Origin of the sequence: Shewanella psychrophila (genome assembly GCF_002005305.1) — a bacterium.
GTDB lineage: Bacteria > Pseudomonadota > Gammaproteobacteria > Enterobacterales > Shewanellaceae > Shewanella > Shewanella psychrophila.
Window position 1 is genome coordinate 6,055,508 of the sequence record NZ_CP014782.1, and the last position, 57,671, is coordinate 6,113,178.

General features: G+C 44.8%; 49 protein-coding genes, 3 rRNA genes and 1 other RNA gene (1 of these 53 cut by a window edge). 25 read left to right on the top strand and 28 right to left on the bottom strand.

The window, feature by feature from the left end:
* Positions 1-188: 188 nt before the first annotated feature.
* The gene (gene ampE, locus sps_RS26475) at positions 189-1,040 is read right to left on the bottom strand and encodes a beta-lactamase regulator AmpE (protein ID WP_077755236.1); all 852 of its coding nucleotides are present in this window, start codon (positions 1,038-1,040) and stop codon (positions 189-191) included.
* 97 nt (positions 1,041-1,137) lie between these two features.
* On the bottom strand, positions 1,138-1,713 hold the full coding sequence (gene ampD / locus sps_RS26480; protein ID WP_169916025.1) for a 1,6-anhydro-N-acetylmuramyl-L-alanine amidase AmpD: 576 nt from the start codon (positions 1,711-1,713) through the stop codon (positions 1,138-1,140).
* A gap of 329 nt (positions 1,714-2,042) precedes the next feature.
* Between ampD and nadC the strand changes: the two genes are divergently transcribed.
* From nadC to sps_RS26540, 12 genes are all read left to right on the top strand, one after another.
* Positions 2,043-2,960, top strand: coding sequence for a carboxylating nicotinate-nucleotide diphosphorylase (nadC, locus tag sps_RS26485; protein WP_077755237.1), 918 nt, complete (start codon positions 2,043-2,045; stop codon positions 2,958-2,960).
* Positions 2,961-3,960: 1,000 nt separating this feature from the next.
* On the top strand, positions 3,961-4,386 hold the full coding sequence (locus tag sps_RS26490; RefSeq protein WP_077755238.1) for a prepilin-type N-terminal cleavage/methylation domain-containing protein: 426 nt from the start codon (positions 3,961-3,963) through the stop codon (positions 4,384-4,386).
* Positions 4,387-4,474: 88 nt separating this feature from the next.
* Positions 4,475-6,184, top strand: coding sequence for a type IV-A pilus assembly ATPase PilB (pilB, locus tag sps_RS26495; RefSeq protein WP_077755239.1), 1,710 nt, complete (start codon positions 4,475-4,477; stop codon positions 6,182-6,184).
* Between the two features lie 30 nt (positions 6,185-6,214).
* Positions 6,215-7,489, top strand: a complete 1,275-nt coding sequence (locus sps_RS26500; RefSeq protein WP_077755240.1) for a type II secretion system F family protein — start codon at positions 6,215-6,217, stop codon at positions 7,487-7,489.
* 35 nt (positions 7,490-7,524) lie between these two features.
* Entirely contained in the window at positions 7,525-8,436 is a 912-nt protein-coding gene (locus sps_RS26505; protein ID WP_077755241.1) for a prepilin peptidase, read from the top strand.
* A gap of 39 nt (positions 8,437-8,475) precedes the next feature.
* Positions 8,476-9,081, top strand: coding sequence for a dephospho-CoA kinase (gene coaE, locus sps_RS26510; RefSeq protein WP_077755242.1), 606 nt, complete (start codon positions 8,476-8,478; stop codon positions 9,079-9,081).
* An 8-nt stretch (positions 9,082-9,089) separates the two neighbouring features.
* Entirely contained in the window at positions 9,090-9,824 is a 735-nt protein-coding gene (gene zapD, locus sps_RS26515) for a cell division protein ZapD (protein ID WP_077755243.1), read from the top strand.
* A gap of 113 nt (positions 9,825-9,937) precedes the next feature.
* Positions 9,938-10,150, top strand: a complete 213-nt coding sequence (gene yacG, locus sps_RS26520) for a DNA gyrase inhibitor YacG (protein WP_077755244.1) — start codon at positions 9,938-9,940, stop codon at positions 10,148-10,150.
* A gap of 5 nt (positions 10,151-10,155) precedes the next feature.
* A complete protein-coding gene (gene mutT / locus sps_RS26525; RefSeq protein WP_077755245.1) occupies positions 10,156-10,566 on the top strand; it encodes an 8-oxo-dGTP diphosphatase MutT in 411 nt (136 codons plus the stop codon).
* A 529-nt stretch (positions 10,567-11,095) separates the two neighbouring features.
* Positions 11,096-12,100, top strand: coding sequence for an ABC transporter substrate-binding protein (locus tag sps_RS26530; RefSeq protein ID WP_077755246.1), 1,005 nt, complete (start codon positions 11,096-11,098; stop codon positions 12,098-12,100).
* A gap of 83 nt (positions 12,101-12,183) precedes the next feature.
* Complete coding sequence (locus tag sps_RS26535; protein WP_077755247.1) at positions 12,184-13,083, top strand: ABC transporter permease; 900 nt, start codon at positions 12,184-12,186, stop codon at positions 13,081-13,083.
* On the top strand, positions 13,076-14,341 hold the full coding sequence (locus tag sps_RS26540) for a quaternary amine ABC transporter ATP-binding protein (RefSeq protein WP_077755248.1): 1,266 nt from the start codon (positions 13,076-13,078) through the stop codon (positions 14,339-14,341). Before sps_RS26535 ends, sps_RS26540 begins: the two co-directional genes overlap by 8 nt.
* A gap of 71 nt (positions 14,342-14,412) precedes the next feature.
* Here sps_RS26540 and rnpB read toward each other — a convergent pair.
* Positions 14,413-14,758: RNase P RNA component class A (gene rnpB / locus sps_RS26545), an RNA gene on the bottom strand.
* Between the two features lie 111 nt (positions 14,759-14,869).
* The gene (gene rsmI / locus sps_RS26550) at positions 14,870-15,715 is read right to left on the bottom strand and encodes a 16S rRNA (cytidine(1402)-2'-O)-methyltransferase (RefSeq protein ID WP_077755249.1); all 846 of its coding nucleotides are present in this window, start codon (positions 15,713-15,715) and stop codon (positions 14,870-14,872) included.
* Positions 15,716-15,802: 87 nt separating this feature from the next.
* Between rsmI and sps_RS26555 the strand changes: the two genes are divergently transcribed.
* The 4 genes from sps_RS26555 to sps_RS26570 all read left to right on the top strand — a co-directional run bounded on the left by sps_RS26555 (position 15,803) and on the right by sps_RS26570 (position 19,326).
* Entirely contained in the window at positions 15,803-17,692 is a 1,890-nt protein-coding gene (locus tag sps_RS26555) for a penicillin-binding protein activator (RefSeq protein ID WP_077755250.1), read from the top strand.
* Positions 17,693-17,705: 13 nt separating this feature from the next.
* A complete protein-coding gene (locus sps_RS26560; protein ID WP_077755251.1) occupies positions 17,706-18,056 on the top strand; it encodes a YraN family protein in 351 nt (116 codons plus the stop codon).
* Between the two features lie 78 nt (positions 18,057-18,134).
* Positions 18,135-18,725 (top strand): phosphoheptose isomerase, encoded by a 591-nt coding sequence (locus sps_RS26565; RefSeq protein WP_077755252.1) that lies wholly within the window; start codon positions 18,135-18,137, stop codon positions 18,723-18,725.
* A gap of 31 nt (positions 18,726-18,756) precedes the next feature.
* Positions 18,757-19,326, top strand: coding sequence for a BON domain-containing protein (locus sps_RS26570; protein WP_077755253.1), 570 nt, complete (start codon positions 18,757-18,759; stop codon positions 19,324-19,326).
* 109 nt (positions 19,327-19,435) lie between these two features.
* Here the strand turns inward: sps_RS26570 and sps_RS26575 are convergent, their stop codons facing one another.
* On the bottom strand, positions 19,436-20,356 hold the full coding sequence (locus sps_RS26575; RefSeq protein ID WP_077755254.1) for a DMT family transporter: 921 nt from the start codon (positions 20,354-20,356) through the stop codon (positions 19,436-19,438).
* 125 nt (positions 20,357-20,481) lie between these two features.
* Between sps_RS26575 and sps_RS26580 the strand changes: the two genes are divergently transcribed.
* Positions 20,482-21,363 carry a LysR substrate-binding domain-containing protein gene (locus sps_RS26580; protein ID WP_077755884.1) on the top strand — a complete coding sequence of 294 codons (882 nt, stop codon included), beginning with the start codon at positions 20,482-20,484 and terminating at the stop codon, positions 21,361-21,363.
* Positions 21,364-21,450: 87 nt separating this feature from the next.
* On the top strand, positions 21,451-22,212 hold the full coding sequence (locus tag sps_RS26585; protein WP_077755255.1) for a substrate-binding periplasmic protein: 762 nt from the start codon (positions 21,451-21,453) through the stop codon (positions 22,210-22,212).
* A 266-nt stretch (positions 22,213-22,478) separates the two neighbouring features.
* Here sps_RS26585 and trpS read toward each other — a convergent pair whose 3' ends face one another.
* The 3 genes from trpS to rpe are packed head-to-tail and all read right to left on the bottom strand — an operon-like array spanning position 22,479 to position 24,868.
* A complete protein-coding gene (gene trpS / locus sps_RS26590; protein ID WP_077755256.1) occupies positions 22,479-23,486 on the bottom strand; it encodes a tryptophan--tRNA ligase in 1,008 nt (335 codons plus the stop codon).
* Positions 23,483-24,190, bottom strand: a complete 708-nt coding sequence (locus sps_RS26595; protein WP_077755257.1) for a phosphoglycolate phosphatase — start codon at positions 24,188-24,190, stop codon at positions 23,483-23,485. The genes trpS and sps_RS26595 overlap by 4 nt, the downstream gene beginning before the upstream one ends.
* Before the next feature lie 3 nt (positions 24,191-24,193).
* Complete coding sequence (gene rpe, locus sps_RS26600) at positions 24,194-24,868, bottom strand: ribulose-phosphate 3-epimerase (RefSeq protein ID WP_077755258.1); 675 nt, start codon at positions 24,866-24,868, stop codon at positions 24,194-24,196.
* A gap of 207 nt (positions 24,869-25,075) precedes the next feature.
* On the opposite strand from rpe, the gene sps_RS26605 reads away from it, so the two are divergent.
* Together sps_RS26605 and sps_RS26610 are read left to right on the top strand one after the other, a co-directional pair.
* Entirely contained in the window at positions 25,076-25,429 is a 354-nt protein-coding gene (locus sps_RS26605) for a hypothetical protein (protein ID WP_077755259.1), read from the top strand.
* 11 nt (positions 25,430-25,440) lie between these two features.
* A complete protein-coding gene (locus sps_RS26610; protein ID WP_077755260.1) occupies positions 25,441-25,626 on the top strand; it encodes a DUF2970 domain-containing protein in 186 nt (61 codons plus the stop codon).
* 55 nt (positions 25,627-25,681) lie between these two features.
* Here the strand turns inward: sps_RS26610 and sps_RS26615 are convergent, their stop codons facing one another.
* The 9 genes from sps_RS26615 to sps_RS26655 form a co-directional block, all read right to left on the bottom strand.
* The gene (locus sps_RS26615; protein ID WP_077755261.1) at positions 25,682-26,521 is read right to left on the bottom strand and encodes a Dam family site-specific DNA-(adenine-N6)-methyltransferase; all 840 of its coding nucleotides are present in this window, start codon (positions 26,519-26,521) and stop codon (positions 25,682-25,684) included.
* Between the two features lie 49 nt (positions 26,522-26,570).
* Entirely contained in the window at positions 26,571-28,025 is a 1,455-nt protein-coding gene (locus sps_RS26620; protein WP_077755262.1) for an ATP-binding protein, read from the bottom strand.
* Between the two features lie 18 nt (positions 28,026-28,043).
* Positions 28,044-29,120 (bottom strand): 3-dehydroquinate synthase, encoded by a 1,077-nt coding sequence (gene aroB, locus sps_RS26625; RefSeq protein ID WP_077755263.1) that lies wholly within the window; start codon positions 29,118-29,120, stop codon positions 28,044-28,046.
* Positions 29,121-29,128: 8 nt separating this feature from the next.
* Complete coding sequence (gene aroK / locus sps_RS26630) at positions 29,129-29,644, bottom strand: shikimate kinase AroK (RefSeq protein WP_077755264.1); 516 nt, start codon at positions 29,642-29,644, stop codon at positions 29,129-29,131.
* A 219-nt stretch (positions 29,645-29,863) separates the two neighbouring features.
* Positions 29,864-31,909 carry a type IV pilus secretin PilQ gene (locus tag sps_RS26635; RefSeq protein ID WP_077755265.1) on the bottom strand — a complete coding sequence of 682 codons (2,046 nt, stop codon included), beginning with the start codon at positions 31,907-31,909 and terminating at the stop codon, positions 29,864-29,866.
* Positions 31,910-31,930: 21 nt separating this feature from the next.
* The gene (locus sps_RS26640; protein WP_179948433.1) at positions 31,931-32,446 is read right to left on the bottom strand and encodes a pilus assembly protein PilP; all 516 of its coding nucleotides are present in this window, start codon (positions 32,444-32,446) and stop codon (positions 31,931-31,933) included.
* 3 nt (positions 32,447-32,449) lie between these two features.
* The gene (locus sps_RS26645; protein WP_077755267.1) at positions 32,450-33,067 is read right to left on the bottom strand and encodes a type IV pilus inner membrane component PilO; all 618 of its coding nucleotides are present in this window, start codon (positions 33,065-33,067) and stop codon (positions 32,450-32,452) included.
* Positions 33,064-33,639 (bottom strand): PilN domain-containing protein, encoded by a 576-nt coding sequence (locus sps_RS26650; protein ID WP_077755268.1) that lies wholly within the window; start codon positions 33,637-33,639, stop codon positions 33,064-33,066. The genes sps_RS26645 and sps_RS26650 overlap by 4 nt, the downstream gene beginning before the upstream one ends.
* Positions 33,627-34,706 carry a pilus assembly protein PilM gene (locus sps_RS26655; RefSeq protein WP_077755269.1) on the bottom strand — a complete coding sequence of 360 codons (1,080 nt, stop codon included), beginning with the start codon at positions 34,704-34,706 and terminating at the stop codon, positions 33,627-33,629. Before sps_RS26655 ends, sps_RS26650 begins: the two co-directional genes overlap by 13 nt.
* Before the next feature lie 186 nt (positions 34,707-34,892).
* Between sps_RS26655 and sps_RS26660 the strand changes: the two genes are divergently transcribed.
* Positions 34,893-37,424: a penicillin-binding protein 1A gene (locus tag sps_RS26660; protein ID WP_077755270.1), complete on the top strand. Its 2,532-nt coding sequence runs from the start codon at positions 34,893-34,895 to the stop codon at positions 37,422-37,424.
* 145 nt (positions 37,425-37,569) lie between these two features.
* Here the strand turns inward: sps_RS26660 and argH are convergent, their stop codons facing one another.
* The 5 genes from argH to argC all read right to left on the bottom strand — a co-directional run bounded on the left by argH (position 37,570) and on the right by argC (position 43,100).
* Positions 37,570-38,937, bottom strand: a complete 1,368-nt coding sequence (gene argH / locus sps_RS26665) for an argininosuccinate lyase (protein WP_077755271.1) — start codon at positions 38,935-38,937, stop codon at positions 37,570-37,572.
* A 71-nt stretch (positions 38,938-39,008) separates the two neighbouring features.
* Positions 39,009-40,232 (bottom strand): argininosuccinate synthase, encoded by a 1,224-nt coding sequence (locus sps_RS26670; protein WP_077755272.1) that lies wholly within the window; start codon positions 40,230-40,232, stop codon positions 39,009-39,011.
* A 67-nt stretch (positions 40,233-40,299) separates the two neighbouring features.
* On the bottom strand, positions 40,300-41,208 hold the full coding sequence (locus sps_RS26675; protein ID WP_077755273.1) for an ornithine carbamoyltransferase: 909 nt from the start codon (positions 41,206-41,208) through the stop codon (positions 40,300-40,302).
* A gap of 102 nt (positions 41,209-41,310) precedes the next feature.
* A complete protein-coding gene (argB, locus tag sps_RS26680; RefSeq protein ID WP_077755274.1) occupies positions 41,311-42,096 on the bottom strand; it encodes an acetylglutamate kinase in 786 nt (261 codons plus the stop codon).
* 23 nt (positions 42,097-42,119) lie between these two features.
* The gene (argC, locus tag sps_RS26685; protein ID WP_077755275.1) at positions 42,120-43,100 is read right to left on the bottom strand and encodes an N-acetyl-gamma-glutamyl-phosphate reductase; all 981 of its coding nucleotides are present in this window, start codon (positions 43,098-43,100) and stop codon (positions 42,120-42,122) included.
* Positions 43,101-43,377: 277 nt separating this feature from the next.
* On the opposite strand from argC, the gene argE reads away from it, so the two are divergent.
* The 3 genes from argE to sps_RS26700 all read left to right on the top strand — a co-directional run bounded on the left by argE (position 43,378) and on the right by sps_RS26700 (position 47,858).
* Complete coding sequence (argE, locus tag sps_RS26690; protein ID WP_077755276.1) at positions 43,378-44,529, top strand: acetylornithine deacetylase; 1,152 nt, start codon at positions 43,378-43,380, stop codon at positions 44,527-44,529.
* Positions 44,530-44,682: 153 nt separating this feature from the next.
* Positions 44,683-47,316 carry a phosphoenolpyruvate carboxylase gene (gene ppc / locus sps_RS26695; protein WP_077755277.1) on the top strand — a complete coding sequence of 878 codons (2,634 nt, stop codon included), beginning with the start codon at positions 44,683-44,685 and terminating at the stop codon, positions 47,314-47,316.
* Positions 47,316-47,858, top strand: coding sequence for a YceB family lipoprotein (locus sps_RS26700; protein WP_077755278.1), 543 nt, complete (start codon positions 47,316-47,318; stop codon positions 47,856-47,858). The genes ppc and sps_RS26700 overlap by 1 nt, the downstream gene beginning before the upstream one ends.
* Before the next feature lie 68 nt (positions 47,859-47,926).
* Here the strand turns inward: sps_RS26700 and sps_RS26705 are convergent, their stop codons facing one another.
* The 5 genes from sps_RS26705 to sps_RS26725 all read right to left on the bottom strand — a co-directional run bounded on the left by sps_RS26705 (position 47,927) and on the right by sps_RS26725 (position 56,044).
* Positions 47,927-49,201 (bottom strand): CinA family nicotinamide mononucleotide deamidase-related protein, encoded by a 1,275-nt coding sequence (locus sps_RS26705; protein WP_077755279.1) that lies wholly within the window; start codon positions 49,199-49,201, stop codon positions 47,927-47,929.
* 489 nt (positions 49,202-49,690) lie between these two features.
* A protein-coding gene (locus sps_RS26710) for an IS630 family transposase (RefSeq protein WP_169915950.1) occupies positions 49,691-50,723 on the bottom strand; the annotation gives its coding sequence in 2 pieces (ribosomal slippage) (positions 49,691-50,258 and positions 50,257-50,723; 1,035 coding nt in all).
* A gap of 179 nt (positions 50,724-50,902) precedes the next feature.
* A 5S ribosomal RNA gene (gene rrf / locus sps_RS26715) occupies positions 50,903-51,018 on the bottom strand.
* 226 nt (positions 51,019-51,244) lie between these two features.
* Positions 51,245-54,149: ribosomal RNA gene (locus sps_RS26720) — 23S ribosomal RNA — on the bottom strand.
* A 350-nt stretch (positions 54,150-54,499) separates the two neighbouring features.
* A 16S ribosomal RNA gene (locus sps_RS26725) occupies positions 54,500-56,044 on the bottom strand.
* Together the 16S, 23S and 5S rRNA genes form the textbook arrangement of a ribosomal RNA operon.
* 765 nt (positions 56,045-56,809) lie before the next feature.
* Between sps_RS26725 and sps_RS26730 the strand changes: the two genes are divergently transcribed.
* Positions 56,810-57,280 carry an RNA recognition motif domain-containing protein gene (locus tag sps_RS26730; RefSeq protein WP_005498395.1) on the top strand — a complete coding sequence of 157 codons (471 nt, stop codon included), beginning with the start codon at positions 56,810-56,812 and terminating at the stop codon, positions 57,278-57,280.
* Positions 57,281-57,324: 44 nt separating this feature from the next.
* Here sps_RS26730 and murI read toward each other — a convergent pair whose 3' ends face one another.
* A protein-coding gene (gene murI, locus sps_RS26735) for a glutamate racemase (protein WP_077755280.1) crosses the window boundary here: on the bottom strand, positions 57,325-57,671 show its 3' end. 520 nt of this gene lie beyond the right edge of the window; the window shows 347 of its 867 coding nt (coding positions 521-867); its start codon lies off the right edge, out of view; the stop codon is at positions 57,325-57,327.

A 57,671-nucleotide genomic window follows, 5' to 3' on the forward strand; every position in this document is an offset into this window, starting at 1 on the left:
CGACTGAGCGCACTTTAGCAAATCACGTTTTGAAAGTCCAGTTAGTGACCTGAGTCAGGGAAACTCACGATGTGTGAGCATAGCGGAAAAATAACCTATAAAGGTCAGACCATTGTCGCTAATAGACAATCACTCATAGACATTCATTAGCAACAGACCAAGAGAGCCTGACCATTCTTAAGCTGTATTTACGCCACCACACCAAAGATAGTTAACAGAGAAAGCGTGGTTAACAATAAAATGAAATTACGTTTACTCAGCTGAAGCAATGCCAATGTTGCTTGGACACAAATGGGAGTTGACGATGCTTCAGGCTTGGGCTCTGCGGCTAAAGCCACTTGAGTCACTATGTCCCTGGCACTATGATTCAGACTTAACCCCAGCTGTCGCCAACTACTGAACGCTTGAGAAAATTGGCCACTGAGCACATAGCCGAAAGAAAAAATACGGCTCGGTAGCCAATCTAATAGCATTAGTACCTTATCCACTAAAGGTAATTCCAGTGATTTCTGCCGACTTTCATCGGCAAAGTAACGTACGGTACAATATAAGACTGCACCCGCCGGGCCGAAAAAAATGAGATAAAGAGCTACCGCACCGTAGAAACGATAATTGAGCCAAGTAACACTTTGACCGACTTTAGCGCCTAAATCACTCTCGCTGACAGCCTCAATAGAGCGCTTACAATCTAGTTCTTCGGCAAAATGATAACAAGCTTGAGAATCGCCTCGACAAGCCGCCTGCATGTATCGCTTAAAAGCCATTCTTTGTTTCTGATGGCTAAAGCACAAAATTGAGATACCAACCCAAAACAATAAACTCACTCCCCCCCATAACAAGCCGCTTACAGCCCAAGTCGCCACAAAAACTGTGACAGCTGGCAAAAGAAGCGCCAACGCCATCATAGCTTCTGAGTTGAGCTGCTGCTTACCAAAGAGGTTGGCAGAATAGAGTTCTAGAAATGATTCGAGTTGCCATGACTTAGGTAACAGCTTTAATCGCTCAACCATTATCGCCACTAATAAAGAAAACAGTGCCATATTAAGTCCATCCTTTTTACTCAAATTGAAACATCCAGTACTTGGGCTCATTTATCTCGCAAGCCTAAGGTATTCTCAGCTATCAACTGTAGAGATATTACTGACTCAGTCCCAGGGTTAACTCATGTTTATATCTAATCCAATCAAAACAATCACCGGGATCGGTTTTTCGGCCCGGCGCGATGTCACAATGACCGACAATAGCATCCAAATTTAACATGGGATATCTTGCCATCAAGCCAAGGGTCAGCCTAACCAACTCCTGATATTGTAACTCGGTATAATCTTGGGTATCTGTACCTTCTAGCTCTATGCCAACAGCAAAATCATTGCACCCTTGCCGCCCATGAAAACTTGATACCCCGGCATGCCAGGCGCGTTCATCACAAGAGACATACTGGATAATATTGCCATCTCTGCGTATAAGGAAATGTGCCGAGACTTCGAGACCTTCAAGATCTTTAAAACTGGGATCTGCAGCGATATCTAAACAACCTTGAAAAAGCTGACCTATAAAGGGTGTATCAAAGCAGCCTGCTGGTAGGCTGATATTATGAATAACTAAAAGGCTGACCTCATTATCAGGCCTTGAGTTAAAATGTGGTGACACACACCGTTTTATCCCATCGGCCCACCCCAGTTCAAAACTAGGAACTAGCTTAGCTTTAATCAACAATAAGTTAACCCGAAATCCGTCATATCTTATCAGCACTTTACCAGTTAGACCTCTCACTGAAAAGACCCATCGAGCTCACTACTACATCGCTGACACTCTCATCAGATACCAGTGTTGTAACTTGGAAAAGTGTAGCTCAAATAATGAATCGGCCTTGAGCTCTTTAGCTAATGAATCAACAAGCCATAGAGTATCAACGCTACCCTCTACCTTTATAAATCAAATTTGTTATTATTACTCTTATCAAGCATGACAGCCGATTTATATTCTAAATCATTCACCTGTCGTACCCAGCTTTTAAATTAAGCTCACCAAGGATCCCGATAATGTTGGAAAATGATATTAGGCTTGCAGTCAAAGCCGCACTTGAAGAGGACCTAGGTTATCAAGCCGCGATTCAAGCCGCGGCCAGCCATGATGTTAATAGCCCAGAGGATATGAGTAGCATAAATAGGGCTAATGCAGATATCACGGCGCAACTCATCCCGGCAGACAAGCATGCACAAGCAAGCTTAATCACACGTGAAGAGGGTGTATTTTGTGGCAAAGCTTGGGCTGAGCAGGTCTTCAACCAACTCGGTGGAGAAGTTGCCCTACACTGGCATGTTGATGATGGTGATCTGTTAGTGGCCAATCAGGTTCTGTGTGAGCTATCAGGCCCGGCCCGAGCCATCCTCACAGGCGAGCGCACCGCCATGAACTTCATTCAAACCTTATCTGGGGTCGCAACACTCACCAAACATTATGTGGATAAGATAGCCACCACCAATACCAAGCTGCTGGACACACGTAAGACAATTCCAGGGTTACGGACCGCTCAAAAGTATGCCGTCACCTGCGGCGGTGGCAAGAACCATAGGATCGGCCTGTTCGATGCCTTCCTTATCAAAGAAAACCACATCATGGCTTGTGGCGGCATAGCTCAAGCGATCTCTAAAGCCAGAGAGCTTCACTCAGATAAAATAGTCGAAGTAGAAGTAGAAAGCATCTTAGAACTACAGCAGGCGCTGGAAGCGGGATCGGATATCATCATGTTGGATAACTTCGACGTGACCATGATGCTCGAAGCGGTAGAAATCAATAAACGTCTGACCGACGAGAAACAGGCCAAACTCGAAGTATCGGGCAACGTCACTATAGATACTATCGCAGATTTTGCAAAAACTGGCGTCGACTATATCTCTGTTGGTGCGCTAACTAAGCATGTCCATGCCCTCGACCTGTCTCTTCGTTTGAAACACTAATCACCAGCGATGCTCCTTATACTAGATTTTAAGGTGACTCGCTGAGTCACCTTTTTTATAACAGCTAACATATCAGAACTAAGTAGAAGAAATAAGTAGAAGAGCTAAGCTCACCTACATTTAATTACCACCTCCCCCAATTCAAATAAACACGGCATAACATCTGTATCCAGCAAGATATACATGCATAAAAAACAAACAACATTAGCCACCACAAAAGCGCCCAAAAATTGACACTCGAAACTAAAGTGACAGTTTTTCATACACAGCCAAAAAAACACTAGAACCCAATTAACACTAATTTAACTTCTTTAGACTAAATCATCGCCAAATTAGTACTTTGTTGTAAATTACAGTTCCATTTCCATTAACTTTGTACTAACTTTGGACGTAGGCGAGATGGCCACTTCGGCCAACCTCACCTTAGGTTCACTTAGGTTCCTTAAAAAGAGCCACTTGAAAAAGCCGAACAAGCTTTCGAAGCCGCTATTAAAGGGTTAAGAGTCGAGCAAAAAAGTAGGAGGAGAACACTAGGTGCGGTTTGCCGGAAAGTACATAACAAGCAGTAAATAAAAGCAACAACAGCAAGAGTAGAATTAACTTAGGTTCGAGCCTATTCGAAGCTTAAGTTTTCTAAACAGTAACTTTAAATATTTAGCAAAATGACACGAAAAGTAAGACCCAATTTCTGATTTCAAGATGAGAAATAGTAACAAACACTTAATTTTAACGTTTATCTTAGAGATGCTCTTAGAATTTGTTTTAGAGTTCTTAGAATTAGTCTTAATGGATTAGTAAGGAAAGTTTAGCTAGCGCAGGAGCAATACGGCTAAGACGTCTATAATTAAGTTACTTTACTGATTCTAGCTTAGATGAGTCTAAGTTAGCATGAGCAAAGAGTTGCAGCTCCTCTCTTTAGCTTAGTTTTGTAAAGAGTAGAGTAGATGCTCTTATTAATGAGAAGAGTGGGTCGAGCGATTTAAGTCAACGGAGAGAGAAAATGAAAGGCATTAACTTGAAAAATAGACTAAACAAGAAGGCTCAGGGTTTCACTCTGATTGAATTAATGATCGTTGTTGCAATTATCGGTATTCTCGCCGCAATTGCACTACCTGCATATAAAGATTATGTAGTTTCTGCAGAAGGTGGCGCTGCAATGAAGGGCTTAACAGCCTTCTCACAGAAGGTGCAGACTTGTGTTCAAACAGGTATTGGCTGTGGTGCAGATATTACCGCAGAAGTAGGTAAAAACGCTAAATTAGCAGAGTCTGCAGTTACAGCTCGAGATACGGCGGTAACTCTTACATGGACTGATTCTACATGTATCATGACTGCTACATTTGATGCTGAAGGCGGTGTGGCATATCTCGTAACTACTGCTGATGCTGGTGACAAAACCTTGTGTGAAGATGGCGCAGGTTTATAGCAAATAGCTATAAAACTCAGATATAAGTTAGTCAGAAATTCTTTTTGACTAACTTATATTTATTATACTAACTATATGAGATAACTGAATGCCCACAACAGGCCTACACTTAGGCTTATCCACTCTTTTCATCCGTAAAAATTTGCTCACCGAAGAGCAGATCGCATCTGCTATCGCTAAATCACGCCAAACTAAACAATCTCTCGTCTCTACTATTGTTTCAGAAAACCTAATTTCTGCCCGCGAGATAGCCGAACTCTGTTATGAAGAATATGGCACGCCGCTGTTAGATTTAGATGAGTTTGACATCGCCAGCATTCCCGAAGACTTCCTCAACAAAAAGCTTATCGAGAAACATAAGTGTTTGCCGCTGTTTAAGCGGGGAAACCGTCTCTATATAGGCACTTCCGATCCCACGAATATCGCAGCGCTAGAAGACTTCCAGTTCAGTGCAGGCCTACATGCCGAAGCCATATTGGTCGAAGATGATAAGCTCACCAAGGCAATAGAGAAAACCTTAGAAGAGGACATCTCCGCACTGGATATCAGTGGCATAGATGAATCCTCTCTCGCCGACATAGAAGTAGACGATCCCAGTAAGCGTGAAGAGGAACAAACAGGCGAGAGTGGTGATGATGCGCCTATCGTTATCTATATCAATAAGATTTTAACCGATGCCATACGCAAAGGCGCATCGGATCTGCATTTTGAGCCCTATGAGAAACGTTACCGCATACGTTTTCGCATCGATGGCATCTTACATGAAGTATCTGAGCCTCCGGTAAACTTATCTAATCGCATATCGGCTCGTTTAAAAGTAATGTCCAAGCTGGATATCGCCGAACGCCGAGTCCCCCAAGATGGCCGCATCAAGATGAAGCTATCTCGTACTAAATCTATCGATTTCCGTGTCAGCACCTTGCCCACAATCTGGGGTGAGAAGATAGTAATGCGTATCTTAGATTCCTCTTCGGCGCAACTTGGCATCGAAAAATTAGGCTATGAAGACGATCAGCGTGAATTGTACGAGGAGATGCTAGAAAAACCCCAAGGCATGATACTTGTCACCGGCCCTACAGGTTCGGGTAAAACAGTTTCCCTGTATACAGGCCTCAACATACTCAATACAGAGGCTCGTAATATCTCTACCGCAGAGGATCCGGTGGAGATTAACCTCGAAGGGGTTAACCAGGTCCATATAAACTTAAAAGCTGGCCTAACATTTGCTTCGGCTTTACGCTCATTCCTTCGTCAAGACCCCGATGTAGTCATGGTAGGTGAGATTCGAGACTTAGAGACTGCCGAGATAGCTATCAAGGCGGCACAAACAGGTCACTTGGTGCTCTCTACACTGCACACAAACTCTGCAGCCGAAACCTTGACTCGCCTCATCAACATGGGCGTGCCCGGATACAACATAGCTAGCTCGGTAAACCTCATCATAGCCCAGCGTCTGGCACGTCGCCTCTGCCCCGAGTGTAAGCAAGCAGAAGAGATCCCAGAACATGAGCTACAAAAGCTTGGATTTAAACAGGCGAACATAGATGAAGGTATCACCACCTATAAACCTGTTGGCTGTGATCTCTGCTCCGGTGGCTACAAGGGCCGAGTGGGCATCTATGAGGTGATGAAGATATCAGAGGAAATAGCGCGTATCATCATGGAAGGCGGTAACTCCTTAGAGATAGCCACTACGGCCAAGGAGCAAGGCATGCGAGATCTAAGAGACTCGGGGCTACTCAAGGTCACTCAAGGCGTCACCAGCATCGCCGAGATTAATCGAGTCACCAGCTTCTAAACTCGACCATTTTTATTTTAAGGAAGGGCTATGGCTACAGCTAGTACAGTTAAAAAAAGACAAGCAAGAGCTAAGAAAGCCAATGTTAAGAGCCAGCCTAAGGTCATTACCTTCGAATGGAAAGGTGTCAATAAAGCCGGTCAAAAAACATCTGGGGAGCTAAAAGGTGCCACAGCTGCCGAAGTCAGAAGTCAGCTGAAAACTCAGGGTGTCACCCCAAAATCGGTCAAGAAGCAATCGGCAAGCCTATTTCAACTGGGCGCTCCCAAGATAAATGCCATGGATATCGCCATGATAACTAGGCAGATAGCTACCATGCTCTCTGCTGGAGTGCCTCTGGTGACAACCATAGAGATGTTAGGTCGAGGTCATGAAAAAGCCAAGATGCGTGAACTCTTAGGCACCATTCTCAATGATGTACAAGCCGGTATCCCACTGTCCGATGCATTGAGACCCCATAGACAATATTTCGACGACCTTTATGTGGATTTGGTCGCCGCCGGTGAGCACTCAGGCTCCTTAGATGCGGTGTTCGACCGTGTCGCCATGTATAGAGAAAAAGCTGAGGCACTTAAATCTAAAATCAAGAAGGCCATGTTCTACCCCGCTGCAGTGGTTGTGGTTGCCATAGGCGTCACAACTTTACTATTACTTTTTGTCGTGCCACAGTTCCAAGAAATATTTGCCGGTTTTGGTGCCGAACTACCTGCGTTTACCCAGTTTGTCATAGGCATTTCTGAAGCCCTGCAAGCCTCTTGGTATATTTTTGCAGTAGCAATTATAATCGGAACGTTTCTGTTTACTCGAGCACACAGAAGCTCTCAAACATTTAGAGATCAAGTAGATACCTCGGTCCTTAAAATACCAGCTATTGGTCCCATCCTCCATAAAGCCGCCATGGCACGTTTCGCACGTACATTAGCGACCACTTTCTCAGCTGGTGTGCCTCTTATTGATGGCCTGGAATCAGCAGCTGGCGCCTCTGGTAATGCCGTATACCGCAAAGCACTAATTAAGGTTCGTAGTGAGGTCATGGCAGGGATGCAAATGAACATCGCCATGCGCACCACCAACTTATTCCCTGATATGCTGATCCAGATGGTGATGATAGGAGAAGAGTCCGGTGGGCTCGATGACATGCTCAACAAGGTTGCCAATATTTACGAGATGCAGGTAGATGATGCCGTAGACGGACTATCAAGCCTAATCGAACCTATCATGATGGTGGTGATCGGCACTTTAGTCGGTGGCTTAATCGTCGCCATGTATCTTCCTATCTTCGAAATGGGTAAGATTATTAACTAGCAAGACTCCATTAACATCAAATAACCAGAAATCTAATGACAGAATTAATAACCATATTGAGCCACAACTTGTGGCTATTTAGCGCTATCGCTTTTATCTTTGCCGCCGTTATTGGCAGTTTCCTCAATGTCGTTATTCATCGCTTTCCCGTGATGATGAAGCGTGAGTGGCAGCAAGAATGTAATCAATACCTCAATGAATACCATAAAGAGCTCATTGGTTCTATCTCAAAAACGCTCGAAGGAGCCATAGATGGCTTTCCTGAGAAATATAACCTGATAGTACCGGGCTCTGCCTGCCCCAAATGCAAGACAGATATCAAGCCCTGGCATAACCTGCCTGTTATTGGCTGGATAATATTAAAAGGAAGGTGTGCTTCATGTAGCACGCCTATATCGGCACGCTACCCAATAATAGAGTTACTAACTGGGCTGGCTGTGGCCTTTCTCGCGCTTCATTTCGGTCCTAGCTGGGAATTTGCCTTCGCAACATTGCTCACCTTCGTACTGATAGCTCTAACAGGTATAGATCTCGATGAGATGCTACTTCCCGACCAGCTCACCCTACCTTTGCTATGGCTAGGCTTGCTGATAAACCTAAACAGCACCTTTACCAGTCCAACCGATGCATTAATCGGAGCGGCAGCGGGTTATATGAGCCTCTGGAGTGTCTTCTGGGCATTTAAACTGTTAACAGGTAAGGAAGGTATGGGGTATGGAGATTTCAAGCTTTTAGCGGTGTTTGGTGCCTGGTTTGGCTGGCAGCTACTGCCACTCATCATCCTCCTCTCATCAGTAGTCGGCGCGATTGTTGGCATCATGCTGATCATCAGCAAGAAACTCAATCAAGGTAATCCAATTCCCTTTGGGCCTTATATCGCCCTAGCAGGCTGGATAGCCATGATCTGGGGCAGTGATATCAATAATTGGTATCTGTCCACCCTATAAAGCTACAGCTCTTCATAGAATGGTGTAAAAAATAAGATTATGTCTAAATATTTAATAGGCTTAACTGGCGGTATAGGTAGCGGCAAAACCACAGTCGCCAATCTATTTGCGGAATTAGGCATCGAGCTAGTCGATGCCGATATCGTCGCACGAGATGTGGTAGAAATCGGCACTAGCGGTTTAAATCAAATCGTCGACCATTTCGGCAGACAAATCTTGAACCAAGATGCTAGCCTAGATCGCTCGGCTCTACGAGAGATCATCTTCAATCAGCCGAAAGAGCGAAGTTGGCTCAACAATTTATTACACCCCATAATACGTACCGAGATGCTAAATCAATTAGCCGCTTCGTCATCACCCTACACAATTCTTGTCGCTCCCTTGCTATTTGAGAATGAATTAGATAGGTTAGTAGATCGTACACTTTTGATTGATATTTCACCGGAACAACAACGAAAGCGTACAGTTAACAGGGATTCGGTAACTAACGAGCAAGTAGAAAAAATTATAAGTAGCCAGGCCCCAAGAGCCGAGAAGCTACTTAAAGCTGATGATGTCATAGACAATCATGGAGAGATATCGGCGCTAAAAAGCAAAGTAATTGCACTACATAATAATTATTTAAAATTGTCCAATAACGCTTAATAATCGCCATGACTGAATTGATCTATGAACAGCCTTTAAACGAGAAAACTCGAAGCTACCTTAGACTTGAGTATCTTGAACAACAACTGCAAATGAACTTGGATCAAGATCATCAAGATCGTTGTTTCTATCCACTTTTCTCTTTATGTGAGTTGGCTGAGCGATGCGACTATCGCGGCGAAGTCCTGAAAGATCTCGATAAGCAGATTTTACTACTCTCAAATTGGAAAAGCCTGCCTCACATAGATAAACAGCAAGTCGAAAAGTACTTATCCCAACTATCCAATGCTCGAGAAACACTTCAAACAAGCGAAAGACCTGGTAGCCAACTAAAACAGAATCGATTCTTAATGGCTTTACGTCAAAGATTCAACATGCCTGGAGCATGTTGTAACTTTGACTTACCACAACTTCATTATTGGTTAGCCAAGCCCTGGGATGTTCGAAAAAATGAGTACTCACAATGGCTAGATACCTTTAGAGTTTTACTAACACCAATCAGTCTGCTTTTAGAACTAACTAGGTTAACAACTGAGTATACTGAAGCCGTGGCGAAAGCAGGCTTCTATCAAGGCAATAGTAATCAGGCACTGTCATTAATTAGAGTGCAACTAGACTCCCATCAAGGCTGCTACCCAACCATTAGCGGCCATAAGAATAGATACGCTATTCACTTCGTACAATTCGATCAACAGAAACACTCGGATAAAGCGATTGAGTTTAAGTTAGCAACCTGCATCTAAAGTCAGTATTATAGCTCGCATATAAAACATCATGTTTAAACAGCTATACTTGGGCTACATCTTAACCCACAGTTAAAGCCAAGTTTACGAGCCTACCTTGTAGAGACCAAACAATGACAACCCGAGTAAAATGCCCCACCTGCCAAGCTGAAGTGATCTGGAATTCTGAGTCCAAATTTAAGCCTTTCTGCAGCGATCGCTGTAAGTTAATCGACCTAGGAGACTGGGCATCCGAAAAACACGCGATTCCAGTCAAACCCGAATTTGATCATGAGACTCTGGATGCCCAGGGATATGATGAATCAGGTTTCTTCAAAGAGGATTAATCCAATTGTCAGTCTCGATAGCTAAAACCAAAAGAGTACACGTTGCAGTAGGCGTGATAATGAATACAGATAATCAGATTTTACTGGCCAAACGCCTCACTCATCTCCATCAAGGTGGAAAATGGGAATTCCCAGGCGGTAAAGTCGAACAAGGAGAATCTGTAACCCAAGCATTAGCTCGAGAGTTGAAAGAAGAAGTTGATTTAACCATCACAGACACAAGCTCCCTGATGAGCATCAGTCATGACTACCCAGATAAGCAAGTACTCTTAGATATCCATTGGGTAACTTGCTTCACAGGAGAAGCTCAAGGGCTTGAAGGACAGGAAGTTAAGTGGGTCGCTAAATCAGATTTACATGACTACGATTTCCCCGATGCCAATAAACCTATTATCGAGAAAATTTTAATGAGCTAGTTCATCTAGCTCTCAAGTATCTTTCATCCAAATATCTGACCACTTTGACCTGTCATAGCACTCCGTAACCACTAATCTTGAAGATTTGTATGCATTTATACCTTTAAAATCTGTAACAGGATCACTAAAGCCAATTCACACAGAAATTTTAAATACGTTATTATTTTCTCTCCCGCTCATACCAATCGGTATATTTAGAATATTAAAAATGTTCTTTATTGATTAAGTTGCAGATTAATTGTCCCATTGGCGAACAGGCATACTGCGCCTGATAGGGTGAAAAAGTGTGCCTGAAATGCTGTCAGAAAAATGATTAAACTCGATGGCCTTAACCTACAAGGCTGTTAACGAGGCGCACGCCATGTTAGCTTATTGATATCAAATCATTTGCCGCTGGAATATTTTGGTAAAGGATTTGTAATCATGCCGTCGCCTGCAACAAGCTAAGTACAGCCCCAAGATTGAACTCTAACAATTGTTAGTGAAAGGCACGTGCGCAACATTTTCTAACCTAAAGCACTGAGTTCTTATGAAAAGTATAATTTTAATTGGTGGTTTACTCCTTAGTAGCGCTACACATCAAGCTTTTGCCCAAGAGCAATGCGGTAAAGTCACTATCGCAGATATGAATTGGAGCTCGGCTTCATTAATCGCGAATGTTGACCGCTTCATTCTAGAACATGGCTATGGCTGTGAAGCCGAGCTGATCCCAGGCGATACTATGCCTACCAGCACCTCAATGGTTGAAAAAGGTGAGCCAGACATCGCCCCGGAGATCTGGAGCAACAACGTTAAAGAGCTTATCGCACGAGGGGTCAATGACAAGCGGCTGACTATCGCAGGTAATTCACTTTCCGATGGCGGTGAAGAAGGCTTTTGGGTTCCCCAATATATGGTCGACAAAGATCCAAGTCTAAAAACCATTGAAGGAGTTATCGCTAAAGTAAAAAGCTTTGAACACCCGGAAGATCCTGAACGTGGCGCATTTTATGGCTGCCCGGCGGGTTGGGGCTGTCAAATCTCGGCCGAAAACCTGTATCGAGCCCTAAAGCTCGATGCTGCTGGATTCGATCTTGTCGATCCTGGTTCAGGAGCTGGCCTGTCTGGTTCCATTGCCCGAGCCTATGAGCGTAAAAAGCCTTGGTTTGGCTACTATTGGGCACCCACGGCGATATTAGGTAAATACAAAATGACCAAGGTAGATTTTGGTACCGGTATCGATGCGGATCATTTTCGCGATTGTATCTCACAAGTTGAGTGCGCAGAACCTAAGGTCACCATGTATCCATCGGCACTGGTACAAACTGTCACCACCACAGCCTTCGCCGAAAGATCACCCCAGGGATTTGAGTATCTTGGTAAACGCTCTCTGACCAATGCCCAAATGAATGGCTTGCTCGCTTGGATGGAAGATAACCAGGCAGATGGCAATATCGCAGCCGAGTACTTCCTGATGAATCATGAAGACATCTGGCTTAAATGGGTTCCCACCGATGTTGCCGCAAAGGTTAAATCGGCAATCAAAGCACTATAAACCCAAAAAACGCGAGGCCTACTGAGCCTCGCGACTTTTATCCCCATCTAGATTATCCCGTGTAAAAAACTATAGAGGTACTAATGGCTGACTTTTCTTGGTTCAGCAAGTTTCCGAAAATGGACCGCTCCACTTTGCTGGAAATTCGTAAATATTTGGACAGTAGCTTTCGGGACTTCTCCCGTGAGTATGGTGATGCCATCGAGTCTTTCTTCGATCCACTGCTCAGCTTTCTTATCTGGTTTGAAAAGCTGTTGGTGCAATCCCCCTGGTGGGCTGTACTGCTCTCTATTACCGCTTTAGTTTATTTCACCAGTCGTTCATGGAAATTGTCCTTGGGCGTCATCGTTTCCTTTCTACTTATCGGCTATTTCGGCATGTGGGAAGATACGATGCGAACCCTTAGTATCATTACCGTATGTACGTTAATGGCCATCGTACTGGGCGTCCCCATTGGTATCTTAATGGCTCGCAACAATCGAACTCAGGCTGTAGTAACACCAATTCTGGACGTAATGCAAACCATGCCCGCCTTCGTTTACCTAATCCCTGTGGTCATGTTACTTGGCATTGGCAAGGTGCCAGGGGTCATAGCCGTTGTCATCTATGCTATCCCACCAGTTATCCGATTGACTAACTTGGGGATCCGTCTGGTAGACAAAGAAGTGCTGGAGGCAGCCACCGCCTATGGCGCTAATTCGATTCAACGTCTAATGGGGGTTCAGTTACCACTGGCCTCTCCCACTATCATGGCAGGTATCAACCAGACCATTATGATGGCACTGGGGATGGTCGTGATTGCGTCTATGATTGGCGTCAAGGGCTTAGGTCAGCCAGTCCTCAAGTCAATCACCAACCAGTATTTCACCTTGGGGCTCTTTAACGGTTTAGCCATCGTCGCTCTCGCCATTATTTTTGATCGCACCTCTCAAGCCTACGCAAAGCGATCTCAGCAACATATGCAGGGTGGACAGCATGACTAACGAATCACAAACAGAGCCACTCATTCAAATAAAAGATCTCTTCAAGATCTTTGGTAAAAAACCAACCGACGTGATGCCTATGGTTAGGGAAGGTTTATCCAAGGATGACATTCTGGCAAAAACCGGACATACAGTGGGTCTTAAAGCCATCAACCTCGACATTCACAAGGGAGAAATCTTTGTGATTATGGGTCTATCAGGCTCGGGGAAATCAACCTTGATCCGTCACTTCAATCGGCTTATCGATCCTACTGAAGGGCAAATCTTAGTTGAAGGCGTAGACGTAATGAAGCTCAATACCAAGGAGCTCGAGCAATTTCGTCGTAAGAAAATGGCAATGGTATTCCAACGCTTTGGTTTAATGCCCCACAGAAGCGTACTGGAAAATGTGGCCTATGGGCTCAGTGTACAAGGGATAGATAAAGCTACGAGAAATTCCAAAGCAAAACAATGGCTTGAGACTGTCGGTCTAACCGGATATGAGCAGCAGTTCCCCGCTCAACTTTCCGGTGGTCAGCAACAACGCGTCGGCTTGGCGAGGGCTCTGTGTACCGATGCAGAAATCCTGTTGATGGATGAAGCCTTCTCGGCACTGGATCCTCTGATACGCAGTGAAATGCAGGACCAACTGATTGAACTACAAAAAGAGCTGCATAAAACCATCATTTTCATTACCCATGATCTCGATGAAGCGTTGCGAATTGGCGACCGCATCGCGATCCTCAAAGATGGCAACCTGATCCAGGTGGGTGAGCCGGTGGACATCTTGCTCAATCCTGCCGATGACTATGTAGAAGCCTTCGTAAAGGACGTAAACCGACCGCGAGCTCTAACTGTAGAGACAGTCATGAAACCCCCAGCATATCGCCTAACCGCAGACACGATAGGCGAGGCGCTCAAACAAATGAAACGTATCCCGGCTAACTACGCCTATTACGTTACCGATGAGGGTTTTCAGGGGGTTGTGTGTCAGATAGCACTAGAAGATGCAGTCAAGACAGATAAAGAAGCGCCGATGGAAGAGTTCAAGGTAGAAGAGTTGGAGCCGATATCACCTGATGCTCTGCTCGAAAGTATCATACCTGCAACCATGGAATCAGACTTTCCTCTGCCCGTTGTCGATTCCGATGGTGACTTACAAGGTGAGCTTTCCCGTACTCACCTGGCCGACGTGCTAGCGGATTTCTACACAGGTGATGCTGACAACAGCACTGAAGTAGACGCAAAAAAGCCAAACTCGAGCGGTAAGGATAAATAGTAGACAGCTACATAGCCCTGAAGCAAATAGCAAAAAGTCCGCTTATCTTTCGATAAGCGGACTTTTCTAAAAGGTTGAGTTGGCCGATAAGCCGGGTCTTGTCGTGGACAGTTATTCATCTAGGCCTGCAATCGCTCACAGGCTCAAGCGACCTACCCGGTTCCAACGCGAGCCGCGCCGTCTGGAACCCTATTTGGTCTTGCTTCGGGTAGAGTTTACCTTGCCACAGACTATTACTAGCCGTGCGGTGCGCTCTTACCGCACCCTTTCACCCTTACCAATCCGAAGATTGGCGGTCTCCTCTCTGCTGCACTTGTCGTCGGTTCACACCGCCCAGGCGTTACCTGGTACCCTGCTCTATGAAGCCCGGACTTTCCTCCCCGTTCTTACGAACGCGGCAACTGTCTGGCCAACTCGGCGCGGATTATAACGAGTGTTGGCGATTACGGCAAGTTCTTAAATGCCCAGAGTTAATAACCTGGGTCGTCTCAAGCCCACGAAGTCCCTAGGTCAAACTCGCTGCAGCTTTTATAAACCAATCTCTAAACCATATTTATAAAGTGCATTCTTCTTAAGCCCGTAGATCTGCCCAGCAATTGCCGCCGCCTTTTTCAATGGAAGCTCTTCGACAAGCAACTTAAGGGTATTAACCACTTCAGTTGGAATCCCCGCCTCATCATTCGCGCTGCGATGACCATGGCACATCAGCACGATTTCACCACGCTGCTGGTTAGGATCACTCTTAACCACCTCAAGCACTTCAGCCACAGTTCCCGAAAGAAAGGTTTCGAAAGTCTTAGTAATTTCACGACCCATTACTATCTGTCGGTCTCCACCCAAAGCCGCTAAAAATGACTCGAGGCTCTGAACAATGCGATGAGGTGACTCATAGAAGATCAAGGTTCTTGGATCTTCTTTTAGAGCCGTCAATTTATCCAATCGGCCTTTCTCTTTTGATGGCAAGAAGCCTTCGAAAGAGAAGCGATCCGATGGCAAACCCGAAGCGCTCAGTGCTGTAATAGCGGCACATGGGCCAGGCAAAGGAGTGACTTCGTATCCCGCCGCTCTCACGGCAGATACTAGATGATAACCGGGATCAGAGATGAGTGGAGTTCCGGCGTCTGAAATCAGCGCGACAGGCTCACCATTACTCAGTTTTTGAATGATCCAATCGGCTCTGTCTCGCTCATTATGATCATGAAGCGCTGTTTTTCTGGTCTCGATGCCGAAGTGACTCAAAAGTTTACCGCTGTGTCGAGTGTCCTCACAGGCGATTAATTTCACATTATTAAGTACGTCTATGGCGCGAGAACTGATATCGGCAAGGTTGCCGATTGGGGTTGGAACTATGTAAAGAGCGACCGCCAGATCCATATCTACCTCAATTTGACTATTACAAGACTTTCGTCAGGCGTAAGAGAAGGTTAAACTATTGGCTGCATCTTACCAGAGTGAAGACCTGTGTTGAAAAGACTGAATACAACTAAATTTATTTCTATTGCGGTTTTAGCCACTATTTTACTTGGTTGTGGGTCAACGACAACCCAAATAAAACCAAAAGACACACAGGTTTCTTTGGTGAGCGCTCCGCTGCAGCCAGCGGATTATCTGGAAAAAGCCTCAAACGCCGGCAACACTGAAATACAAAATCGATACGCACTCCTTGCCGCCCACGCCTTTATCAATCAGGGTAATGGTAATGCCGCAAATAAGACATTAGCCTCGATTAAACCTAATCTTGTGCAAAAAACTGAGCTAATTGCCGAACATAAATACTTAACCGCAAGAGCACTCGAGCTAACTTCGACCTATGATGATGCCCTAAGTGAACTTAATTACCCGGCTAATTGGCAACTCGCCGATTGGCAAATGGTAGCCTACTACCAGTTTAAAGCCCGTTTATACCAACTGACTAAACAGCCCATAGAACAAGCCAGACAGCTGAGCCTCTTGAGCACCCTCTTACCAACGGCTCAAGCCAGTGAAGTCAATGATCATATCTGGCGTATCTTACAGCCCTTGCATGAACAAACTTTACTAAGCTTTAGCAAAGACACTGCAGATCCAGTATTTTCAGGTTGGTTACAGCTGGCATATATAGCGAAGCACTACGCTATTAATCCCAACGAATTGGTACAACACTTAGGTAATTGGCAACACACGAACCCAACACATCCAGCCTCGATCAAATTGCCAACGGATCTTGAGAAAGCCTTAACCACTAAACCTTATAAGCCACATAATATCGCCGTATTGCTGCCACTAACAGGACCTAGAGCCCGAGTGGCTAGCACGGTCAAACACGGCATAATGTCACGCTATCTGGCCAACCCCGATGATAAGGTCTCGATTAATTTTTACGATACAGCCAAGGGCACTCAACTCGCTTATCAACAAGCCATGGCAGCAGGTGCTGAATTTGTCATTGGCCCTCTGCTACAGTCTGAGGTCGAAGAGTTACAACAGCCTATACCTACAGCAGCAGGTATATCGACCAGCGATAACCCACAGGCAGCCAAATTAAGTACACCTGCACCAGTGTTTTTAGAACGGGTACCACAGCTATTTTTAAACCATGTAGATGACTTTACTCCTGACGATGACCAATTCTATTTTGCCTTATCCCCAGCCCATGAAGCTAGTGATGCAGCCGAGAAGCTATTTTCCGATGGAATCACCAGACCTCTGGTTTTAGCCAGTAACAATTCGGTTGGTCATAGGATGGCCGACAGCTTCAGTAAAGCCTGGGCAAAATTAACCCAAGAACCTGCCGAGATCCACTATTATGATCCTGGCGACAAGATGAAAGTCACGGTACAAAAATCCTTGGGTGTTATCGATAGCAAGGAACGTATCGCTCGGATCAAGGCATTATTGGGTAACAAGATCCAAGCCGATTTTCGTTCACGTCGTGATATTGATGCCATCTACATGATCTCTGGTAATAAAGACCTACCTTTGTTAAAGCCTTTTATCGACGTTAACTTCAGTGTGTTCGCCGAACCGGTCCCTCTTTACACCACCAGCCGCAGCCGGGTAGAAGATAATTCAAGAGAAGTATCACAAGAACTTAACAACCTGATCCTCAGTGATATTCCTTGGTTGATTAACAGTAATAACGAGACTCAATTAGTGGAACAGCTATGGCCCACCTGGAGCTATGGACAAAAACGACTCTATATTATGGGTTATGATGCGTTAGAATTAGTCGGAAAACTTGCCCAAATGCGCGCGCTACCCGGTTACCAGTTCTCGGGAAGAAGCGGCATGTTATCTGTTTCTCCCGATGGTACTGTGAATAGGAAATTGAGCTGGGGCCGTTACCAGAGAGGCAACCTGCGCCCACAATAAGGGCTATTGAATAATGGACGATAAGCATCATATTCCACGTGAACATGGCCAGCTTGGTGAAAACCAAGCCAGAAAATATTTAGAGCAACAAGGGCTAATCTTTGTCGAGCAGAATATTAGGTATCCTTTTGGTGAGATAGATCTCATCATGCGCCAAGGCAAGGAACTTATCTTTGTCGAAGTAAAGTATCGCTCAACAAGCCATTTTGGTGGTGCAGTCAATGCCTTGAGCAAGAAACAAATTCAGAGGCTCAGGCGCTCTGCCGAGCATTATATGCAAATAAAAAAAATTGATGTGATCTGTCGTTTTGATCTTATCGCCATAGATGCAGGGCAGTTAGACTGGTTAAAGAACGCATTTTAAAACAAATTTAATGTTTCATGCCGTGAGTAAAAGACAACTTATGGCATGATAGCAGATCTTAAGGTTAAGGATTTACACATGTTAGAACGTATTAAAGATAGCTTTACTCATTCGATTCAAACCAAAATTGATGCCTCAGAGGCTCTGCCTGAATCAATCGAGAAAGCGGCACAGATGATGGTTCAATGCCTATTGGCCGGCAACAAGATCTTGGCCTGTGGTAATGGCGGTAGCGCTGGAGATGCACAACACTTCTCAGCCGAGCTTTTAAACCGCTTCGAAGTTGAGCGCCCACCTTTACCAGCGATTGCACTGACAACCGATACGTCAACTATTACAGCCATTGCCAACGACTACAGCTATGACGAAATCTTCTCCAAACAGATCTTAGCTTTGGGACAATCAGGCGATATTTTGCTGGCTATCTCCACCAGTGGTCACTCAGGAAATGTGATTAAAGCGATAGAAGCAGCGTTAAGCCGAGACATGACTATCGTAGCTCTGACGGGTAAAGATGGTGGCCCTATGGCGGGTCTACTCAGTATCAACGATGTGGAAATTCGCGTGCCTTCAAACAGCACGGCTCGTATCCAAGAAGTTCACCTGCTTGCCATTCACTGCCTGTGTGACAATATCGATCGCACTCTCTTTCCACAGGATGAGCAGTAATGCAAAAACCGCCAATTCAAAGGTTTATAGCATGAAACGATTACTTCCTCTAATGGCTGTAGTCCTCATGCTACAAGGCTGTGCCGGTGCCGTGATGCTCGGTGCGGTCGGCGGTGCCATGATGGTCAACGATGAGCGGAGCTTTCAGACCCAACTCGGCGATACTAATGCCGACTTTCAGATATCCAGCGAATTGGCCAAGCTTGAAGATGTAAAAAACCAGGCCAACATTACCGGTGTGGTAATGAACGGTAACACCCTGATGATTGGCCAATCCCCCAACTCCATGTTGAGGGACAAGGCAATCCGTGCCGTACAGGAGCTGCAACTCGGCGGTAAGATCCACAATCAAATCCGCATAGGCAACCCTACTTCCTTCACCACCAGAAGTAATGACACCTGGATCACCACCAAAGTAAAAAGTCGGATGTTAAATACCGACAATTTGGATGTGACACGCATCAAGGTGATTACGGAAAACGGCGAGGTCTTCCTGCTCGGTGTCGTAGCCAGAGATCAAGCTGAGCTAGCAGTTGATGTGGCCAGAAATACCGCCGGTGTCCGTAAAGTCGTCAAGGTATTTGAATCTCCTGATCCCTAGCTCCCTTAACTGTTACCTTTCAAGCCTCACTATCTTGGTCATTCTATGACTAAGATAGAATGACCACCAATGGAGTTGAATCTCCAGATCCCTTTACCCTTCTTAATTACTACCTTTCAAGCCTCACTCTCTTGATCATTCTATGACTCGGATAAAACTGGCCTATACGAGCCGTCACTTGACGCTTGCTGACCCCTGAAAATAACCAAGGCAATAAGAGAGATGGTAGAACTATGAATCCAGCTCCCAGCCAGCTCAGCCCATCTAGCCACTCAGCAAACCACAGCCAACCAAAGAAGACACAAAAAACTAAACCTGTGTATTCGGCAATAGCCACTTCACTCGCCTTAGCCCGTCGATAGGCTAAAACACTCAACCATTGGTACAGGAGCAAGAAAAAATTACTAACAACAGCAATACTCACAAGAGTCCAACTGAGGCCCGATATTCCTTGATAGGACACGAGTATTAACACCAAGGGGACACTGAGTAGGTTATACAATATGAGCGTCACCACAGGCGATTCACTTCCCGATAGCTTCTTCAGCAATAGCTGATTTATTGCAAATGTCAGCGCAGCAGCCAGAACCAAGATGCCGAATAAGTTCATCTCACTCGGTCTTAGTATGATGAGTATGCCGAGAAACCCCAATACACTAGAGATGCTAGATATCAGCCCTATTCTCTCCTTTAAAAATAAGGCGCCCATCAAAACTATCATCAGCGGCGCCGTATAAAATAGTGAGCTTACCGTGGCGAGTGGCAGTGACATAAGACCCATAATCAGCAACAATGCCCCAACAGCACCAATATTTGCCCTAACCAAATGTAACTTTACATGGCAGGATTTAGGCTTACCCAGAACAAACCATAAAGGTAATAGCATCATGATTGATGTCACCTGTCTGACTAAAAGGAAAGTCGCGGCACTTGCCTCATCGGGAAGCCATTTTATGGACACATCATAGAGCGCGCTAAACACATTGCCCCCAATGAGCAAGCCTAGTGCCAGCATGACAGTTGATTTCATATTAATTCTCAAGTTAAATATCTATAATGGAGCATATTAACGAGACAGAAACTTAACCTGAAATGATGCTTTCTCATCTTATATGAATTAGATTCATGTATAAGATCATTTTCCCGGACTCACATATGCGTAAAACTCCGCCTTTACGTGCGCTTCAGGTGTTCGAGGCTGCCGCCAGGCAGGAGCACTTTTCCCGCGCCGCCGATGAGTTGTGTATAACTCAGAGCGCCGTATCACACCAGGTACGCGTCCTTGAAGAGCATTTTTCTGAGCAACTGTTTAACCGCGAAGGAAGGCAGTTGAAGCTTACATTGAAAGGAAAAGTACTTTATCAGGAGCTGAGTCATATTTTTGATAGTTTAAGTAGATTAAACCAAAAGATATCCGGTGGTTATAGCCAAGATCTCAGGCTCGCAGTCTATAGCTCGTTTGCCGTTAAGTGGTTAATTCCACGCCTCAGCGACTTTAGGCGGCAATACCCAGAGATAAAAATACGCCTCAACATGATCACAGATGATCCTGAACTGTCCGATAGTGTTGCCGATATGTTTATCAGTGGCCAGAGTGGTTACCCTGGTTTCTGGCATCTCCTCCTCCATCAGGAGCGGCTAATTCCAGTATGCAGTCCTGAGCTTTTCGAAAGAAGTGAATCAGCTGAAGTCACATCCTTATTCAAATATCCACTACTTACCGTAGATGAGGGACCGCTTGGACTCGACTGGCAACGTTGGGGATTAGAAAATAAAGTGTCATTTCCTGACTCGCAGCAAGAGCATATCTTCAGCCATGTTCTACTTGCTATAGAAGCTGCGATTGCCGGACAGGGGGTTGCGCTAGCCTCAGATTTTATGGTGATGAAAGATATTGCCGATGGCCGACTTATTAGCCCGAAACTACCGGATATCTATACAGGATTTGAGTTTAACTTTAGCTGCAAAAAAAACAGGATAAAGGAGCCTGCCATTGCTGCTTTCATTAACTGGCTAAGTCAACAAAGTCATAGTTAAATGAAGCTCACTTTGACAAGGGGGATCTCTACACTAAAATTATAATGGAACACCATACATTCGCGCGATATTGGCATAGCTAACACAATGAATACTCAATCCATTAAGCTTTTCCTTCAGACTACGATCACAACAGCAGTGCTGAGTATCGCGATAGTTTTTCTTGTTTTAAAATTCAGTACCAGCGCATCAGCCAATGGTATAAATGAAGGCCCATTACTTATTGCGACCCAGGAGTGGCCTCCTTACCAAATGCTAACAGATGAAGGGGAAAAGGGTCATGCTATTGATGCGCTAAAATGTGTATTGGATAAATTAAATAAAGAGTATAGGTTGATTTTTCTTCCTTGGGGCCGAGCACAGAAAGGCGTTGAAACAGGAAAGTACCACGCATTTTTTTCTGCGGCAAAAAATACTACAAGAGACGGATATGCCACCTTCTCTACCCCCTTTATACAACAAGATTGGGACTTCTATCAGCTAGCATCATCCCCTCGATTACGCACTGAAAAACATCAATTTAGTGATGCTACATTTGGTAGTCGACCATACTCAAACACGACTCACTGGCTGTTAGAAAATCACTACAAGGTGATACATCAAAGTGCCAAAATTGAAGAGTTGATATCCCTGCTTCAACAAGGAAAAATCGAGGCTATGATGGATAATAGACTGCTCTTCAAACAAGCCCTAGACAAGTTAGGTATCCCCCCTGAACAGTTTAGTCTTATTCCCAATAAATCACTGCCACTAGGCATCTACTTTGGCCATGAATTCGTCAAGCAGCACCCACAATTTTTACCTAAGTTCAATCAACATACCCAAGCCTGTCAATTCACTACCCAATAATATCAATCGGTAAAATAAAACAACTTCATCTGATGAAATTATACAGATTTTATCCTAACAGTATCGGCACGACTTACCCTGCAATATATGAGATGAACTTCATACTCTGCAAGTAGAAGCTAGAAAATAGGAGAGATTGAAGTGTGACAGAGACTGGATTAGCCTAACGGCAAATTATGCATAAAAAACCAGTAGTGCTAGCTACTGGTTTACTCGCTTTATAAGATTAGCATAGACAAGCTTAACGTCTCTGAAAATAGGTTTGACTAAACAATAAGACCTATTTTCTCATAGACCTTCTTCACAGTAACTTCGGCGCGAGCCTGAGCCTTCTCGGCACCTTCTTGCATCACTTGATGTAAGAAACTAGTGTCTTCTCTGAATTCACGATAACGCGCCTGAAGCGGCTCTAGCATCTCAACCACGGCTTCGCCCGTGGCAACTTTTAGATGACCGTACATCTTGCCTTCAAACTCAGCTTCGAGACCAGCGATACTCTTCCCGGTAACACCAGACATCAAGCTTAATAAATTAGATACGCCTGGTTTGTTCTCGGTATCGAAACGTACCACAGGCGGCTCATCACTGTCTGTCATCGCTTTCTTAATCTTCTTCATGATCTTCTTAGGATCTTCCAGCAGGCCAATAACGTTATTACGGTTATCGTCAGACTTAGACATCTTCTTAACCGGATCTTGCAACGACATCACCTTAGCACCAAGCTCAGGAATAAATGGCTCTGGAATGGTGAAAGTATCGCCGTAGGCATTATTGAAACGAGTCGCGATATCACGTGTCAGTTCTAAATGCTGCTTTTGATCTTGACCCACAGGGATCTCGTTGGCTTGATACAGAAGAATATCGGCAGCCATCAAGACTGGGTAGGCAAACAGACCCACATTGATATTGCTGGCATGCTTCTGCGACTTGTCTTTGAACTGAGTCATACGGTTCAGCTCACCCATCTGGGTATAGCAATTCAGCGCCCAACCTAACTGAGTGTGCTGAGGAACCTGAGACTGAATAAATACCGTACTCTTCTTAGGATCGACGCCGCAAGCAAGGTATAAAGCCAAGGTATCCAAACAGGCTTCTCTTAGCGCTTTAGGATCTTGCCTCACTGTAATGGCATGCAAGTCGACGACGCAATAGAGACAGTCATGACTATCTTGCAGAGCAACCCACTGCTTCAATGCGCCCATGTAGTTGCCTATGGTTAGCTCTCCAGACGGCTGTGCACCGCTGAGTACTATGGGTTTTGCGGGATTAGTCATACGTTTTCTTGCTCCGTTGCTTTGAGGCTACTGCTTACCAGCGCCATGATTTCACTAAATTGCTCACAGACCGCATCAGGGTCACTTAGCCCGATATCTTCACCGTAGTTGTACCCATAGGTCAAGCCTATCGAGGTAATACCAGCGGCTTTTGCGGCTAAAATGTCATTTTTCGAATCCCCAACCATCAAGAGTTCATCGGGCATTAGTTGCCAATGAGATAATAGGTGAGTTAATGGCATGGGATCCGGTTTCATTCTTGCTAGAGAGTCACCGCCTAGAATATGGGAGAAGTGGTGACTGATACCAAATGCTTCCAGCAAGGGTATGGTAAACCTATAGGGCTTGTTGGTAACGATAGCCAGAGGAAAACCAAGAGATGTCAATTGCGCTAAAATGTCTTTCACACATGGATAGAGCTGACTATGTTGCTGCAGGTTATCTTGGTAGTGATGCATAAACTTGGGCATGGCATTATCTAACTCATCCTGCAAGACTTCTCGAGCCAGAGCATGAGTTAGTGCTCGGCTCATTAACACCTGAGCGCCATTCCCAACCCAGCTGCGCACTTGTTCTTCAGTGCAACCTGGTAAGTCGAGATCTGACAAAGTCGCCCGAGTGGCTGCTGCGAGATCCGGGACACTATCGATAAGTGTGCCATCTAGATCGAATGCAATCGCTTTGATATTTTTCCAGCAAGTCATAATTTAAGACTCAAGTTTAGCGAGTTCGCTGCGCATATCATCGATAACTTCTTTGTAATCAGGCTTATTAAAAATAGCAGAGCCAGCGACGAACATATCGGCACCCGCTGCGGCAATTTCTGCAATATTATCAACTTTTACGCCACCATCGACTTGGAGCCTTATGTCATAGCCACTAGCTTCGATAAGCTTCTTAACCTGTCTCAACTTATCCAGTGTAGAAGGAATAAAAGATTGTCCTCCGAAACCAGGGTTAACTGACATCAACAAGATAACATCGAGTTTGTCCATCACATGATCCAGACAATGTAATGGCGTCCCGGGATTAAACACCAGACCGGCCTTACAGCCTGACTCTTTGATCAATTGAAGACTTCTATCTAAATGCTCAGTCGCTTCCGGATGGAATGTGATGATCGAAGCCCCTGCTTTAGCAAAATCGACAATCATACGATCCACAGGTTTAACCATCAGATGCACGTCAATCTCGGCGGTTACACCATAATCTCGCAATGCCTTACATACCATAGGACCTATTGTCAGGTTCGGTACATAATGATTATCCATAACATCAAAATGAACAACATCGGCACCGGCATTGAGAACAGCATCGACATCTTCGCCTAAACGGGCAAAATCGGCAGATAAAATAGAGGGAGCAATAAGAAAAGGGCGCATAGCAAACTCATACAGTGTCTAAGAAGTACGCTATTCTACCTTCTACAGACATAAGCCTCTAGAGCCGATGTGCAATTAAACAAGATCATTCCCAAAAAGTCATACCTTTATATGATATTATCAAACGACTTCGAAATATGTTCAAAATACAATCTACTTTGCTATAATAATACGACCTGCGAGGGCTGTTTAATAAAGGGAAATAAGATGGAAAAGGGAAAAAAAGTCACAGCGAGTCTCAAATCCGCTAGTGTCTTGGCCATTACCGCATGTGTGATTGCTTTTACTGCTATGAGTGTTCAGAGTCTTTCGGCTTCCGAATCAGCCTCGGCTTGTGTTTGCAGTAGCTCAACTTCTAACTATAACTCCTCTTTACCAGCCAGCCATCCTAATAACCGCTGCGCACGTCAGACAGAAGATCTGAGCTGGGGCACTTGGTTTACAGGCAAGAGTCGCTCTAACCAATTACATTTTGTCGATCTGTTGGAGTTGCTCTACGGACATAGTGATAGTCCACTCGATGATGTCACCCCGGCAAACAGCAAACAACATAGCTTCTAGCATCCTCGGCTGTGTTGACTAATCTCTTTCGACTTTTTATGAGTACCTTAGCGGCTTTCTTGGGTGTTCAGAGCGAGGAAAATCGACAGAGAGACTTCCAAAGTAACTCACCTCTACCTTTCATTATTATGGGAATTATCTTAGCAATTACGCTGGTACTTTCACTGATCTTCATCGTTAAGCAAGTACTGAGTTAGATTTCGAATTTTACTCTCAACCCAGCTGTTCTTGCCTAACTAGACAGGATCAAAACTAGTCATTCTCACTGTGATAGCGATCATCGTACAAGGCCATCAATTCATCAACCTTCTTTCTGGCACTGCCTTTCTGGCTTATGTTTCTCTGCACCTTAATCGTATCCAAATTCGCTCCGTGATATAACTCTCTGGTGAGAGGAGTATCATGATTGCTAATCAATACAGGAATGCCTCGTTCGATAGCCGTATGCCTCGACTTTCTAGCTAACAAGGCCTGATCATCAAGGGAGAATCCAGCGCCTACATAGGTAGTAAAGCTCGCCGTAGACGACAATGGGGCATATGGAGGATCGCAGTACACTACATCACCTTGAGTCGTGAGTTCGAATGCTTCCTCATAACCTATGCACTTAAACTCTGCACCTTGTGCTTTCTCTGAAAAAGCTCGCAGCTCTTTCTCGGGAAAGTATGGTTTCTTATAGGAACCGAAAGGTACATTGAACCCCCCCTTTCGATTATAACGACACAAGCCATTGAAACCGTGACGGTTCATATAGAGGAAGTAAACTGAGCGAATGAAAGGATCTTTGGTGAGGTTAAACTCCGTCCTCACCTTATAATAAGCTTCTTTGTCATTCATTTCAGGAACAAACATGGCCTTCGCTGCGGCTATATATTTATCAGGTTCGGTCTGAACTATCTTATAAAGGTTAATAAGATCTTGATTAATATCGCATAGTAGATAACTAGCATAATCAGTATTAAGAAAAACTGATCCTGCACCTACGAAAGGCTCTACCAGACGATCTCCCTCAGGAAGATGCTTCGAGAGTGCCTCAATCAGTTTAAATTTTCCACCAGCCCATTTGAGAAAGGCTCTCTGTTTTTTGCTCATCTAAATTGATTGATTGCTATGAAAAAAGAAGGTGACGATTGTACTCTGTTTAGTGGGGAATATCATTAGCATCAAGCCCTTCTTCTAACTCATATTCGACTAAATCTTTCCATGCTCGGATCCAGGGGGAGCTCAATCGATACTTTTGCATTAACCCAGTGGATTTTTTATTGGCAGCAGCAGGGGTTTTAAAGTGCCCAAGCAGAATTATCCAACGATCTTTATGACGAGCAAGCTGAATATCCTGCTCGCCTTCTAACTCCTCTAAGATATTATTGAGAGATTTAAGCTTTCTAACGCTTGCGAGTTGAAGTGTATATCCAGTTAGAGTGGACTTTTCGTTCACTCCCTCAATGGGCAAATTATCTTCCGCCTCCCCAAGTTCACTAACCTCAATCTCTGTTGCCTCAAATTCCTCTAACCCTTGAAAGGTTTCCACCGAGGATTCCTCGACCTCACTGCTCCCTTCGATATCGACTTTGCTTATAGCAAAGCCTTGCGATTGTTCTTCTGAGCTTTTAATTTGAACCTCAGAGCCATCCCCCTCCAGTGATTCAGTAATAAGCCCAGTTAGATCGTCAGACTCAGGAGTCAGGGGGTCTCCAGCCTCTGCCAGCCTATGATGCAAAACAAAATAACCGGCTAAAACTCGCTCACCGTACAGAGTCAAAGGCAAAGGCTTACTATTATTATGCTCAATGACAGTTCGATCGGCGCTGGATGTACCACTCATTTCTGAAGGAGAAAACAGAAAATAACTGGCCAGTAGCAAGGTTAATAATATTACCCCCCCTGATATCACAGGCTTGTACCATTTAATTGCAACCGCATTTTCAGTAAGTCCATTGAGAGATAGTTCTAATAAATTCACTACCTCTTGGGGCATTCCCGCCTGCTTCTCTAGCTGAGTTCTAACTATTTCTCGCGGAGTAAAGGGATCTTGATCGCTACGACTCAACAAGGTGTAATACAGAGCTTCACGCTCCTGTATCAAGAGTGGATCGATATTGATCGATAGTAGTGATTCTTTCTGGGCTTCAGGTAGTTGATTTTCGAGCTCATCGAAAAAACGCTGATCACAGGTCAAGGTCAAGGAGATTGTTTTTCCGGTTAACCTTAGTTGGCTCAGTACTATGCACTCAGCAAGGAGTTCCATAGGAAGATAATGAGCATCGTCCAGCACAATAAAAGACGCTTGTGGCATAGATGAAGCGAGTCTGAGGATAGTTTCAGGTAGAGGGATTTCATCATCAAAGACTGGCTCTGAAAATAACTGAATTAACATTTTTCGACGAATTTCACTACTATCACAATGCTTGGGGCAAGTGATTAGTGCGGAGCTAAACTCTTCCAGTTCATTAACCAGTGAAGTTATTAGTCTTGTTTTTCCTGAGCCACGCCCTCCGGTAACAACAATCATCTGTTGACCATAGAGGCTAACATGTTGCAACCTCTGTACTAAGGTCTCTTGGCTAGGAAGTAAAATCGAGTCGTTAACAGTCACTCACACACCACATAAAATCTAAGGGCAGCTAAGAACCTGTTCCAGTATCTCATCGGTCACGTTACTGTATACTCCTGACTTACCTATTGCTTCAGGAAGAATAAGTCTAACTTGACCTTTAAGTACCTTCTTATCACGCCGCATATGCTTGATGAATTGTCCAAAATCCATCGACTCTGGAGGGGTAACAGGCAAATCAAATGCCTGGAATAATTTAATTATTCGACAAACAATTGACTCATCGATCAATCCCATCCGACTTGCAGTATTAGCAGCAAGTACTGTGCCAGCAGAGACCGCCTCACCATGTAACCAAACACCGTAACCCATCTCAGCTTCTATGGCATGACCAAAGGTATGACCCAAATTAAGCAGTGCACGCACTCCTCTCTCCGTTTCATCCTGGGCAACTACATCTGCCTTTATGTCACAACATCGAGCTATGGCATACTCTAGTGACTCTTTATCCAATGACTTTAACTGAGAAACGTTATTCTCTAGCCATTGAAAAAACTCAGCATCCCAGATAATTCCATACTTGATGACTTCAGCCATACCAGCAGCAAATTCTCGAGAGGGAAGTGTGTCTAAGCAGTTGGTATCTATCAACACCAGTTTAGGTTGATGGAAAGCACCTATCATATTCTTACCTAAGATATGATTAACCGCTGTTTTACCGCCAACAGATGAATCAACCTGAGCAAGAAGTGTAGTGGGTACTTGAATAAAATCGACACCTCTTTGATAACTCGCAGCAGCAAAGCCAGTCATATCGCCAATCACACCTCCACCTAAGGCAACGAGAACAGTGTCTCTGCTTAAGTTTTGCTGTAATAAAGAGGTAAAAATATCATCCATCTGAATTAATGTCTTGTATTGCTCACCGTCGGGTAATATGACAGGTTCAACACAGTCAAAATCAGATAAAAGAGACTGTAGCGACTCTAAATAGAGAGGTGCTACAGTGTCATTCGTAACAATTAGAATTTTTTTACCTAGGAGGAAGCGAGCAAAATGCTCGCTACAAGTCAACAAATCCTGGCCAATAACAATGGGGTAACTTCTTACACCTAGCTCAACCTGAATCTGCTTCATTTTTCCGCCTAGAAACCTAACTGTTCGATGATTTGATTTGCCACAACCTTCGCACTCTGTTCATCGGTCTTAACGATGACATCTGCAATCTCTTCATACAAAGGATTACGAGTAGCAGCCAGGCTTTCAAGGACTTCTCTTGGGTCGTCAACCTGTAACAGCGGACGACGCTTATCTCGCTGTGTGCGAGCGACTTGCTTATCAATTGTGGTCTCTAGATAGACAACGATTCCACGAGCAGAGAGGTTATTACGTATCTCTTTACTCTGAATAGAACCACCGCCAGTCGCTAAAACAATACCTTGTTTTTCAGTTAAGTCAGCGACGACCTGTGTTTCACGAACGCGAAAACCTTCTTCACCTTCGACATCAAAAACCCACGCGATATCAGCACCAGTGCGCTTCTCAATTTCGTGATCTGAATCGTGGAACTCTAAGTGCAGCATCTGTGCTAGATGACGGCCTATTGTGCTTTTACCAGCCCCCATAGGGCCTACTAGAAAAATATTACGTTTCTCAGCCATTGCTATTACGTCTGAATCTTATATGAAGTTTGCCGACGTCGATTCGAAAAATAAAATCGACCTAAAATGTTACCTTGCTCTAATGAGACTTGACCGCGGATTATCTCAGCTAAACCCCACATAAGGCAAGCCATGAACGCACATATTATAAAATTAGTCTTTTCACCAATAAAATAGCCAGCACTCAAGTGCTGGCTATCCAATTGTTTATATGTGTAATTATAGATCTTCAGAGATTATTTTTGGCGTGACAAAAATTAAAAGCTCTTGCCTCTCATTAGAGTCTGAAGTACTTCTGAACAGGAAGCCTACAAAAGGAATATCACCAAGTACTGGCACCTTACTCACGCGACTGATCAAATTCTGTTGATATATACCACCTAAGACAATTGTCTCACCATGGTCCACCAGCACCTGGGTTCCAATGCGTTGAGTGTCAATTGAAACCGCTTCACCTAATGCTGTAGCAACAACCTCACCTTTTGAATCCTGAGTTATCTCTAAATCCAATATTACCCGATTATCCGGGGTGATTTGCGGTGTTACTCGTAAAGACAATACGGCCTTTTTAAATTGCACGGTTGAGGCACCACTCGAACTTGCTTCAACATAAGGAATTTGAACACCTTGCTCTATGTATGCCGCCTTCTGATTCGAAGTGGTGATACGCGGGCTAGCGATGATTTCCCCCTTATTCTCTTGCTCCAAGGCACTCAACTCCATATCAAGAATGGTACCATCTGCAAGCTTGGCGACATGAAATGCAATACTTGCAGCTCCGGCTGGTGCCGGTAAGGCGACGTTCAGTCTGTCAGCAAGAGCTGGAATAATTCCATTGGCAATACTCTGCGCCCCCTCCAAACTTCCCGAAGTACCTCTGTCACCTTGCTGATCCGTTATACCCCACTGAATACCCAAATCTTCAGAGACATTATCTTTCACTGTCACCATTCGAGCTTCGATGAGTACCTGACGAATAGGAATATCCAGTACCTCAATTAGCCTGTGTACATTCTCTAAGGTCTCTTCGGTATCTTTTACTAATAAGGTATTGGTACGCTCATCAACTGATGCACTTCCCCGTAACGTCAGCAAACTCGAATCTTCACCCTTCAATAATTCAGCGATATCAGATGCTTTTGCATAATTTATCTGCAAATATTCCGTATATAGAGGTGCAAGTTCTTTCACTTCCAACTGATTTTTTAGCTGCTGGCTCTCACGAATCGCTAGTTCTTCACTTGGCGCTATCATAAGAATATTACCTTCGATGCGCTTATCCAGTCCTTTTGTTTGTAGGATAAGATCCAGAGCCTGATCCCAGGGGACATCATCCAGACGCAGGGTAATATCACCTTCGACGGTATCACTGGTGACTAAGTTAAAATCGTTATAATCTGCGATGATCTGTAATACAGTTCTCACCGAGATACTTTGGAAGTTTAAAGAGAGTGAACGTCCATCATACTTTTTCTCTTCTTTTATTACCGCTAGCTTCTCAGCCTTCTTAACGCTGAGGCGAAACACACTGCCTTCCTGTTTATAGTTATATTCATATTGGCCTGAGACATCGATAAGTATTCGCGTAGTTAGTTCTTCTTTGAAGGTTTCGAAGCTACGCACCGGAGTTGCAAAGTCTTGAACATCCATCACATACAAGAGATCTGAACTTATGTCGGTATTATAAAGCTGTAATTCTAGCTTAGAGCCAACCTGCTTCACGTTTGCCGCCACCGAGCTATTGTTGAGCTTAACCAATAACTCTCCACCACCTTCAGAAGTGCGTCTAAAATCAATATTTTTAATCCCGTTAATAAATGGATTTTTTGTCGTCGCATTACGATCGGCAACTTCATCATTTATCGTCAGATTATAGGTATTACCTTGGAGTTTACCCTTATAAGCTTTGACCTTATTCAGCGCAACCATCACCCTCATCTTGCCATCAACTTGGCGCACAGTGATATTCTCAATTCCAACAGTATTTATTGGCATGACCTCTTTCTCTAAGGCAGAGATACTGTCACTAAAACCTAAGATTATTTGAGCCGGTGATGCATTGAGATCGATTTCAGGCGCCATCACTTCATGTTCGAAGATTAATTGCAATTCTAATTGATGATCGACAACTGAGTGGAATTTAACATCCATCAGGCGGTTTTCGGCCGCAGCGCATGAGGAACTAACAATTAATACAAAAGCACTAAGAGCTCTAAAAAGAGAAGATTTATTAAAAACGTTTTTTATCGCGGCAGAAGATTCCATTATTCCCTCATCCTTCGCTTGTTATTCGCCAGTAAGTTCCATGTTGCTTAACCTTTCAGTCCAGCAACCAGAACCGTCTGGTATTAATTCAATTATTTCGACCATTTGCTGAGTAACTTTAGCAATACGCCCATTATAAAGTCCTAAATACTCACCAATTCCCAAGCGGTAAACGCTACCATCATTGGTCTCAACTAATGCCCAGATGATGTCTGTTTCACTCAATGTCCCACGCATCATTAAGTTGTCCAGCGGATAGGTTTCCAAACGCCCTTTACGCCTCTCAAGATCCGGTTGCAGACAATCTTTTGTCGTATCTATGATCTCTGCCGTTAGCTCCCTCGAAGGAGGCACAAATGGGCTACGTATCAAATCCGCTTGATAAACAAAATGCTCAAACTTAGGCGTCTCTTTTAATTTTGGTATATGAGCAACATGTTGTGCCTTAGTCGTCGTGACAAATAATTCAAGATCGCTTCGGTCACCAACACAACCAGTTAAAAGTAATATAAAAAGGCCCAAAGGAAGGAGTCTCATCATCTACTTAGCCCCCTTCTTATCTTCTGGTGGCAAATCAGCCCCTTCCTTAAAGCGGTATGTTTTAGCGAGTATCTCCATACCTAAGGTGCCGTCATCAGTTTTTTTGATTACAAAGTCATGTAAGCTCACAATACGTGGCAATTTAGCGACACCACTGACAAACTGACCTAGCTCATGATACTCACCACTCACCGACATGCTGATTGGAAACTCAATATAAAAGTCCCTTTGTATCTCTTCACGCCAATCTAAGCTATCTATCCTCAAACCAGAGTCTGTTGCTACAAAAGTAATATCATCGACCAGTCCCGGCATCTCATTCTGTGAAGGTAACATTTTAAGAAGTTCCGCAAACTGAATCTCCATTATTGCAAGTTGCTCTCGATAGAGCTTCAAATTTGCTGCCAGTTGGTACTTAGACTTAAAGTCGTTCTTTAAGCTCACCTCGGCTCTCTGCTCTGTACTTAACTGGTCGATCGTATCCGAAATAAACAAAAAATAACTGGCGACAAAAATACAGACGGCTAGTAAAGCTGCAAATACAATTTTTACCAGTGGCGGCCAGCCACCTAAATTCTCAAAGTCAATATCATTAAACTGCTCCAGATCGAGGTTCATTTACTCGCTCCTTGTACTACTTCAGTTTGGTCTCGTTCTTTGATAGTTACTTTTAGACTAAATCGTTGTAACTGCCTCAGCTCTAGATTTTGAGCAACAATAGACTGCATATTTGGATTATGTAGCCACATTGAGGTTTTTACTTTTCTCATCATGTTAGCGACATTGTTATTCGATTCACTTCGCCCTTCAATCCACAACAGACTTCCCTTCTTCTCGATACTGGAAAGATAGATCCCAGGCGGTACAATCCTGACTAATTCATCCAGGACATGGGTAGGTAAGTTTCTTGATTGTTGCAGGTTCAAAATAATCTCGGTGCGCCGTTCGATATCTTTCTTTCTAGTTTTTATCTCTTTAATTTCGGCGATCTGTTTTTCTAAAAGGCTAATCTCAGATTGTAAGTAGGCATTCCTGGATTTTTGATTGTCTGTCATCATATCGACAAAACCAAGCGACAGATAAACTACGAGAGAGGACACCAAAAAAACCAAAGCCAAGATACCGATATAGTCTTTTTTCTGCTTCTCGCGCGCTTCTTCACGCCAAGGTAATAAGTTTATGTTCGCCATTGAGAATAACTCCTCAGCGCTAACCCACAAGCCACCATGTATTTACTGATATTAGGCTGTAATCTATTTTTCACATCATCCTCGGCATGTAAACACCCTTGAAACGGATCCGCTATGATGGTATGAACACCCAATTCATTAGTCAGCAGATTAGCCATACCCTCAAGTTTAGAAGTACCGCCGCATAATACAATATGATCGACTTTATCTTTACCGCTTGAAGTACAGTAAATTTGCAGTGTTCGCTTTATCTGCTGCAGTAATTGCGTTTGAAATGGTGATAGGACTTCAAACATGTAATTGCGAGGAAGATCTCCCTCAACTTTAGCTTTTTCGGCTTGCTCATGGGACATGCCATAAAATGAGAGTATCGACTGAGTAAATTGCTCACCACCGAATGCTTGCTCTCGAATAAAACTTGTTTCGCCATTTTCAACGACTGCGAAGGTGGTGATGTTTGCACCAATATCGACAAGTGCAACCACCTTATTGTCGACCTCACCAGGCAATTGAGCAGCAACAAGTTCAAATGAGCGGCCTAAAGCATAGCCTTCGATATCGACCACCTTAGTTTCTAAATTAATATTATCTAAAGCATCGACACGAGCATCGATATTTTCCGTGCGGCACGCGCTCAATAAGACATCGACTTTTGTGGGGTCAGTGCTATTCACACTCAAGGTTTCGAAGTCAATACTCACTTCATCTAGGGAATATGGAATGAGATTATCCGCCTCGATATCAATTTGAGCTTCCATCTCCTCTTCACTCAGGCTGGCATCCATATAAATGACTTTTGTCATCACTGCAGACCCTGATACAGCCACAGAAGCAAATTTAGCACCTTTAGGTAGGCTACGTTTAACTTGCCTCAATGACTCGGTAATTGCATCGTTATCTCTGATCTCGTGATCAGTCACTGCACCCTTTTTCACAGGCACTGCCGCATGGCTTACAATTTTATAACCGTCAGCCGTCTTGCTCAGCAGTATCGCCTTAACTTCGTGGGAGCCAACATCTATCCCAACCATCTGCGGAGCCTGACGCTTCCATAATTTCGAAAGCATAGTCAATTGTCACTTTTTTGTTATTGTTCAGGAATTAGATTAGCACAAAATCAACTCGTTATCGGTATTTGTACAGAATGTTTCTTGATTTTACAATTGCCATTTTTTTGACAACTATTTTTAACTTCACCATTGGGCTATCCCCTTATATACTGTTGTCCCTGCTATAAATATTGGAATTATCTGGTGAAGTGGTTTAAACGTATTGTTATCGCTCTTTTTAGTTTAACCCTATTAGGAATAGGCGCTATTGCTGGAGCATATTTCTATGTGTTGCCCGATCTTCCTGACGTAAATACACTGAAGACAGTAAAGCTACAGACGCCTTTACGCATCTACAGCAGTGACGGAAAACTGATCTCACAATTTGGCGAGAAAAGACGTATCCCTGTAGCCTTTGAGGATGTTCCGTCATTACTTATCGATGCTGTTTTAGACACTGAAGATGCCCGCTTTTTCGAACATCACGGCATAGATCCTATTGGTATCACTCGAGCAGCTATCATTCTGATAACCACAGGGAAGAAAAGCCAAGGAGCCAGTACTATCACACAACAGGTGGCACGCGGATTCTTCCTCTCTCGTGAAAAGACCTATATACGAAAAGTTAAAGAAATATTTCTAGCGATTAAAATAGAAAAAGCACTATCGAAAGAGCAAATTTTAGAGCTTTACTTGAACCGTTCTTTTTTAGGAAACCGTGCATATGGTGTAGGGGCAGCTGCACAAGTTTATTATGGTAAAGAGCTGGAAGAACTTAACTTACCAGAAATGGCCATGATAGCCGGTCTCCCTCAGGCACCATCAGCAGCGAATCCAATCCGAAACCCAAGTCGAGCAGTCGATCGACGCAATTGGGTATTGAGCCGTATGTTAGAGAAACAGAATATTACTCAAGCGCAATATTCTGATGCTATTCAAGCCCCCGTATCGGCAAAATATCATGGTGCAGAAATCAGCTTATATGCCCCCTATATTTCCGAAATGGCTAGAGATTATCTGGTAGATAAATTGGGTGAAGAAGAGGCATATACCGGTGGCTATAATGTCTACACCAGCATAGACTCCAAGCTTCAGTTAGACGCTCAGCATGCACTGAGGAATAACGTGTATTCCTACGATCAAAGACACGGCTACCGTGGTGCTACCGATGTTTTATGGACTGATACCCCACTCGAGACTTCCCATATACTCACACGACTAAAACAAACTCAGGCTTTCCAAGGCCTGATGCCCGCCGCGGTCATGAGTATCGAAGACCAGAGTGCATCCTTGCTTATCTCTTCAGGTGATACCATTCAAGTGGATTGGCAAGGTTTGAAATGGGCTCGAAAATTCATCAGCAATAAACGACAAGGAAAAGCGCCTAAAACGGCAGGGCAAGTGCTAAAAGTTGGCGAACAGGTCTGGTTACGCAATAACGGTGACTTCTGGCAGTTATCCCAGATACCCGTTGTATCCAGTGCCATAGTATCTCTCGACCCACATAATGGTGCGATACAAGCATTAGTTGGTGGCTTCAGTTTTCACACAAGTCAATATAACCGTGTCACCCAGGCAAAGCGTCAGTTAGGCTCGAATATTAAACCCTTCATTTACACGGCTGCAATTCAGAAAGGTTATACCCTCTCGACACTCATTAACAATGCACCTATCAATAATGCAGATACCAGACAAGGCACCGCATGGCGTCCTAAGAACTCACCAGATCGTTACACAGGACCGACTAGATTACGTGTAGGGCTAGCTCAATCCATCAACGTCATGTCAGTGAGAACCATGCGTTATGCTGGCCTCGACAAGGCTATTGATACCTTAGTCAAATTTGGTTTTACGCGTGAAGATATCCCTAGAAACGAGTCTATTGCACTGGGTTCGAACTCTGTCACACCTCTACAGGTCGTCACGGCTTTCTCCACTTTCGCTAATGGTGGCTATAAGGTCGAACCTTACTTTATAGAACGAATTGAAGACTCCTACGACAACGTGATTGAAGAATCAAATCCAACTTTAGCCTGCACACCTAATACAGAGACTCTAGCGCCTATTAGTGATGATCCCTTTGCCGCTATGGCTGAAGAGTTTAAGCAGGCAGAGCAGGTTACAGATAATGCAATTTGTGGTGGTCCTGATGCTCGTTACGCCGAGCATATAATCTCTGAACAAACCGCATTCTTGGTTACGGAAGCTTTGAAGAGTGTAATTTGGGGCGGCGGAAACTGGAGCAAGGGAACCGGTTGGAACGGTACAGCTTGGCGAGCGTCACGTGTGGTTAAACGACATGATATTGCTGGTAAAACAGGTACAACCAATGAATCAAGGGATACTTGGTTCAGTGGCTTCAATCCTAAACTGGCCACCACTGTATGGGTGGGGTTCGACGATCACAGTAAGGAGCTAGGTAGAACCAGCTGGGATGCCAATGGTGCAAAAGATCAGATCTCAGCCGCTGAAGCTGGAGCTAAAACGGCAGGGCCAGGTTGGAATGAGTTTATGAAGGATGCACTCGCCGGGACGCCCGAAGTCCCAACGACGCCTCCTAAAGGCATTATATCCGTCAGAATAGACCTTGCCACGGGAAAATTAACCAGAAAAACCGATTACACTAGTAAGTTCGAGTATTTTGTTTCTGGAACGGAGCCAAAAGAATTTGCCACTGAGACCAATGAATCAAACGATATATTCCTCGAGGATTCTACCGAAGAGCTATTCCAATAAACGGATGAATTAACTCTACACAGAATAAAAAGCGCTATGGAGTGAATACACTCAATAGCGCTTTTTTATGTTTTATATCTTACAAATTAGTGACTTATTTTTGACAAAAACGAAATATATTTTATTTTTCGTTTCGTATGCCTATTCATCCAGCTAATTTAGCCGCTAAGGCAGCGTTAACCTGTGGAAGTGATGTACCACCTAAAGCTTCTCTTTTAGCAAGACATGATTCGATGGTTAGACATTCATATACATCCTCAGTGATTATTGCCGAAAAAGCCTGAAGATCTTCTAATGCAAAATCCTCCAAAGGTTTTTTGTCCGCTATGGCTTTAACTACCACTTCGCCGACAACATGATGAGCCTCTCTGAATGGCATTCCCTTAGCAACTAAGTAATCGGCTAATTCGGTAGAGTTGGCATAGCCTTGTTGAGCCGCTCTTAAGGTACTTTCACGATTAACCTTAAGACCGCTCAATACGAGTGCCGCCATCTCGAGACAGATAGCCCAGCTATCCATAACATCAAACAGACCTTCCTTGTCTTCCTGCATATCCTTGTTATATGCCAATGGAAGTGCCTTCATAGTAGTAAGTATGCCAATCAGGCTGCCGTAAACACGGCCAGTCTTACCACGGATGAGCTCTAGTGCATCGGGATTTTTCTTTTGTGGCATCAGAGAGGAACCAGAGGTCACTTCATCATCTAAATCGATAAAACCCGCTTCGCCACTGTTGAAGAAAATAAGATCTTCAGCCATTCGACTAAGATGCATCATACTGATTGAAGCATCGCTGCAAATCTCAACCACATGATCTCTATCGGATACAGTATCTAAGCTGTTAAGGGTTGGAGAAGAAAATCCTAATGACTCGGCTAACTTATATCTATCCATGGGATATGCTGTACCGGCAAGCGCTCCAGTCCCCAAAGGACAGGTATCGGCCCGTTTGAGTGCATCTTCTAAACGGCTAATATCACGCTCAAACATCTCAACATAGGCTAGGCACCAGTGACCGAATACAATGGGCTGAGCACGCTGCAGATGAGTGTAACCCGGCATAACAGCATCGAGTTCTCTTTGGGCTAGTTCAAGAAGCGCTTGCCTCAACCCCCTTAGCAATACAAGCTGCTGTTGACCTTCCTTTTTGCACCATAATTTAAGATCCGTTGCCACCTGGTCGTTACGAGAGCGACCTGTATGTAACTTCTTCCCTAGATCCCCTACTTTAGCAATAAGTGATTGCTCGACGAAGCTATGAATATCTTCGGCACCCGATGCCAAAATCAGCTCAGGCTTATCTTCAACTTCGGTTAACAGATCTTTCAATGCCTGTTGTAACTGAGTGCACTCATTCTGAGTCAAGATGCCAACCTGAGTGATAGCATCAGCCCAAGCTATTGAGCCTATAATATCCTGTTCAATTAAACGGTAATCCACAGGCAGTGAATCATTGAATAACTTAAACAATGCGCTACTTTCTTGACTGAACCTTCCGCCCCATAATGCCATGCTGGTATCCTCATCTTTTACAAAAAAGGACGCCTAGCGCCCTTTATTTTAATTAAATAATCTGCTGTGGTTTACTGAGCTTTAAGCGCTCTGATACGACTAGAAAGCGAGTAGAGGCGAATAAAGCCCTCGGCATCTTTTTGGTTATACACATCATCAGCACCAAAGGTCGCAAACTCTTCAGAATATAAACTGTTAGGTGAGCGCTTCTTCACCACTTGAGCTTGCCCCTTATAGAGCTTAATGACGACTTCACCATTAACTAAGTTCGCTAACGGCACTGAAGCTGCTAGCAAGGACTCACAAAGAGGAGTAAACCAGCGGCCGTCATAAACCAGATGAGCCATCTGCGCGCCAACTTGCTCACGCCACTCACGGCTCGTCTTATCAAGAACCAGCTCTTCAATTGCGCGAAGTGCTGCAAACATCACAGTTCCACCAGGAGTCTCGTAACAACCACGAGACTTCATGCCGACCAGCCTGTTTTCTGTGATATCAATCCTACCAACACCATGTGCCCCTGCCACTTCATTTAATACCATAAGCGCTGCGTATGGAGAAAGTGATTCACCGTTAACTTTAGTGATCTTACCTTGCTCCAGCTCTAAAGTTAGGTATTCAGGAGCATTTGGCGCATCCTCAGGAGCGACAGTCATGGTCCAAACGCCTTTAGACGGCTCGTTCCACGGGTCTTCCAACTCGCCACCTTCGTGTGAAATATGCCAGGCATTGGCGTCACGACTGTAGATCTTGGTTGCAGAAGCGGTTGTTTCAATATTACGCTCGGCCAAATAGTCGAGTAGATCCTCACGGCTAACCATCTCCCACTCACGCCATGGAGCGATCACTTTGAGATCCGGCGCTAACGCGGCGAAGCAACCTTCGAAACGCACCTGATCGTTACCTTTACCAGTACAACCATGACAGACAGCATCTGCACCCACTTTACGTGCAACTTCCACCTGAGCTTTAGCAATAATAGGCCTAGCCATTGAAGTACCCAGTAAATAAGTACCTTCATAAATAGCGCCTGTGGCTATGGTTGGATAGATATAATCGGCAACAAGTTCTTCTTTAAGATCGACGATATAACACTCGGAAGCACCCGAAGCGATCGCCTTCTCATGGAGCCCTTCGAGTTCAGCATCTCCCTGACCCACATCAGCACAGAAGGCAATAATCTCGCAATTATCATAGGTCTCTTTAAGCCAAGGGATAATTGCCGAGGTATCTAGTCCGCCCGAATATGCCAGGACAACTTTTTTCACATCTGTTTTCTTTGTTTGGTTCGCCATCTTTATTTCCTAATTCTTAATACTGTCTCACCGAAACTTCGATGAGAGATAAATTTGTTATCTATTCTTACTGACCCAGCAAGGTCACGAGTACGGCATTTTGTGCATGCATACGATTTTCAGCTTGCTGTAAAATAAGTGAACCCTCACCATCGACCACCTCTGCACTAGCCTCAACTTCACGATATGCAGGCAAGCAATGCATGAAGAAGTTAGCGCCCGCTTTTTCCATCAGAGCAGCATTTACCTGATATGGATCGAACTTAGCTTTGATATCAGCCATATCGGTTTCGTCACCCATTGAGATCCAGGTGTCGGTGTATATAGCATCTTGTTCGCCAATCGCCTCAATGTCTGAGGTCAGCAACAGAGACCCACCATGCTTAGCCGCCAGCTCTTGCGCTTGTACCACGACTTCTCCATCAGGAAAATGACCGGGAGGACAAACGACGGTCATCTTAGCTCCGAGGATTGCAGCACCAAACATTAATGAATGGGTCACATTATTACCATCACCGACATAAGCGAGTTTTACTTGGCTAACATCGTCAAACTTCTCAGAAAGAGTGAGGAAATCGGCTAAGCCCTGGCAAGGGTGGTAGAGATCCGACAACGCATTAATCACAGGCACATTGCCATGCTCTGCTAGCCCTTCAATGGTCGAATGTAAAAAGGTTCTCGCCACAATCGCATCGGCCCAACATGAGATATTGGCAGCAAAATCGGATACCGGCTCACGCTTACCCAAAGCCCCATTTTGCTGATCCAGGTAGAGACAATGGCCTCCAAGTTTATTAATCCCGATATCGAAACTAACACGCGTTCTCAATGAAGGCTTCTCAAATAACATAACCACACTCTTTCCATCTAAGGCACGGCGATATTCAGCTGGATTAGCTTTAATTTTTTTCGCCAGAAACAGTAGGTTCTTCAGTTGCTCTTGAGTTAGATCTTTTATCGATAACAGGTGGTTCATTGTTCCTCTCCTCTGATTGGCTTCTTAATCCAATCCTTACGATTCTATTCAGTTAGCCGCATTACAGCTCACTCAAATTTGATAATAATTTAATAGTGAAAATCAGTTAGGCTGGATTTGTGTCCCCACTGGCTGACCATTTAACAGGGATAACAATTGCTCAGCACTTCTCCACGAAGCCACTTGTACTGGCTGGCCCATGAGTTCGGCAACTTCCAATGCGGCCTCGACCTTCACTTTCATGCCTTTCTCAATAACGCCTATATAGGTAAGTTCTGCTACCTGTGCCCTATTGAGACTCTTAATTAATTGGCCTTTACCATCGAGCACACCCGAGACATCGGACAATAGCACTAACTGACCGTCGACAAGTTTAGCCAACACGGTCGCCGCTTGATCTGCATTGACGTTGAGCTGCTGTCCACTTGCATCGATTGCAATCGAACTAACAATAGGTAACCAGCCCTGAGAGAGAATAAACTCGAGATAAGTCGCATTCTTAGGTGACACTTCACCGACAAAACCTAACCTTTGATCTTTAATCTTGGCCGTTACTATATTGCCATCGCCTAGGCTCATGCCGATAGCCGAAATACCGGCTTTTATGGCTGCTGCTTGTAACAATTTATTCGCGGTTCCGGCTAATGCCCCCACTATGACTGGCACTTGCTGTGCTGGAGTCACCCTTAGTCCGTCTAATTTTTCAGTTTCCATACCATTAGCCGTGAGCTGTTCATCAACTATACAACCGCCGCCATGTACCAAGATAAGCTTCTGCCCGCTGGCAATCATCTTAGCTGCGGTGTCCATCAGCCTATTCATGCCCATCTCACACTGCAGCAAGGCACCACCAACTTTAATCACTAATGTTTTATTACTCGTTGACATAGTTCTTTACTCGCCTAATGAAATTAGTATTTGAAATGAATCTTTATGCACTGATGGGCCTGACTAGCAGCACCTTTCATCAAATTATCAATTGCACTCGCCACCACCAGATAACCAGTCTGAGGATCGAACTTCCATCCCAGATGACAATTAGGTGTATTGACCACATCGTCCACTTTCGGAAATTGGTTGTTTTTCACAGTGACTAGAGGCGCGTTATCATAAAAGGAGTATGCCTTGGCAATATCGGCTTCAGTGGTGCCTTGAGCGAGCTGTACGGTAATTGTCGCGAGTATGCCACGCTTAAAATTACCTAAATGTGGAGTAAAGATGACTTCCTGACCTAGCTGAGTTGCAATTTCAGGCTGGTGCCTGTGGCCCAAAACACCATAGGGCGTTAGACTCACTTCGCAAAAACTGGTTTGAAGTTGTGCCTTTCTACCGGCTCCAGTGACACCGCTAACGGCATTAATCACAGGCAAAGTTCTGGTTAGCAAACTTGCTAATGGTTTTAAAGCGGTGAGAGATGCCGTTGGATAACACCCTGGGACGGCGATCATCTTACTGTCGGCTATCTCGGCACTATTCCACTCAGCCAGACCATAAACAGCATTAGATAACACTTCAGGATAGTCATGCTCAAACCCGTACCATTTAGGATAATTAGCCTTATCGGCAAACCTGTAGGCACCGCTTAGATCGAATACAGCCAGGCCTTGCTCATAAAACCAAGCCGCCAAGTGTAAGCTGACATTATGATCGGTCGCTAATACAACGGCATCAGCCTGATCAACAATAAGCTCTTTAGCATCTAGTGATAATGGAGATAGGTATAATGAGATATGACTATATACAGGATATAGCTCAGATAATAGTTTACCTTTATCTAAACTATTCTCAGAAACATACAGACCTTGAATAGTTAAGTTTACATCGGCATCAATAAGAGAGGTGATCTGTGCGCCCGTGTAACCACTAGCGCCGATAATAGCAATGCTTTTCATAATCTATGACTTCTTAATTTTTGAACGAGATAAAAGGAAAAAAGAGGGGGCACAACTTAAGCCCTGGTAGAAATACCAATGTTGACAAGTTTATCGTCGCAGGAAGTCTGTTGATGTGACCTTTTTGTTAATTTTAGTGTATGAAATTATCATTTTTACTCTCAATAAATAGCACTGTATTCTGGTACTCGCCTTAGCTGTTTGCTAGACTAGCACAGCCAATTATTTATGCAATATATTTGAATATATATTTGAATATATATTTTACAGGTGAGATATGACACAAATTCCAGATCTGAAAACGAGTTTTACTCAGCTCATCGCTACACCTTCGATTAGCGCTCTCGAAGCCGAACAAGATATGAGTAACCAAGGCGTGATCGATCTATTGCATACCTGGTTCGATGATTTAGGCTTTCAATGTAAGGTTCAATCCGTACCTAACTCTCGTAATAAGCATAACTTAATCGCTTCTTTTGGTACTGGTAGTGGTGGTCTTCTGCTCGCCGGTCACACAGACACTGTCCCCTTCGATGAAGGTCGTTGGAGCCAAGATCCATTTACCCTAACGGAGAAAGATAACCGCTGGTACGGTCTCGGAACATGCGATATGAAGGGATTCTTTGCCCTCATAATCGAAGCCTTAAAAGATATGCCCCTTGAAAAGTTCAAACGCCCTCTGCATATTCTGGCCAGTGCCGATGAAGAAACAACCATGAATGGGGCTAAAGCCTTTGCCGAGGCAAAGTCAATCTCCCCCGATTACGCCATTATCGGCGAGCCAACCAGCTTAAAACCCGTTTATATGCATAAAGGTCATCTGACCCAAGGGATCAGAGTTACAGGTCGTAGTGGCCACTCTTCAGATCCTGCGAAAGGCCTCAATGCCATAGAAATAATGCATCAAGTAATGGGGCAACTACTGAAGCTCAAACAACATCTAGCCGACAACTATCGTGAAGACGCATTTAGCGTACCTTATCCGACGATGAATTTTGGTCACGTACATGGCGGCGATGCGGCAAACCGTATTTGTGGCTGCTGTGATCTCCATATCGATATTCGTCCACTCCCAGGATTGGCACTTGAAGAACTCGAACAGTTAGTTCTTAATTACCTCGAACCTATCAGCAGCCAACATCCCGGTAGCATTCAGGTTGCCCCACTCTATCCAGGCTCAGAACCTTTCGCCGACAACGCAGAAAGTAGCTGGAGCAAACTAGTGGCAGAGCTATCTTCAAGCCAACCTGAAGTCGTTAACTACGCGACTGAAGCCCCCTATATTTCCAAACTGGGCTGCCAGACCTTGGTCTTAGGTCCTGGTAGCATCGAGCAGGCTCACCAACCCGATGAATTTCTTGATACTGCCTACTTGCAGCAAACCGTCGAACTGCTCAAGCAGCTCATTTATCACGCCTGCATTAAGTAGGCTCTCTTGCACATATGACTCAAGACTAAGTTGTTATTCCAATCTTGAGTGATATGGCACACATAAGCTCACAATATCTAAGCTATCTATGTTGACCTAAGCCGTTAACCCTAGGTATTGTGATTGATTGGCGTAATTAGATATGGAGCAAGTATGACTGATATGTATGCGTCTTTAAGGTCTAACGTGGGTACCTTAGGACAGATTTTAGGTGAGACCATTCGCACCAATTTAGATGACGCTTTTCTCGATAAAATAGAGCAGATCCGTCAATTAGCTAAAAGCTCCAGACAAGGAGATGAAGCCGCTCGAGATGAGATGCTCAAGCTGCTAACCGCACTCCCAGACGATGAATTAGTTCCCTTTGCGAAGGCATTCAACCAATTCCTTAATTTGGCCAATATCGCCGAGCAATTCCATACCATCAGCCGTAATTGTGATGAACTAGTATGCGTACCCGATCCGGTAGAGCAGTTACTTGGTAGAGTATTGAGCAGCAATATCGATCAAGAGAAGATGCTAGATTGCCTGCAAAATCTCGATATTGATCTGGTATTGACCGCTCATCCTACAGAGATATCACGTCGAACCCTGATCCAGAAATATTCATCGGTTATCGATAGTCTCGCGGCCCTTGAAAACCCACGACTTACCGAACGAGAGAAGAAGCAACAGCATCTGCGTCTCAGGCAGCTCATCGCCCAAATCTGGCATACCAATGAGATACGCCACGAGCGACCAACCCCGGTAGATGAGGCCAGATGGGGACTTAGCACCATAGAAGTCTCTCTCTGGCAAGCTATTCCGGACTTTCTCAGGCAGCTCAATGAGCAAGTAGAAGAGCGTACCGGCAAGCAACTACCCATAGACATTGCACCGGTACGATTCTCCAGTTGGATGGGTGGAGATCGTGATGGTAACCCGTTTGTCACAGCAGTCGTCACACAGGAAGTATTAGACAGAAACCGTCACACTGCGGCACGTTTATATCTCAAAGATATCGTTTTATTGGTCAATGACCTCTCAATGGAAGAGGCTAACAATGAACTATCCGCGTTAACTAACAATAGTCACGAGCCCTATAGAGATGTGCTACGTGAGCTCAGAGTTAAACTGCGTAATACCATAGACTACCTCAATGAGCGCCTCGAAGGACATAATCCTGAAGTGGAGCACAGCTCCATCATCTGGCATGAGAATGATCTCAAAGAGCCTCTGATGATGCTATACAAGAGTCTGTCCGATACGGGCATGAGCCTTATTGCAAATGGCCTTCTATTAGATATGCTACGTCGTATCGCCTGTTTTGGTATACATATGCTCAGACTCGATATCCGCCAGGATGCCGAGCGCCACAGTGACGTTATTGCCGAATTGACCCGCTATCTGGGTATGGGGGACTTCGACCACTGGGATGAAAATGAGAAACAAGCCTTCCTTTTAAGAGAGCTCACCAGTAAACGTCCGTTAATCCCCACGAATTGGCAACCGAGTGCCAATGTCGCCGAAGTCATAAGCACTTGTCGATTGATAGCAACTCAACCTGCAAAAGCTCTCGGTTCCTATGTAATATCTATGGCCAGCAAGCCATCGGATGTACTTACCGTCTTGCTACTACTCAAAGAAACTGGTTGCCCTCATCCAATGCGAGTGGTGCCACTGTTTGAGACTCTGGACGATCTCAATAATGCAGCAACTTGTATGTCAGCACTCTTCGCCATCGATTGGTACCGTGGATATACCAAAGGCCATCAAGAGATAATGATCGGCTATTCAGATTCAGCCAAAGACGCCGGCGTGATGGCTGCGGCATGGGCTCAATACCATGCTCAGGAGCAACTGGTTGAAATAAGCCGGCAAGCCGATGTTAAGCTCACCCTGTTTCATGGACGAGGCGGCACAATTGGACGTGGTGGCGGGCCGGCACATGAAGCGATTCTGTCACAACCTCCCGGATCTGTAGATGGCCGCATCCGCGTCACCGAGCAAGGTGAAATGATCCGCTTCAAGTTTGGCCTACCTAAATTGGCTGTTCAGAGTCTAGCCTTATACACCTCAGCAGTGATGGAAGCGACCTTACTTCCACCACCTGAGCCTAAACCTGAATGGCGCGCCTGCATACAAAGGCTAGCCGAGGAGTCGGTAAAAGCCTATCGTTCAATAGTCAGAGAAGAACCAGATTTTGTAGCATACTTTCGAGCCGCAACTCCCGAAGTAGAGCTAGGAAAATTACCTCTAGGAAGTCGCCCTGCAAAACGTAAGGTTGATGGAGGTATCGAAAGCCTACGAGCGATTCCCTGGATCTTTGCCTGGTCGCAGAACCGCTTGATGCTTCCCGCTTGGCTAGGCGCAGGCGAGGCACTTCAGGCTTCAATCGATAGGGGAGATATGTCCTTATTACAGGAGATGGAGCAAGAGTGGCCCTTCTTTAAGACTCGCATATCAATGCTAGAGATGGTTTACGCTAAGGCCGAGCCAAACTTAGCTAAGTATTACGAAACCTGTCTGGTACCGGAGAATCTTCATCATCTTGGCGAAGCATTACGTGAAAGACTGGCGACTGGGGTTAAAGCCGTATTAGAGCTGACTCAATCCGATACCTTGATGTCCCACACCCCATGGAACAAAGAATCGATTACTTTACGTAATCCCTATATCGATCCACTGAACTTTATGCAGGCGGAGCTGTTAGCGAGGACACGTAAAGAAGATGCCTCTGCTAATGTTGAACTGGCCTTAATGTTAACCATCGCTGGTGTTGCTGCTGGCATGAGAAACACCGGCTGATGAAAATACTAAGCTTTACTCTTAGCTTTGTATTGCTGTTTTTGACTGGCTGCGTCAGTCAATACAGCATCACAGAGACTGAATTAGAAGACTACCTATCGGATGAGATCCATTTTGAAATTAAAGAGGGTAATCAACTCTTTGGAATCGGTATGCGCATCAATAATATCGATGTAGAATTGGGGCATAAAACAGATATTATGGCGGTCTCGGCAACGAGTGTTATCAAGGTTCGTAACCCCTTGATGCCATTCAAAGCTGAATTGGAAGCAACCTTTGAGGCAAAACCTTGGTATGACGCTACAAACCATAGCGTCTATCTAAGAGAACTTAAGCTAGTCGAAGTTAAATCTAGCCCCAAAGATTTCGATAAGGCCATCCAACAGTTTTCTCCCCAACTGATGCGCTTCTTAACTCAGTTTCTGGAAACACAGCCTGTCTATGTGCTGGATACCAATAAGTCTAATCAGGCACTCATAGCAGAGATGACTAAACGCATCCAGGTACAGCCGGGAAAACTTCAGTTAATATTTGACGAATAAGTTCAATCTTCTAAATACACTGCAATCAAGACTCACTTGATTGCAGTGTATTTTTATTAGCCTACTAGCTATTTACTAAATCTGCTAAAAGACGAGTAATCCACGATAACAGCCTCACCTAAGAGTTCACGCCTAAGCATGTCATAAGCCACTGCCGTACTCAATGTCCTCACTAATGCTCGTGAACGACTCGGCAGTTTTAGCATCTGGCTATGTACACCGTATTTAGTTGCCAATGCTATCGCTACAGTCCCAACTGGTTTATCTTTCGTTCCCCCTTCCGGACCAGCAATACCACTGGTCGCAAGTGCATAATCACTGCCTAGTATATTACGAGCTCCCTTGGCCATCTCTTCAACAGTTGAAATGGACACTGCACCGTAATCATCCAGGGTCTGAGGGTTGACCCCGAGTACTTTAACCTTAGCCTCATTGCTATAAGTCACTAAACCATGATGTAGGTAAGAGGAGCTACCAGGAAATGCAACCAAGCCACTGGTGATCATGCCACCGGTACATGACTCAGCAACGCTTAGGCTGAGTCCCGAGCTTACTAATTTATTGTGGATCTCTTTATCCAGTGTCGTGACATTTTCTGCCACAACCGCATTACCCAATAACGCCTTGATCTCAGTTTCAATTCTAGGCAAAGAAGTGATAGCCGTTGCACCTCGAGCAAATAGCTTGATCTCGATATAAGGCATATAAGAACGGTAACCTAAGGTTATCCCTTCAGGTAAAGGAATAGCCTCCAATCTATCTGCGAGTGCAGACTCACCGCTGCCCAGAGTTAACAGCTTCTTCAAAGCAACCGAAGTCGAAGCCACAAACCTCTCCTCAACGAAGGGGATGAACTGCTCAGTCACCATGCGTTTAAATTCAAATGGCACCCCAGGAGTAAAGAACAACCAGGCACGATTGAACTTTACGGCGAAGCCACAAGCTGTACCGACAGGGTTATCTATCATTATTGCAGTTTCTGGAAGTAAAGTTTGTTTTAGATTACTTTCGGCCATCACCCGGCTATTACGAGTAAACCAAGCTTCGAGCTTAGTTCGCCACTCCTTATTTTCGATCAAAGGAACTCCCATCGCAATAGCCATTGCTTCAGTCGAAAGATCATCACTCGTCGGCCCTAAGCCGCCGTTCACCATGATGATATCGGCCTCCAAGCTTCGCTCTTTAAATACAGCAACAAGATCTTCTAGGCGATCGCCGACAGTAACTCGACGCTGACATTCAATTCCCTTCTCCATAAGAATGTTAGCAAACCAGGCGGCATTGCTATCAACTATCTGACCAGCTAACACTTCTTCACCCGTACATATCATCTCTAGCTTCATCGATACACCTTAAACCAGCAATCCATTAATAGCAGCTAAAGTAACAAGCCCACTATCAATAGCAAGACCCCCCTAAAGATTTAATTGAGTCTAAATATGTTCATTAAAAAATAGAGAGATTTAATAGATCAGCTAGATTGATGAAATGCAAATATATAAGGGCGGAGAAAATTCATAGCATTATGTAGTTCGGAACAAAAAAAGGAGGCGCCTTCCAATGGTCAAGCTGTGGACATTACCGCAGCATCAAACTTCATTTGCTAAACGCAGCGATATCAGCCTATAACCCACGAGGTGCGCCTGGAAATGACCTACTCGATCCACGAAGTGGGCACATGGGGGTGAAATTACGACGCTTTGAATACGCAGTATTCAGCCCTAATTGAACGCGGAGAAACTTCGTTTCGTAGCGGGAGAGCCCGCTCAGCGACGCGGCGACATCGGGAGTCGCCATTGCACGTACGTGCTTAATACCATTCCATCTTAACATTAAGTCATTATTGCCCAGTCCCTTCGGCATAGTGACACCACTCTTTTTGTATCACTAATGAAACTGTTCCAAGCAATCGAACAGGCATCCACTATATCCTCGTAACCTTTGAAACTGCGATTAGCAAGGTGATGTTGTCGTAACCAACTCCATACTTGTTCTATTGGGTTTAGCTCTGGTGAGTACGGAAGTAACTTGATGATACTTAGATTATTAAATTCATCCGCTATAACATCGGTATGCCAACCTGCACCATCCATCACAACAACAGCATGTCGACCAGCCTTTGTTCTTTGGGATATCAGTGATAGATGTTGATGCATAATGTCCTTACTTAGGTATGGCGTAATTATCGCTTCAGTCTCTCCTGTTTGTGGGCAAACAGCACCAAAGAAATGGACATATTCAAATTGCTGCTGACGCACAGCTCTTGGACGCGTCCCTTTTCTCGCCCACAAGCGTGTCGTACTATTTTGTTGACCAAATCGAGCCTCATCCTGAAACCAAATATCTACCCGTTCAAGCGCCACACTACCAGGGATGTTAAGGATCGTTTTCAGTTGGAACTTTTTTAAAAGCCATTTGGGCTTCAGGTGATTGCTTTGGATGCTTAGAACGACTAGTTATCCAGCTAAAACTTAACTGTTCCAGTAGTTTGTAAATCGCATTCGGGTGGTAGTCGACATTAAAGCGTAGCTGAATATATTTTAGGATAGCGTCACCTGTCAGTCTGCCTCCAGAGGAACTCATGCTTTGTTCTTCTATATATGCACTTAGTTGCTGCTTTTGGCTTGAGGTGAGGTAGCTATCACGGCCCTTATTCTTTTTGGCATCTAATCCTTTGGGGCCGCTCGCAAGATATTTTGCTACCCAGGCGTTAACACTGCCACGGGCTACTTTTAGTCTCTCGGCGACATCTGTTCGGCTATGCCCCTCTAGGAATAAGGCTACTGCCAGTAATCGGATCCGTTTACGCGGCTCTTTTTCTGCTCTAGATAAGATTAAAATCTCTTCAGCGGTATAGTTTTTCAAACGGAGATACGGGTTATTTGCGATACCTATATTAGATCACAACTCATTACTGATTGGTATAAGTGGATAAGCCACCTGTTATCAGCACAGGTAAATTCGAGGCGTAAAGTTAATAATTTAACAAAGCCCCAGACGCAAAAAAGCCACCTTATTCAGGTGGCTTCTCTACTTAATTAGGCGCCTGGAAATGACCTACTCTCACATGGGGAGACCCCACACTACCATCGGCGCAATTGTGTTTCACTTCTGAGTTCGAGATGGGTTCAGGTGGGGCCACAATGCTATGGTTTCCAGACTAATTTGGCGATTACTTTCAGCTTTTAAAAAAAGCTAAAGGTAAAAGAATTTAGAAAGCTGGCTATTCAGAAATCGTCTAAATAGCGTTAAATAATTGGGTCTGGTACACGGATGTACTCTATGTCATAAATACAGAAGCATTTTATGACCAACTTAAATCAAGTTCGTATTCTTTTGTGCTTGTAAAGTAATCAACATTAACGCTACAAACCCATCTGGGTTGTATGGTTAAGCCTCACGAGTCATTAGTACAGGTTAGCTCAACGCCTCACAACGCTTACACACCCTGCCTATCAACGTCCTAGTCTCGAACGGCTCTTTAGAGGAATTAAATTCCTAGGGATGACTCATCTTAGGACTCGCTTCCCGCTTAGATGCTTTCAGCGGTTATCGATTCCGAACGTAGCTACCGGGCAATGCTATTGGCATAACAACCCGAACACCAGCGGTTCGTCCACTCCGGTCCTCTCGTACTAGGAGCAGCTTCCTTCAATCATCCAACGCCCACGGCAGATAGGGACCGAACTGTCTCACGACGTTCTGAACCCAGCTCGCGTACCACTTTAAATGGCGAACAGCCATACCCTTGGGACCGACTTCAGCCCCAGGATGTGATGAGCCGACATCGAGGTGCCAAACACCGCCGTCGATATGAACTCTTGGGCGGTATCAGCCTGTTATCCCCGGCGTACCTTTTATCCGTTGAGCGATGGCCCTTCCATACAGAACCACCGGATCACTATGACCTACTTTCGTACCTGCTCGACGTGTATGTCTCGCAGTTAAGCTGGCTTATGCCATTGCACTAACCGTACGATGTCCGACCGTACTTAGCCAACCTTCGTGCTCCTCCGTTACTCTTTGGGAGGAGACCGCCCCAGTCAAACTACCCACCAGGCACTGTCCTCAACCCCGATTCAGGGGCCAGAGTTAGAACATCAAAACTACAAGGGTGGTATTTCAAGGTTGACTCCATCAGAACTAGCGTCCCAACTTCAAAGTCTCCCACCTATCCTACACATGTAGGTTCAATGTTCAGTGCCAAGCTATAGTAAAGGTGCACGGGGTCTTTCCGTCTAGCCGCGGGTATACGGCATCTTCACCGCAATTTCAACTTCACTGAGTCTCGGCTGGAGACAGCGTGGCCATCATTACGCCATTCGTGCAGGTCGGAACTTACCCGACAAGGAATTTCGCTACCTTAGGACCGTTATAGTTACGGCCGCCGTTTACCGGGGCTTCGATCATGAGCTTCTCCGAAGATAACCCAATCAATTAACCTTCCGGCACCGGGCAGGCGTCATACCGTATACTTCCTCTTGCGAGTTTGCACAGTACTGTGTTTTTGATAAACAGTTGCAGCCACCTGGTATCTGCGACTGCCAGCAGCTTAAGGAGCAAGTCCCATCACCGCCGGCAGCGTACCTTCTCCCGAAGTTACGGTACCATTTTGCCTAGTTCCTTCAGCCGAGTTCTCTCAAGCGCCTTGGTATTCTCTACCCAACCACCTGTGTCGGTTTGGGGTACGATTCCTACTAACCTGAAGCTTAGAAGATTTTCCTGGAAGCATGGCATCAACTACTTCAACCCCTTAGGGTCTCGTCATCAGTCCTCAGTCTTGCAATTTAATGCGTATTCCCGGATTTGCCTAAGAATACAACCTACAACCTTAAACGCGGACAACCAACGCCGCGCTAGCCTAGCCTTCTCCGTCTCTCCATCGCAGTTAGTAGAAGTACAGGAATATTAACCTGTTTCCCATCGATTACGCCTTTCGGCCTCACCTTAGGGGTCGACTTACCCTGCCCTGATTAACATTGGACAGGAAACCTTGGTCTTTCGGCGAGGGAGTTTTTCACTCCCTTTATCGTTACTCATGTCAGCATTCGCACTTCTGATACCTCCAGCGTGGGTTACCCCTTCGCCTTCAACGGCTTACAGAACGCTCCTCTACCGCACTAGTGCAAGCACTAGTACCCATAGCTTCGGTGTATTGCTTAGCCCCGTTAAATCTTCCGCGCAGGCCGACTCGACTAGTGAGCTATTACGCTTTCTTTAAAAGATGGCTGCTTCTAAGCCAACTTCCTAGCTGTCTAAGCCTTCCCACATCGTTTCCCACTTAGCAATAACTTTGGGACCTTAGCTGATGGTCTGGGTTGTTTCCCTTTTCACGACGGACGTTAGCACCCGCCGTGTGTCTCCCGAGTAGTACTCATTGGTATTCGGAGTTTGCAAAGGGTTGGTAAGTCGGGATGACCCCCTAGCCTTAACAGTGCTCTACCCCCAATGGTATTCGCTCGAGGCGCTACCTAAATAGCTTTCGAGGAGAACCAGATATCTCCCGGTTTGATTGGCCTTTCACCCCCATCCACAAGTCATCCGCTCATTTTTCAACATAAGTCGGTTCGGTCCTCCAGTTGATGTTACTCAACCTTCAACCTGCCCATGGATAGATCACCGGGTTTCGGGTCTACACCTTGCAACTAAACGCGCAGTTAACACTCGGTTTCCCTACGGCTCCGCTATTCGCTTAACCTCGCTACAAAATGTAAGTCGCTGACCCATTATACAAAAGGTACGCAGTCACGGTCTCAAGAACCGCTCCCACTGCTTGTACGTATACGGTTTCAGGTTCTATTTCACTCCCCTCACAGGGGTTCTTTTCGCCTTTCCCTCACGGTACTGGTTCACTATCGGTCAGTCAGGAGTATTTAGCCTTGGAGGATGGTCCCCCCATGTTCAGACAAGATGTCACGTGTCCCGTCCTACTCGTTTTCATCTATAGTTAGTTTTCATGTACGGGGCTATCACCCTGTGCCGCTGAGCTTTCCAACTCATTCCACTAACACCCTATAGACTTAAGGGCTAATCCCCGTTCGCTCGCCGCTACTAGGGGAATCTCGGTTGATTTCTTTTCCTCCGGGTACTTAGATGTTTCAGTTCCCCGGGTTTGCCTCACTACACTATGTATTCATGTAGTGATACTCACTTATGTGAGTGGGTTTCCCCATTCGGACATCGTTAGCTCAAATGCTTGTTACTAGCTCGCCAACGCTTTTCGCAAGTTACTACGTCCTTCATCGCCTCTGACTGCCAAGGCATCCACCGTATACGCTTAGTCACTTAACCATACAACCCACATAAGTTTGTTGTATCGCAACTAATGGTGTTTACTTTCGCCAAAAGAATACTCATGACTCAATCGTTAAAGACCTTTTCTTACAAGAATCTATAATGAATGAGTCGGCACTTGATTTAAGTGTTTGAGAACTCAATTATTTATTTTTCGCGCTAATGCTATTAACCACTGCTATCACTTCATCTTACGACGTCGCTTTCACAATAGTCCCTTTCGCATTAACACTATCAGCTTTCCAAATTTTTAAAGAACAAACTACACCGTAAAGGTGCGTTTCTCGCTCTAACAAGAACAAGTTATCTGTGTGAACACTCAACAAATATTAAGTTAGTCGTATAGGTAAGGAGGTGATCCAGCCCCAGGTTCCCCTAGGGCTACCTTGTTACGACTTCACCCCAGTCATGAACCACACCGTGGTAAACGCCCTCCCCGAAAGGTTAAGCTATCTACTTCTGGTGCAGCCCACTCCCATGGTGTGACGGGCGGTGTGTACAAGGCCCGGGAACGTATTCACCGTAGCATTCTGATCTACGATTACTAGCGATTCCGACTTCACGGAGTCGAGTTGCAGACTCCGATCCGGACTACGACCGGCTTTGTGGGATTAGCTTGACCTCGCGGCTTTGCGACCCTCTGTACCGACCATTGTAGCACGTGTGTAGCCCTACTCGTAAGGGCCATGATGACTTGACGTCGTCCCCACCTTCCTCCGGTTTATCACCGGCAGTCTCCCTAAAGTTCCCACCATTACGTGCTGGCAAATAAGGATAAGGGTTGCGCTCGTTGCGGGACTTAACCCAACATTTCACAACACGAGCTGACGACAGCCATGCAGCACCTGTCTCACAGTTCCCGAAGGCACCAATCCATCTCTGGAAAGTTCTGTGGATGTCAAGAGTAGGTAAGGTTCTTCGCGTTGCATCGAATTAAACCACATGCTCCACCGCTTGTGCGGGCCCCCGTCAATTCATTTGAGTTTTAACCTTGCGGCCGTACTCCCCAGGCGGTCTACTTAATGCGTTAGCTTGAGAACCCAGTGTTCAAGACACCAAATTCCGAGTAGACATCGTTTACGGCGTGGACTACCAGGGTATCTAATCCTGTTTGCTCCCCACGCTTTCGTACCTGAGCGTCAGTCTTTGTCCAGGGGGCCGCCTTCGCCACCGGTATTCCTTCAGATCTCTACGCATTTCACCGCTACACCTGAAATTCTACCCCCCTCTACAAGACTCTAGTTTGCCAGTTCAAAATGCAATTCCCAGGTTGAGCCCGGGGCTTTCACATCTTGCTTAACAAACCGCCTGCGTACGCTTTACGCCCAGTAATTCCGATTAACGCTTGCACCCCTCGTATTACCGCGGCTGCTGGCACGAAGTTAGCCGGTGCTTCTTCTGCGAGTAACGTCACAGCTATAGTTTATTAAACTACAACCTTTCCTCCTCGCTGAAAGTGCTTTACAACCCGAAGGCCTTCTTCACACACGCGGCATGGCTGCATCAGGCTTTCGCCCATTGTGCAATATTCCCCACTGCTGCCTCCCGTAGGAGTCTGGACCGTGTCTCAGTTCCAGTGTGGCTGATCATCCTCTCAGACCAGCTAGGGATCGTTGCCTTGGTAAGCCATTACCTTACCAACTAGCTAATCCCACCTAGGTACATCCAATCGCGAAAGGCCCGAAGGTCCCCTCCTTTCCCCCGTAGGGCGTATGCGGTATTAGCAGTCGTTTCCAACTGTTATCCCCCTCGACTGGGCAGTTCCCTAGGCATTACTCACCCGTCCGCCGCTCGACAGCAAAGGTGCAAGCACCTTCCTGTTTCCGCTCGACTTGCATGTGTTAGGCCTGCCGCCAGCGTTCAATCTGAGCCATGATCAAACTCTTCAATTAAAGTTTTTTGATGCACTTCCTTTCGAAAATGACATCGGCTCAATGAATTATACTGTTTTTCACTAACCACTCTCTATAAAGAGAATGCCAATGAAGCTTACATATTTGCTTCTTTGAATTTACTTTGCTTGCTCGTGAGAGTAAGAAAGTAGAAACCAAAGTTGCTATGGTCACTCAGTGGTTCATCGAGTTAAATTTTTGATTACCGACATTCCGAAGAACAGAAGGTAATTTCGAATAACTCAACACCTGTGAGTGCCCACACAGATTACTTGATAAATTGTTAAAGAGCGTTGCATCATTCTTTCAGATGCCGCCGTGACGCTAGGTCGTTGGCTTGAGGAGGCGTATTCTACACTTCCCGTTGTTGGCGTCAAGGGCTTTTTTAAAAAGAATTTCAATCATTAAAAATGATTAAATCCTTAGCTCACTTGCTACCCTGACTCGACTATTTTATATAACCCGTCTTACTTAACTTAATGCTTAGTAGGACTGGTTTGCCGTGTCAGTGGATGCGCATTATAGGGAGATTCTCCGAGCGCGCAAGGCCTTTTTATACGTTATCGAATCATCCGCTGAAGTTTTAAACACCTCGCTAATTTAAGCTTATTTTTCACCCTTCACACGCTTCTTTATTAACCTTTTATTAAAATTACTTCACCATTAAGTTCATTTTTTCGGCAACGGACTAGTGTAATGCTAAATAATTCATTACCATATACCTGCTATTAACAGTTATTTATCAATTCTTCAGAGATCATATTTATGCAAAAGCCATTTCTTATTGTTTTGATTATCGCCATCCTTGGCGCAGTAGCGATTCATTTTGTCGCTCCCGAGTTAAACGCTGCAGTCGCTTTCTTTACTGGTGCCATTATTGCTAGCGTTATCTTTTCCCTAAAAGGCCAATCAACAGAAGCCGGTGATAATGCCGCAAGTGTTGAACAATACACAGGTCCAACAATGACTCTTTATGTAGGTAATCTTCCTTACCGTGTACATGAAGGAGAAGTAAAAGAGTTATTTGGTAAATACGGCCCTGTAAATTCAGTCAGATTAGTACGTGATCGCAAGACCGGACGCCGTAAAGGTTTCGGTTTCATCGAGATGTCGGAAGCTGGTGCGCAGAAAGCCATGTCTAAGTTAAATGAATTTGACTTTCAAGAGCGAACCTTGAAGGTCCGAGAAGCAAAGTCTCAAGATTCAGATAAGAGCGAACGTAACGAAAACGCCTAATTCTTAGGTGACAGGATATTAGCCAGTTTGTATTCTAAATTCTATTATGAGTGACTCACTCTAAAGGTTTTAGAAAAACCAAACTTGGCTAATGTCTTTTTCAGACCTTGCCCAATTCTCTCAGAGGTATAGTAGGCTAGCTCAGTCCCATAAAGCGTATTTTTACTTTCTTGTTCTAACTCTTCCCTGTTCACATCTCTGTATTCATCATCTTGCTTACTCAGTACGCCCTGCAACAGTTCCTGCTGAATCCTTAGCTTCAAGGTTAATACTCGTGCCGCAACGGCCTTTCCAGAATCTAGCAGTAATACCTTATCCCCTAGGTATTCTTGCATCTCCCGTTTCAGTATGGGGAAGTGGGTACAACCCAGAACTAAAGTATCGAGTTCAC

What these genes read in the sequence shown, in the direction of transcription:
- ppc (WP_077755277.1), top strand. Translation starts at nt 44,683, where the DNA reads ATGACTGATATGTATGCGTCTTTAAGGTCTAACGTGGGTACCTTAGGA.
- sps_RS26650 (WP_077755268.1), bottom strand. Translation starts at nt 33,639, where the DNA reads ATGGCGAACATAAACTTATTACCTTGGCGTGAAGAAGCGCGCGAGAAG.
- sps_RS26500 (WP_077755240.1), top strand. Translation starts at nt 6,215, where the DNA reads ATGGCTACAGCTAGTACAGTTAAAAAAAGACAAGCAAGAGCTAAGAAA.
- sps_RS26585 (WP_077755255.1), top strand. Translation starts at nt 21,451, where the DNA reads ATGAATACTCAATCCATTAAGCTTTTCCTTCAGACTACGATCACAACA.
- nadC (WP_077755237.1), top strand. Translation starts at nt 2,043, where the DNA reads ATGTTGGAAAATGATATTAGGCTTGCAGTCAAAGCCGCACTTGAAGAG.
- sps_RS26645 (WP_077755267.1), bottom strand. Translation starts at nt 33,067, where the DNA reads ATGAACCTCGATCTGGAGCAGTTTAATGATATTGACTTTGAGAATTTA.
- sps_RS26490 (WP_077755238.1), top strand. Translation starts at nt 3,961, where the DNA reads ATGAAAGGCATTAACTTGAAAAATAGACTAAACAAGAAGGCTCAGGGT.
- sps_RS26560 (WP_077755251.1), top strand. Translation starts at nt 17,706, where the DNA reads ATGGACGATAAGCATCATATTCCACGTGAACATGGCCAGCTTGGTGAA.
- sps_RS26580 (WP_077755884.1), top strand. Translation starts at nt 20,482, where the DNA reads ATGCGTAAAACTCCGCCTTTACGTGCGCTTCAGGTGTTCGAGGCTGCC.
- coaE (WP_077755242.1), top strand. Translation starts at nt 8,476, where the DNA reads ATGTCTAAATATTTAATAGGCTTAACTGGCGGTATAGGTAGCGGCAAA.
- sps_RS26540 (WP_077755248.1), top strand. Translation starts at nt 13,076, where the DNA reads ATGACTAACGAATCACAAACAGAGCCACTCATTCAAATAAAAGATCTC.
- rsmI (WP_077755249.1), bottom strand. Translation starts at nt 15,715, where the DNA reads ATGGATCTGGCGGTCGCTCTTTACATAGTTCCAACCCCAATCGGCAAC.
- aroB (WP_077755263.1), bottom strand. Translation starts at nt 29,120, where the DNA reads ATGAAGCAGATTCAGGTTGAGCTAGGTGTAAGAAGTTACCCCATTGTT.
- sps_RS26575 (WP_077755254.1), bottom strand. Translation starts at nt 20,356, where the DNA reads ATGAAATCAACTGTCATGCTGGCACTAGGCTTGCTCATTGGGGGCAAT.
- sps_RS26655 (WP_077755269.1), bottom strand. Translation starts at nt 34,706, where the DNA reads ATGCTTTCGAAATTATGGAAGCGTCAGGCTCCGCAGATGGTTGGGATA.
- sps_RS26505 (WP_077755241.1), top strand. Translation starts at nt 7,525, where the DNA reads ATGACAGAATTAATAACCATATTGAGCCACAACTTGTGGCTATTTAGC.
- trpS (WP_077755256.1), bottom strand. Translation starts at nt 23,486, where the DNA reads ATGACTAATCCCGCAAAACCCATAGTACTCAGCGGTGCACAGCCGTCT.
- argE (WP_077755276.1), top strand. Translation starts at nt 43,378, where the DNA reads ATGACACAAATTCCAGATCTGAAAACGAGTTTTACTCAGCTCATCGCT.
- sps_RS26640 (WP_179948433.1), bottom strand. Translation starts at nt 32,446, where the DNA reads ATGAGACTCCTTCCTTTGGGCCTTTTTATATTACTTTTAACTGGTTGT.
- zapD (WP_077755243.1), top strand. Translation starts at nt 9,090, where the DNA reads ATGACTGAATTGATCTATGAACAGCCTTTAAACGAGAAAACTCGAAGC.
- sps_RS26635 (WP_077755265.1), bottom strand. Translation starts at nt 31,909, where the DNA reads ATGGAATCTTCTGCCGCGATAAAAAACGTTTTTAATAAATCTTCTCTT.
- sps_RS26670 (WP_077755272.1), bottom strand. Translation starts at nt 40,232, where the DNA reads ATGGCGAACCAAACAAAGAAAACAGATGTGAAAAAAGTTGTCCTGGCA.
- sps_RS26705 (WP_077755279.1), bottom strand. Translation starts at nt 49,201, where the DNA reads ATGAAGCTAGAGATGATATGTACGGGTGAAGAAGTGTTAGCTGGTCAG.
- aroK (WP_077755264.1), bottom strand. Translation starts at nt 29,644, where the DNA reads ATGGCTGAGAAACGTAATATTTTTCTAGTAGGCCCTATGGGGGCTGGT.
- argH (WP_077755271.1), bottom strand. Translation starts at nt 38,937, where the DNA reads ATGGCATTATGGGGCGGAAGGTTCAGTCAAGAAAGTAGCGCATTGTTT.
- argC (WP_077755275.1), bottom strand. Translation starts at nt 43,100, where the DNA reads ATGAAAAGCATTGCTATTATCGGCGCTAGTGGTTACACGGGCGCACAG.
- sps_RS26615 (WP_077755261.1), bottom strand. Translation starts at nt 26,521, where the DNA reads ATGAGCAAAAAACAGAGAGCCTTTCTCAAATGGGCTGGTGGAAAATTT.
- sps_RS26730 (WP_005498395.1), top strand. Translation starts at nt 56,810, where the DNA reads ATGCAAAAGCCATTTCTTATTGTTTTGATTATCGCCATCCTTGGCGCA.
- sps_RS26595 (WP_077755257.1), bottom strand. Translation starts at nt 24,190, where the DNA reads ATGACTTGCTGGAAAAATATCAAAGCGATTGCATTCGATCTAGATGGC.
- sps_RS26530 (WP_077755246.1), top strand. Translation starts at nt 11,096, where the DNA reads ATGAAAAGTATAATTTTAATTGGTGGTTTACTCCTTAGTAGCGCTACA.
- argB (WP_077755274.1), bottom strand. Translation starts at nt 42,096, where the DNA reads ATGTCAACGAGTAATAAAACATTAGTGATTAAAGTTGGTGGTGCCTTG.
- sps_RS26565 (WP_077755252.1), top strand. Translation starts at nt 18,135, where the DNA reads ATGTTAGAACGTATTAAAGATAGCTTTACTCATTCGATTCAAACCAAA.
- sps_RS26570 (WP_077755253.1), top strand. Translation starts at nt 18,757, where the DNA reads ATGAAACGATTACTTCCTCTAATGGCTGTAGTCCTCATGCTACAAGGC.
- sps_RS26605 (WP_077755259.1), top strand. Translation starts at nt 25,076, where the DNA reads ATGGAAAAGGGAAAAAAAGTCACAGCGAGTCTCAAATCCGCTAGTGTC.
- ampE (WP_077755236.1), bottom strand. Translation starts at nt 1,040, where the DNA reads ATGGCACTGTTTTCTTTATTAGTGGCGATAATGGTTGAGCGATTAAAG.
- rpe (WP_077755258.1), bottom strand. Translation starts at nt 24,868, where the DNA reads ATGCGCCCTTTTCTTATTGCTCCCTCTATTTTATCTGCCGATTTTGCC.
- sps_RS26535 (WP_077755247.1), top strand. Translation starts at nt 12,184, where the DNA reads ATGGCTGACTTTTCTTGGTTCAGCAAGTTTCCGAAAATGGACCGCTCC.
- sps_RS26675 (WP_077755273.1), bottom strand. Translation starts at nt 41,208, where the DNA reads ATGAACCACCTGTTATCGATAAAAGATCTAACTCAAGAGCAACTGAAG.
- yacG (WP_077755244.1), top strand. Translation starts at nt 9,938, where the DNA reads ATGACAACCCGAGTAAAATGCCCCACCTGCCAAGCTGAAGTGATCTGG.
- pilB (WP_077755239.1), top strand. Translation starts at nt 4,475, where the DNA reads ATGCCCACAACAGGCCTACACTTAGGCTTATCCACTCTTTTCATCCGT.
- sps_RS26700 (WP_077755278.1), top strand. Translation starts at nt 47,316, where the DNA reads ATGAAAATACTAAGCTTTACTCTTAGCTTTGTATTGCTGTTTTTGACT.